36 protein-coding genes, 1 tRNA gene and 1 pseudogene (1 of these 38 running past the window's edge) are annotated in these 57,671 nt (G+C 45.7%); 10 read left to right on the forward strand and 28 right to left on the reverse strand.

All coding sequences use genetic code 11. The annotated features are described in order from the left end of the window. The 5 genes from FGT79_RS23890 to FGT79_RS23910 all read right to left on the reverse strand — a co-directional run. Positions 1-1,081 (reverse strand): hypothetical protein (locus tag FGT79_RS23890; protein WP_138755370.1); only part of this gene is annotated, 1,081 nt, incomplete at its 3' end. Between the two features lie 32 nt (positions 1,082-1,113). Beyond that, the gene (locus tag FGT79_RS23895) at positions 1,114-2,256 is read right to left on the reverse strand and encodes a copper amine oxidase N-terminal domain-containing protein (protein ID WP_138755371.1); all 1,143 of its coding nucleotides are present in this window, start codon (positions 2,254-2,256) and stop codon (positions 1,114-1,116) included. Between the two features lie 442 nt (positions 2,257-2,698). Beyond that, entirely contained in the window at positions 2,699-3,712 is a 1,014-nt protein-coding gene (locus FGT79_RS23900; RefSeq protein ID WP_138755372.1) for a FecCD family ABC transporter permease, read from the reverse strand. Then, a complete protein-coding gene (locus tag FGT79_RS23905) occupies positions 3,709-4,740 on the reverse strand; it encodes a FecCD family ABC transporter permease (protein WP_138755373.1) in 1,032 nt (343 codons plus the stop codon). Before FGT79_RS23905 ends, FGT79_RS23900 begins: the two co-directional genes overlap by 4 nt. A gap of 27 nt (positions 4,741-4,767) precedes the next feature. Beyond that, on the reverse strand, positions 4,768-6,804 hold the full coding sequence (locus tag FGT79_RS23910; protein ID WP_138755374.1) for an AraC family transcriptional regulator: 2,037 nt from the start codon (positions 6,802-6,804) through the stop codon (positions 4,768-4,770). Positions 6,805-7,163: 359 nt separating this feature from the next. On the opposite strand from FGT79_RS23910, the gene abc-f reads away from it, so the two are divergent. Further along, positions 7,164-8,648, forward strand: a complete 1,485-nt coding sequence (abc-f, locus tag FGT79_RS23915) for a ribosomal protection-like ABC-F family protein (protein WP_138755375.1) — start codon at positions 7,164-7,166, stop codon at positions 8,646-8,648. A 157-nt stretch (positions 8,649-8,805) separates the two neighbouring features. On the opposite strand, the gene FGT79_RS23920 is transcribed toward abc-f, so the two are convergent. The 3 genes from FGT79_RS23920 to FGT79_RS23930 all read right to left on the reverse strand — a co-directional run bounded on the left by FGT79_RS23920 (position 8,806) and on the right by FGT79_RS23930 (position 13,431). Beyond that, entirely contained in the window at positions 8,806-11,196 is a 2,391-nt protein-coding gene (locus FGT79_RS23920; RefSeq protein ID WP_138755376.1) for an ABC transporter ATP-binding protein/permease, read from the reverse strand. Positions 11,197-11,303: 107 nt separating this feature from the next. Beyond that, complete coding sequence (locus FGT79_RS23925; RefSeq protein WP_138755377.1) at positions 11,304-11,993, reverse strand: response regulator transcription factor; 690 nt, start codon at positions 11,991-11,993, stop codon at positions 11,304-11,306. Then, the gene (locus FGT79_RS23930) at positions 11,971-13,431 is read right to left on the reverse strand and encodes a HAMP domain-containing sensor histidine kinase (RefSeq protein ID WP_138755378.1); all 1,461 of its coding nucleotides are present in this window, start codon (positions 13,429-13,431) and stop codon (positions 11,971-11,973) included. The genes FGT79_RS23925 and FGT79_RS23930 overlap by 23 nt, the downstream gene beginning before the upstream one ends. 200 nt (positions 13,432-13,631) lie before the next feature. On the opposite strand from FGT79_RS23930, the gene FGT79_RS23935 reads away from it, so the two are divergent. The 4 genes from FGT79_RS23935 (at position 13,632) to FGT79_RS23950 (ending at position 16,014) form a co-directional block, all read left to right on the forward strand. Then, on the forward strand, positions 13,632-14,000 hold the full coding sequence (locus FGT79_RS23935) for a DoxX family protein (RefSeq protein ID WP_138755379.1): 369 nt from the start codon (positions 13,632-13,634) through the stop codon (positions 13,998-14,000). Positions 14,001-14,148: 148 nt separating this feature from the next. Further along, complete coding sequence (locus FGT79_RS23940) at positions 14,149-15,003, forward strand: ABC transporter ATP-binding protein (protein ID WP_138755380.1); 855 nt, start codon at positions 14,149-14,151, stop codon at positions 15,001-15,003. After that, a complete protein-coding gene (locus tag FGT79_RS23945) occupies positions 14,996-15,649 on the forward strand; it encodes an ABC-2 transporter permease (protein ID WP_138755381.1) in 654 nt (217 codons plus the stop codon). The genes FGT79_RS23940 and FGT79_RS23945 overlap by 8 nt, the downstream gene beginning before the upstream one ends. Beyond that, complete coding sequence (locus tag FGT79_RS23950; RefSeq protein WP_138755382.1) at positions 15,649-16,014, forward strand: GntR family transcriptional regulator; 366 nt, start codon at positions 15,649-15,651, stop codon at positions 16,012-16,014. Before FGT79_RS23945 ends, FGT79_RS23950 begins: the two co-directional genes overlap by 1 nt. Positions 16,015-16,155: 141 nt before the next feature. Here FGT79_RS23950 and FGT79_RS32015 read toward each other — a convergent pair whose 3' ends face one another. After that, positions 16,156-22,482 carry an S-layer homology domain-containing protein gene (locus FGT79_RS32015; protein WP_246096589.1) on the reverse strand — a complete coding sequence of 2,109 codons (6,327 nt, stop codon included), beginning with the start codon at positions 22,480-22,482 and terminating at the stop codon, positions 16,156-16,158. A gap of 578 nt (positions 22,483-23,060) precedes the next feature. Here FGT79_RS32015 and FGT79_RS23960 point away from each other — a divergent pair. Then, positions 23,061-24,935, forward strand: a complete 1,875-nt coding sequence (locus FGT79_RS23960; protein ID WP_246096590.1) for an AraC family transcriptional regulator — start codon at positions 23,061-23,063, stop codon at positions 24,933-24,935. Positions 24,936-24,965: 30 nt separating this feature from the next. Further along, a pseudogene (locus FGT79_RS32645) lies at positions 24,966-25,502 on the forward strand (NAD(P)/FAD-dependent oxidoreductase); the annotation flags it as partial. A gap of 465 nt (positions 25,503-25,967) precedes the next feature. Here the strand turns inward: FGT79_RS32645 and FGT79_RS23970 are convergent. Continuing rightward, positions 25,968-26,597: a TetR/AcrR family transcriptional regulator gene (locus tag FGT79_RS23970; protein WP_138755384.1), complete on the reverse strand. Its 630-nt coding sequence runs from the start codon at positions 26,595-26,597 to the stop codon at positions 25,968-25,970. Between the two features lie 147 nt (positions 26,598-26,744). On the opposite strand from FGT79_RS23970, the gene FGT79_RS23975 reads away from it, so the two are divergent. After that, the gene (locus FGT79_RS23975) at positions 26,745-27,695 is read left to right on the forward strand and encodes a ketopantoate reductase family protein (protein ID WP_138755385.1); all 951 of its coding nucleotides are present in this window, start codon (positions 26,745-26,747) and stop codon (positions 27,693-27,695) included. Between the two features lie 220 nt (positions 27,696-27,915). On the opposite strand, the gene FGT79_RS23980 is transcribed toward FGT79_RS23975, so the two are convergent. The 4 genes from FGT79_RS23980 to FGT79_RS23995 form a co-directional block, all read right to left on the reverse strand. Next, positions 27,916-28,329 carry a hypothetical protein gene (locus FGT79_RS23980; RefSeq protein ID WP_138755386.1) on the reverse strand — a complete coding sequence of 138 codons (414 nt, stop codon included), beginning with the start codon at positions 28,327-28,329 and terminating at the stop codon, positions 27,916-27,918. 535 nt (positions 28,330-28,864) lie between these two features. Next, positions 28,865-29,575, reverse strand: coding sequence for an SDR family oxidoreductase (locus FGT79_RS23985; RefSeq protein ID WP_138755387.1), 711 nt, complete (start codon positions 29,573-29,575; stop codon positions 28,865-28,867). Between the two features lie 65 nt (positions 29,576-29,640). Beyond that, on the reverse strand, positions 29,641-30,222 hold the full coding sequence (locus FGT79_RS23990; protein ID WP_138755388.1) for a TetR/AcrR family transcriptional regulator: 582 nt from the start codon (positions 30,220-30,222) through the stop codon (positions 29,641-29,643). Between the two features lie 208 nt (positions 30,223-30,430). Next, positions 30,431-38,677, reverse strand: coding sequence for an immunoglobulin-like domain-containing protein (locus FGT79_RS23995; protein ID WP_138755389.1), 8,247 nt, complete (start codon positions 38,675-38,677; stop codon positions 30,431-30,433). A 508-nt stretch (positions 38,678-39,185) separates the two neighbouring features. Here FGT79_RS23995 and FGT79_RS24000 point away from each other — a divergent pair. Beyond that, complete coding sequence (locus tag FGT79_RS24000; protein WP_246096603.1) at positions 39,186-42,782, forward strand: FG-GAP-like repeat-containing protein; 3,597 nt, start codon at positions 39,186-39,188, stop codon at positions 42,780-42,782. Positions 42,783-43,174: 392 nt separating this feature from the next. Here the strand turns inward: FGT79_RS24000 and FGT79_RS24005 are convergent, their stop codons facing one another. The 4 genes from FGT79_RS24005 to nrdR all read right to left on the reverse strand — a co-directional run bounded on the left by FGT79_RS24005 (position 43,175) and on the right by nrdR (position 46,589). Then, positions 43,175-44,701 carry an apolipoprotein N-acyltransferase gene (locus FGT79_RS24005; protein ID WP_138755391.1) on the reverse strand — a complete coding sequence of 509 codons (1,527 nt, stop codon included), beginning with the start codon at positions 44,699-44,701 and terminating at the stop codon, positions 43,175-43,177. Between the two features lie 97 nt (positions 44,702-44,798). Next, complete coding sequence (locus FGT79_RS24010) at positions 44,799-45,695, reverse strand: helix-turn-helix domain-containing protein (RefSeq protein WP_171056415.1); 897 nt, start codon at positions 45,693-45,695, stop codon at positions 44,799-44,801. A 230-nt stretch (positions 45,696-45,925) separates the two neighbouring features. Next, positions 45,926-45,998: transfer RNA gene (locus FGT79_RS24015), tRNA-Ala, on the reverse strand. A gap of 108 nt (positions 45,999-46,106) precedes the next feature. Then, complete coding sequence (gene nrdR / locus FGT79_RS24020) at positions 46,107-46,589, reverse strand: transcriptional regulator NrdR (RefSeq protein WP_138755393.1); 483 nt, start codon at positions 46,587-46,589, stop codon at positions 46,107-46,109. Positions 46,590-46,730: 141 nt separating this feature from the next. Here nrdR and FGT79_RS24025 point away from each other — a divergent pair, with 141 nt between their 5' ends. Then, positions 46,731-46,949: an alpha/beta-type small acid-soluble spore protein gene (locus tag FGT79_RS24025; protein ID WP_053377233.1), complete on the forward strand. Its 219-nt coding sequence runs from the start codon at positions 46,731-46,733 to the stop codon at positions 46,947-46,949. Positions 46,950-47,059: 110 nt separating this feature from the next. Here FGT79_RS24025 and FGT79_RS24030 read toward each other — a convergent pair whose 3' ends face one another. The 10 genes from FGT79_RS24030 to pstA form a co-directional block, all read right to left on the reverse strand. After that, positions 47,060-47,626, reverse strand: a complete 567-nt coding sequence (locus FGT79_RS24030) for a lytic transglycosylase domain-containing protein (protein ID WP_138755394.1) — start codon at positions 47,624-47,626, stop codon at positions 47,060-47,062. Next, positions 47,623-48,219, reverse strand: a complete 597-nt coding sequence (gene coaE, locus FGT79_RS24035; RefSeq protein WP_138755395.1) for a dephospho-CoA kinase — start codon at positions 48,217-48,219, stop codon at positions 47,623-47,625. The genes FGT79_RS24030 and coaE overlap by 4 nt, the downstream gene beginning before the upstream one ends. 15 nt (positions 48,220-48,234) lie before the next feature. Next, entirely contained in the window at positions 48,235-48,942 is a 708-nt protein-coding gene (locus FGT79_RS24040; protein ID WP_138755396.1) for an MntP/YtaF family protein, read from the reverse strand. 130 nt (positions 48,943-49,072) lie between these two features. Continuing rightward, positions 49,073-49,927: a DNA-formamidopyrimidine glycosylase gene (mutM, locus tag FGT79_RS24045; protein WP_138755397.1), complete on the reverse strand. Its 855-nt coding sequence runs from the start codon at positions 49,925-49,927 to the stop codon at positions 49,073-49,075. A 49-nt stretch (positions 49,928-49,976) separates the two neighbouring features. Continuing rightward, positions 49,977-52,655 carry a DNA polymerase I gene (polA, locus tag FGT79_RS24050; RefSeq protein WP_138755398.1) on the reverse strand — a complete coding sequence of 893 codons (2,679 nt, stop codon included), beginning with the start codon at positions 52,653-52,655 and terminating at the stop codon, positions 49,977-49,979. A 101-nt stretch (positions 52,656-52,756) separates the two neighbouring features. Further along, positions 52,757-53,977, reverse strand: a complete 1,221-nt coding sequence (locus FGT79_RS24055) for an EAL domain-containing protein (protein ID WP_138755399.1) — start codon at positions 53,975-53,977, stop codon at positions 52,757-52,759. After that, positions 53,974-55,512, reverse strand: a complete 1,539-nt coding sequence (locus FGT79_RS24060) for a GGDEF domain-containing protein (RefSeq protein ID WP_138755400.1) — start codon at positions 55,510-55,512, stop codon at positions 53,974-53,976. Before FGT79_RS24060 ends, FGT79_RS24055 begins: the two co-directional genes overlap by 4 nt. Positions 55,513-55,703: 191 nt before the next feature. Continuing rightward, positions 55,704-56,363: a phosphate signaling complex protein PhoU gene (gene phoU, locus FGT79_RS24065; protein ID WP_138755401.1), complete on the reverse strand. Its 660-nt coding sequence runs from the start codon at positions 56,361-56,363 to the stop codon at positions 55,704-55,706. Positions 56,364-56,414: 51 nt separating this feature from the next. Continuing rightward, complete coding sequence (gene pstB, locus FGT79_RS24070) at positions 56,415-57,170, reverse strand: phosphate ABC transporter ATP-binding protein PstB (RefSeq protein ID WP_138755402.1); 756 nt, start codon at positions 57,168-57,170, stop codon at positions 56,415-56,417. Between the two features lie 42 nt (positions 57,171-57,212). Further along, a protein-coding gene (pstA, locus tag FGT79_RS24075) for a phosphate ABC transporter permease PstA (protein WP_138755403.1) crosses the window boundary here: on the reverse strand, positions 57,213-57,671 show its 3' portion. Its footprint extends 417 nt past the window's final position; 459 of the gene's 876 nt are visible here — the last part of the coding sequence; the start codon falls outside the window, past its right edge — the gene reads right to left on this strand; it ends in the stop codon at positions 57,213-57,215.

Raw genomic sequence — 57,671 nt, forward strand, 5'->3', positions numbered from 1 at the left:
TCTCTTTCATCTTAATCTGTACAGGAACCTTCTTACCGATCTTGGACGTTTCCACCTTGCCACCTATTGTGCTCTGTTCAGGGATGAATATGGCTTGGCTGCAGTTACAATCTGAACGGACATCTGTTTCCTTGTAGAGACCTGTTACTAATATACCTCCTAGAGACATTGTAGGTTGTCTGGATAAAGTGGAAGCATCTCTAGTAAAATACGGTGCAGTTCCTGCAGTTCCACAACTACCACCCGATGGTACGTACCCAGGTCTTACATATGAACACACGAGCTTGTACTCTTTTCCTGTTTTAGTAGATATGAAAGTATCTTTAAACACTACAGGAGTTACAGGATCACTTACTCTATATTCCTTAGGATCTTCCCAGTCATTTTCCAGCACATCACTTTGGTTACTAGCTAATCTTATTCTCTTGACTAGCTTCTGATTTCCACCCTTACCACTTTGGAATTGAAGGGGTTGGTCATAGAACTGTCTAAATCCATTTGGATTAGCCCATGACTCTGCATTCTTGATCGTAGACAGTTCTACATGTATTTTAGTTTGAGGTGATCCAAACCTGACTACCTGAAGCTTAGTATTTAGATATAACATCTCATTTTCCTGTATATCTCCAAGCTTAGCTAGTATCTCGTCTTGCACTACTTTCTTAGGTATTCTATACACATCCATACGATGCATCTTCTTACCTGGAACTTCGTACTCGTCATCAGTATAAACTAACCAATTTGGATTCTTAGGTAGCTCTACTTTAGAACCTGCCCCCATAGGAGTACAATTTCCATTTTCGCAGGTTGGATCCTTTCTTAAGATCCAACCTGCTGTTTGGTACTTAATTTTGCTAGCAGCTTTTTGACTGATAGCGATATATAGAATATCTCCCTCTTTTACATCGTACTTATTTCCATAATTCTTTTCGTCTGCAGCACTAGCAAATCTGATACCTTGTTTTTCCTCCTCCTCACCTGCACCATTCTCTGCAGCATTCACTATATCAGATCCCATAGGAACTGCTGAGATAGATATCAATATCACAACTAAAAGAATATATGCTAGAAACTTCTTCATTTAAGCAGCCAACCTCCAGCAAGTAAACTTGCTTACTTATTTGTAGTAAGTATAGAATATTCATATCTTCCTTTTGTAAACATATTCTCGGTCGAAAGAACTTTATAATTTGCATACTGCATATTTGCATAGTTAGAACTCACACTTACATCACTGTATCCACCGTACCAAACACCTTTTTGGAGTTTAAAGGAGTCAGAAGCTAACGTCACATTATAGTTATCTTGAAAGGTTTGTGAAGTATCAGTAGCTGAAATAATCATGAATTTAAAATAAGTCCTCACAAATTCTTTACCGTAAGCTCTACGAACCATTGAGATTTCTGGATCAGCATAACCTTTAGCAATAACCTTGTTCTTTTTAACCCATCTTACATACTCCTTAATACCAGCAGAAGATTGATCATTGAAGTACTCTCCACGATCCGGCATATTGTTCATAATCGCTTTAGCAAACCCTGCTTCAGTGATAGTTCTGTAATCCACATTAAGCTGAGTGGAATAGTACTGACGAATTTCTTCAGCCCAACTATCCATCCATTTTTTCTCTGTAAACTCGTTTTTCATAGACATATACTCTTTATTAGTCATAACGTCTTTGTCACCCTTCTTGACGTTATAAAATGAGTTAGGCAGGTCAGATAGTTTGTTCCACTCAGTAGAAGCCTCGCCACTCAATTGACGACCCCAAGGCGTTACTTTCACCGTACCTGCCGCTACCTTAGCAATGAACGCAGCATCACTTACAAGTACAGAATGAGCACCTTGATCGAAGCTTACTTTCGATTCCATAGCCTCACTCACAAAACGAAGAGGAACCATTGTACGACCTTCGTACATTTCTGCAGTTGTATCCAACTCAATCATCGTTGAATCGATACTTACAGTCTTTGAACCTACTGGAAGCGTGATGTTCTTTCCTTTGTACTTAATTCCTACGGTTTTTGTAGCGACGTCCCATGTCACATCCCCACCTAATTTCTCCGACACAAATCGAACGGGAACCATCGTTCTTCCATTCGTGTCGATATAGGGCTCCGTATCTGGAAATTGAACCTTGTGACCATTAACAATGATAGGTAAGATACGAAGATCTTTCCCCGGGGATGCCATCACTGATGTTCCACCGACCACCATACTGACCGCTACCATTGCTCCAATAATCTTCTTATACATCGTTTCATCTTCTCCCTTATGATATGTTTAGTTTTTCGTTGCTTAATTGGTATCTCTAGCGAATTGGCATTATTCCAAATGCCATCTCTACTGTCTACATGTAATTCCTTCCAAACCATGACTACGACAATTTTAGCACATTATTCCTATTTCATACACATAATAACGACAAATGTCGGGACTATTCGACTAATCATTTCCTTTAAAATTGAATTGAACTGGAGGATATAGACTTACAATAGCCTTTCTACTTCCTATGTTTTCAAAATAAGGGATACACGCATGAAATAGATGAAATATACCTATCATTCACAAATTCTACTGACATGTATAAAGTTGATATCGCATCACATAAAAACAAAAAAACGCTTGGAAACCCAAGCGTTACGCGGTTTGTTTAAGGCGGTGCTTCGGGGATTAGCCCCCTCCATACACTAACACATTAATTCGCCTTTGCTATCAAATACAAGAAATAAGGGGTGCTCAGAACTGTAATCACTATACCTGCCGGCACATCCGCACCGAAGCTGATTGTGCGCGTAATCGTATCGGCCAACAGAACAACAACAGCACCGATCAAGCAGGATACTGGAAGCACATATTTGTGATTGGTTCCCACTAGCTTCCGCGCCATATGCGGCGTAATCAGACCGATAAAGAAGAAGTTACCGCCTAGGGATACACTGCCTGACGCGAGTGCAATAGAAGCGACTGCAAGCAGAAGAAACTCCCGTTTCACCGAAACGCCGAGGCCAGCTGCTACCTGATGGCCAAACTGCAGCGAATCGAGAATACGTGATTTATAAAAAATATAAAGTGAAAAAACCAAAACCCACGGTGCCAAAATAATTAAATAACGCCACTCGGTTCCCCATAAACTACCTGCACTCCAGCGTAGTACAAAATTCAATTGGTTTTCATCCAGCTTGAGCGTCAGCAGCAAGCTCGCCGCACCATAACCGCTTCCGAGCGCCACCCCGGTCAAGATCAGACTCGTTGGAGAGGTCGCCCGTCCACGCCGATAAGCAAGCAGAAAAATAAGTGCTGCTGCTGTCAGCCCACCGACAAAGGACAACACTGGCATCGCAAACGCTGAAGCCATCCCTTGCGTAGAAAACAAAACGATGTACAACAGCACAAAAAAGCCTGAGCCAGCGCTTATCCCTAATGTACCAGGGCTTGCCATATCATTTCGCAGCAACGTCTGCATTACGCAGCCAGCCAAGCTCATGCCAATCCCGACAAGTATAGCAAGAATGATTCGTGGTAATCGGAAATCCATCACAACGGTCTGCTCGCGTTCTGTTCCGCCACCAAGCAAAACCTTCAGCACTTCGAGTGGTGTTAAGCTGATTTTACCTGAATTCATGCTCATTACCATAAGTACAAGCAGCATCGCTGCTAAGCTCGCCATTACATAAATCGCCCGCCGCTTTCTTCTAAGCGTAACCGTCATTCCATTTTCCCCCTTTGCGTACGAACGAGGTAGAGGAAGTAAGGCACGCCAACCACGCCGAAAATAATACCAATTGGCGTTTCAAACGGCTTGTTAATGATGCGGCCAATCAAATCCGCCGATACGGTCAGGAGTGCACCATATACGGCAGATGCCGGAATGATGTAGCGGTAATCGACGCCGACCCAGTGGCGTACCATATGGGGCACGATTAAGCCAACAAAACCGACTGGCCCGATCACGATAACCGATAGTCCGGTTAGCAGAAGTACGATAATTGTAGCAGCTCCTTGCACAAAGCGGGGTCGCAGCCCAATACCGCTGGCGACTTCTTCACCCAAGCTAAGGATCGTAATCGACGGCGATAGGGCAAACGCAGCCAGCACACCCATTGCAAAAAAAGGAAAAACAATTAGCAGCTCATTCCAGTTGACTCCGGCTGCACTGCCAGCTGTCCAGTACACCAACGACTGTCCAATATTATAGCGGATCGCTATATATTGGCTGAATGCGCCAAACAACATCGAGATTGAAATGCCGGCCAGTACCAACCGCTGCGGGGTTATCCCTCTCTTGCCCAGCGAGGCAATGTAATAGGTCATAAAGGTAGCCACACCTGCACCTAGAAAGGCGAACAGCATTCGTTCGCCGTAAGTGCTGCCTGGTAAGAACGCCATACAGATCGCAATGGATAGCGTTGATCCTGCACTAATACCCATTAGTCCAGAATCGGCAAGCGGATTACGAGTGGTTCCCTGCATCACAGCTCCACACATAGCCAAGCTGCAGCCTGCAATCAAGCTAGCCAGCATTCGCGGCAAACGTATAGTGTGAACGATCTTGTGCTCTACCATTCCCGGATTATAGTGAAAGACAGCATTCCAAGCAGTGGCTAAGCGCATCTCAGCAGCACCGAAGGAAATCGACAGTGCTGAGATGATGGCTAGCAGGAACAAACCTATTACGATACATATCGCGAAGCTTCCTAACCACTTCCTGCTTCCTCTATCGGGATGTGTAACTTGCATGTGCAATAATTCCTTTCCGAATCAGGGCTACTTTTGTGCAATCGGCAATTGTAACAGCGCATCTACAAAAGTATCCAATGAAATCAAACGGCTAGCGTAATCATAATCGTTTAAAGTGTCTGTCGTTGAGTAGTACGTAATATTCGCTCCTGTTACGGCTCGGATGGTTTTCCATATTTCAACTGAAGAAAGCTTCTTTTCAAGCTCTTCTACATTTGGATCAAAATTCGAATAGGCGATAATATCTGCTTCGTTCAAGTATTTGCTAACCACTTCTAATGAGATCGGCGAATAAAAACCTTCCGATTTCGGATTTTCTCTGTTGAAAAACTCTTTTTCGATGATTTCAGGAGCTCTCATGCCCAGATCTTCATAAATAATCCCTCTCGTCTTATCTCCTTGTAATCCTGGAGAACCTTCTTCCACACCTTGCAAGAATACAATTTTCTTATCATAAATACCCGCATCCACGAGTCGTTGCTTGGCAGCTTCAACTTTAGTTGCATATTTAGCAATGAATTGCTTAGCCTGTTCAGGCATTCCGAAAACCTCTCCGAAGAAAGTCATCCGCTCCTCTAATGTGGACATTTCATTATAAAAAATCGTAGGCGCTATTTTGCTCAATTGCTCCTGCGAGGATGATGTCCAAGTAGCAGATCCGATAATCAAATCCGGTTCAAGCGCCATGATGCCTTCCAAATCGTCACTAGGTACAACCTTTGCCTCTGTGACAAGTTGACCCCACTGTTGTTTCCATTCTTCTGGTCGCATGGAAGGATCACCATATTTATCGACACCTACTACCGTTTTTTCAAAAGGCAAAATATCTCCAACATTATTCCCTACAAGGTAGACGATACGCTGCGGATCTGCAGGAATCTCTATATCTCCAGTATCTGTTTTCACAATTCGTGTCTGTGCCACTGCTTCTGCCCCTTTTGATTCGGTGTTATTCGCTTCCTGATTTTGCGACTGTGCAGTCTGCGTCGCTGTATTATTCACTGGAGCATTCGACGAACACGCCGATAATAGCAGCATGAGACTCATTGCAGCCACCAAAATCATTTCCTTGCTTTTTATCTGTACAAACATGTTGAACTCCCCGTCTCCCTTGGAATTGACTAGTCTGTCTAGCCCTCTCTCATTGTAGAGTCGTTGAGAATCGTTATCAATATCATTTTTGGTAAAGTTATCAATCATTTTTCTTCTATATTCACTTGGCGTCATGTGAACATACTTCTTAAACATCCGATTCAAATTCAATTCATCTGTAAACCCGCAGCCAACAGCAACTTCCTGTATCGATAGGTTTGCGCTTTGCAAATAAAGCTTGGCTGCATCCAGCCTCCGCTCATTCAAATACTCTTGCAAGCTTTTTTGTTCGCGCTTCCTAAACAGCTTGCCTAGCAGACTTCTGCTGATCGGCAGCGTTTCTGACAGTAATTGAATGGACACCTGCTCGGTATAATGTTGATCCAGATACTGCTTGACCAGTTCCACATAATCGGGTTCAAAATAATGAATATTCCCCTCTTCCAGTTCTCTGTATATTTCATAAACAAGCTGATAGAGAGTAGCTTTCGCATTAAATTGATGAAGTGCAGACTCTAGATTCCAGCGTTCATACATGTTCTGGAACTTTTCTACGAAAAATATGGGATTATCCGGTGAGAATCCATAGATCTGTGTAAACGGATTGATGCGTTCTAATAAGCGGTAAATGTCTCTTTTATAGAAAGGAGCCGTTTCCGCTTTATACAGCACCATGTAAGTCTCCAGATTTGTGCTAACAGGATGAATCGATAGCTCTGTTCCTTTCCCTCCATGGAAAATACCGAATCGACCAGACTGGTAGGAGGTGGAATTAAGTTTTATACTGGCTTCCCCACCTTGGGTAAAAACAAACATATTAGTCGGCATTCTATAGTTTTGCAAAGGGGTTTCCTTGTGAAGCAACTGATAACGAACATCTATTAGTGATATGGATGAACGTGCCCATAACCGGACGGCAGGATCAATCATCTCTTTGGTAAAATAGTTCATATATTCCGTGTCATTTGGCACCTGTGTTCGCTCCTTCAATACGTGTCATATTTTAGCGTATACTAATTGATTATGATTATCAATATCAAATTATATTGTAAAATGCCAGCTGTACAGTTGCAACTAAACAATGGGTATGATAAACTTTCTCTAAACTTTACGACAGGAGCTGAAGAGAATAATGTAAAATTTCTTGCTAAACGTTTGAAGAATAAAACACGGTGTTTTGTTCTTTTTCGGCAAGAAAGCTACTTATTCTTTTCACTCAAAATATATGCTTAGTTGGCCCGTATCGGGCTATATTTGCGCATTTCTTTGAGCTACAAGAAGGGTACCTTTCTTGTAGCTCTTTTTATTTTTTCTACAAGGGGGAATTTGTTATGTCATTAATCAAAATAACGAACCTAACGTTTGCCTATGAAGGCAGCTACGATAACATTTTCGATCAGATCAGCTTTCAAATGGATACGAATTGGAAATTAGGCTTTACGGGTAGGAACGGCAGGGGAAAAACGACGTTTCTGAACCTATTGCTCGGCAAATATGAATACAACGGCACCATTTCTGCCGATGTCAGCTTTGAATATTTTCCATTCCAAGTTGCGAACAAAGAAATCCATACACTGGACCTGATTGACAGCATATATCCTGACTATCAGCACTGGGAGCTCCTTCGCGAGCTTTCATTGCTCAAAGTGTCAGAGGATGTTTTATATCGACCTTTCGATACCTTGTCTAACGGTGAGCAAACGAAAGTACAGCTAGCTGCATTATTTCTGAAAGAAAACAGCTTTCTGCTTATCGACGAGCCTACCAACCATCTCGACATTCATGCCAGGAAACTAGTGAGTGATTATTTGAACATGAAGAGCGGCTTTATTCTGGTTTCCCACGATCGGGCTTTCCTGGATAACTGCGTGGATCATATCCTTTCGATCAACAAGACCAGCATTGATATTCAGAGAGGGAATTTTTCCGATTGGTGGGACAATAAACAGCGTCATGACAACTACGAAATGGACCAGAACGAGAAGCTGCGAAAGGACATCAAACGGCTGAACGAAGCAGCGAATCGAACGAGTACGTGGTCGCACGAGGTAGAGAAATCGAAAAACGGTACACGTAATTCCGGCTCCAAGCTCGATAAAGGATACGTCGGTCACAAGGCTGCGAAAATGATGAAACGATCCAAGTCGCTCGAGAACAGGCAGCAATCTGTGATCGAAGAACGATCTCAGCTTCTGCGAAATGTGGAAAGCTCCGAGAGCCTTAAACTCGCACAACTGACTTATCACAAGCCCCAGCTAGTTCATATGGATCACGTTTCGATTCAGTTCGGCGAGAAGACAGTTTGCCGCGACGTCAGCTTTACCATTGAACAAGGAGACCGCATTGCGCTTGCTGGTCTGAATGGTTCCGGCAAATCAAGTCTTCTCAAGCTAATAAACGGCGAGGAAATCCCCTTCTCAGGGACATTCCACAAGGGAAGCCAGCTGAAAATCTCATACGTACCGCAGGACACTTCACATTTGCGAGGAAATTTGTCGGAGTACGCTGAAACTGAAGGAATCGATGAGAGCCTGTTCAAAGCGATTCTAAGGAAGCTTGATTTCTCTCGTATTCAATTCGAGAAGGATATGGCCTCCTTTAGCGGCGGTCAAAAGAAAAAGGTACTCATCGCGAAAAGCCTATGCGAGCAGGTCCACCTGCATATTTGGGACGAACCACTGAATTTTATCGATGTCATTTCCCGTATGCAAATCGAAGAGCTGTTGCTGGAGCATTCGCCAACCATTCTTTTTGTAGAGCATGACAGCGAGTTTTGCAAAAATGTTGCGACAAAGCACGTTACACTGAATGGCTGATCCATTTTGCCCACTAATGCCAGCCTGCTGTGCTGATTTCGCCTTGCCCTATGCAAGAAACAGGGTGCAGAGCCCAGCCCCGATGGTATCGACGATATTAGAAAATCTATGTTTGCTCCTTTCATTCCAAAAAAAATCCCCCATTTGGGGGATTTTCCTATTCTGATCGCAGAGCGATAACGGGATCTTTCTTCGTAGCTGCTTTCGCAGGAATCAAACCCGCAAGCAAGGTCAGCACCATGCTGCCAATGATTAGTGCCCCAGCATGTGTCCATGTTAATTGTGCAATTCCTTCGATATCTAGCAGGTTCGCGATTATGCTGTTGACTACAATCGTCAGCAAGTAGGATACAACGATACCAAGTGAACCTGCTACGAAACCTACAATTAATGTTTCTGCATTAAACAAGCGCGATATATCTTTTTTCCTTGCCCCAATGCTGCGTAGAATGCCAATCTCCTTCGTACGTTCCAGTACCGAAACATAAGTGATAATGCCAATCATAATCGTAGACACGACCAGGGAAATCGCAGCAAAGCCAACTAGTACATAAGATACGGTGTCCAGTACGGTTTGAATAGTCGAGCCAATCATCTCCGACATATCCGAGTAAAGGATGTGATCATTCTCTTCTTTACCTTCGTTGTAGTCGTCCAAATATTGCTTAATTTCATTCTTAGCCGTGAAATCTTTCGGATAAATATTGATGCTCGAAGGAGATGTATCCGCACCAAATATCCGTAATCTCAATTGCTTCGCATCATCATCGACGAATGGAGAGTTCAGGATGACATCCCGATCTGATGCTTGTTGGGCCACAGCAATAGCTGATTCAGCAGCATTCTGGACGATGTAATCAGTCAACTCCGGCGTATAAACCAGTCCCTCAGACAAATATCCGCCGGATGATATGCTTTCTTCCTTGATCCTTAGAATCCCTGTAATGGTTAATTCCAATCCATCAGCAATTTCAAACAATTCATCGTATGACTCTGCATTCGCGGGAGTAAATAGACCATTTTCACTTTGCGTATAGAAATTGTCATTTGGAACGACCTTCAAGATTTTCTTTCCTATAAAATCGCTTAGTTTATCGTAACCATCCTCTGTATAAATACCAAGCTTTTCGTAAAATGCCTGATCGATCCGATTGTACGAGTCCACCACGATGGCTACCTCATTCTGAGTGGTGGGATAACGGCTTCCTTCCCCAATCAAATCATAGAGTGAAAGAATAAACTCATCGTTCGCAGGCAGCTCTTGCCAATACGTTGGCACCGATCCAAAACCAGGCGGCGCAGTAGACGCAAGGGCTGTCGAGGTTTCGTACTTGACCACATCCTCCTCGCCTTTCGCTAGTACATTCATGCCTACTTTTCGGTCATAAGATAGGGCATTGATTTCGTCGGGAAGCGAGGTCTGAATTTGTGATATGTATTCATAATATTCCGGAGTCAACACATTCGCATGAAGCTCCAAGCTGGCACTACTGTCGTAAGCATATATAGCGTCGGCGTTAATGAATTCTCCGTCCTCATCACCACTGCTCTGGCTAAAAGGCGAGCCTTCCGGCGGTCCCGCTGCCCCCTGTTGCACACCTTCCGTGATCGTAACCGGGAACCCTGACAACGTGTCCGACTGTAATTTAGTTATATAATTAGAGAGTCCCGTTGACAGCGCCAATACGAGTGCCACCCCGATAATACCGATACTGCCGGCAAATGCAGTAATGAGCGTTCTTCCCTTTTTGGTCAACAAATTTTTGAACGATAACGAAGTAGCCGTCAGCAGTGACATGGAGGTTGCCTCCAAACGGAGCTGCTCACCTTCTGATGGGTTTCCTTGTTTCTTAGCCTGTTCATCCTTTAACATGGGGTTGCTGTCCGATTGAACTTCCCCATCTCGCAGGTGAATAATTCTGCTGCTGTATTCCTCAGCCAAGTCACCGTTATGGGTAACCATAATGACAAGCTTTGTTTTCGAAATTCGATTCAGAATCTCCATCACTTGAAGACTAGTCTGGCTATCCAGTGCTCCTGTTGGTTCATCTGCCAGAATAATATCAGGATCGTTAACCAATGCTCTAGCAATGGCAACACGCTGCATCTGTCCACCGGACAACTGATTAGGCTTTTTATTCAGCTTAGTGCCTAGACCAACCGATTCAAGCGCCTGCTTGGCCTTCTGACGGCGCTCGGCTACTGAAACCCCCGATAATGTCATCGCAATCTCAACATTTTGCAAGATGGTCTGATGCGAAATAAGATTATAATTTTGGAAAACAAATCCGATAGAGCGATTGCGATAGGCGTCCCAGTCTTTATCTTTGAAGTGTTTGGTTGACTTTCCTCCAAGGGAAAGATCACCCTCGTCATAACGATCCAATCCGCCAATAATATTTAGCAGCGTAGTTTTCCCACAGCCCGATGGGCCCAAGATGGAAACAAATTCGCTTTCTCTGAATGCTAACGAGACCCCTTTCAAAGCATGTACAACTTCTCCGCTGTGGTATGATTTCTGAATATCTGTTAATCTGAGCGCAGACATGATCCATTTCCTCCTCTAGTTATGTAACTAAAGCTATCTTAACAAGCGAAGTTAAACGGAGAGGAAGAAGTAGTTAAATTAAAGGTAAACCAACGTTTAAATCGAATTTACACTTTAAAACGGTAACCCGCACCCCAGATCGTCTGGATATACTGTGGATTTTGCGGGTTTTTTTCAATTTTTTCTCGTAGTCGATTGATATGGACAGCCACGGTTTTCAAGTCTCCGATCGCATCCATTCCCCATATTTTTTCGTACAATTGCTCTTTGCTAAATACGATATCCGGGTTAGAAACGATAAACAGCAGCAATTCAAATTCCTTGTTCTTGAACTCGACTTCCTCCTGATAAACAAAGACGCGATGTGTGAGCTCGTTGATACGAATTGGGCCAGCTACAACTTCTCGCGTTTTGCTTGATCCGCTGATTGTCAGCCGCTCGTACTGTGACAAATTTGCCTTCACTCTGGCAATCAACTCCGTTGGAGAGAACGGCTTAGCAATATAGTCATCTGCACCAAGTCCAAGTCCCCTTACTTTATCCGATACATCGTCCTTAGCTGATACCATCAGAATCGGAATATCCGTTATTACACGAACCGCTCTGCATACCTCGTAGCCCGACATTCCCGGCAGCATGAGATCGAGTAGAATCATATCGAAGTCTCCTGAGCTTGCCAGACGCAGCCCCTCATGTCCATCAATAGCAATCGTCACTTGGTAGCCTTCAATTTCCAAAAAATCTCGCTCAATTTCTGCAATTGCCATATCATCTTCAATGATCAGAACTTTTTTCATAGTCTGCTCCCTTGGTTCTCTTATGTTTTGGAATCGATATTCGAATAGCAAGTCCGCCTAAAGGCGCGAGATCTGCACGTATATGTCCTCCCAATCGCTCGATGATTTTGCTTGATATAGCCAAGCCCAATCCACTGCCCGTCTCCGGATTTTTCCTGGAAGAATCACTACGATAGAACACATCGAATAGCTTCTTCAACTCCTCCTGGGTTACTCCGGGACCGTCATCGGCCAGTACAATTTCTACATCATGCTCGCTTGCTGTGCACACCATACAAACTTCAACACGTTCCTTATTTTTATATTTCAAGCTGTTTTCCAAAATATTCTGAATGACATTACGGAACTGTACAACGTCGATAAGCGTTTCCTCATGCGGCAACTGACCTTCAATTCGAATGCTCAATCCCTTGGAATCGTACTCCGCCGAGAAAGCGGTCATCGTCTTCCTCAGCTCATCCCCAATATCGACAAGCTCCAAGTACAGCGGAAATTCTCCAATATCCAATTTGGAAAATAAAAAAAGCTGATTGATAATATGTTCCAGACTCGCGGTCTTGTTCTTAATGGTTGCAAAATACTTCTCTTGCATTTGCGGGGTTGAAGCCACCCCCTTCTCTAAGCCTTCAACATATGCCTTTATAGAAGTTAACGGCGTTCGCAAATCATGGGAAATGCCCGCGATCAATTCCTTGCGATTATTCTCATCCTTCTGCCGGTCTGTGACCATCATGGACAGGCGCTCCGCCATCTCATTGAAATCGGCGCATACAGGTGCGAACTCATCCTGCTTCTCATAATGAATGCGATAGGTCAAATGGCCATCTCTGAGCTGATGCACCCCATCCGCTAGTATTTGAATAGGATTCATAATACTTCGGAACACAAATTTTGTTAATGCGCGATTAGTCAGGATGACCACGACGATAAGAACCAACAACATGATAATGCCAACATAAATACGTTGCTGAAATGCATTTCGACTATGAATGGTAAAGTTTGAATCTGTTAAAACAAGCGCATAATCACCTGCAGCCACACTGTAAACAGCAAGCTTATCGGTCAACATCATAACCGGACTCGACTCAGACAAATCGAAATCGGACAAATATTCATTGGGCAATGTTTCAGGATACAATAAGTGATTGCCAGCATACAGGGACAAGTCCAAGCCTGATCCTAAGTTCTCCACATTAAACTGGTCAATTGCAGACTGGAGCACTTCCACATCCGTGCTTGAGCCACTATTCGTTGCAAGTTGATCTACGTCTTCCATATGCTCGAAGAATTGATCGCTATACTTCAATGGTGGCAGTTCACGTGCACCCGTGACGCCTGAATAAATAAGCACCATGCACATGCTGGTTACAATCATAAGCACAATCGGCAGCATAAGCATCAAGATGTTAGAGAAGTATAATCGGCGCTTTACACTCATGATTCGTTCACCCTTCCAAAGACAATACCTATAGTATAATCCATATTGTTAAACGGTTGGGGAACCATAGGTTAACGAAAGGTAAACAGGTCCAGAATGTTCCTCTTAAAATTCGCTTTACAGGACACCTAATGGTGTTATATGATGAATTAGGACACTTAATGGTGTCCAATAATATATGGATAAGGAAGATGACTCCCATGCACATTCTAAGCATCGTTCTTCAAAGCTGGCTGCTTTTCTCCATGGCCTTTTTCGGTGGAAGTAAGCTTGCTGGAGCCCAGCATCAGGTCGAACTATTCGATTCAATCAAGCTTCCTCAATGGTTCCGTGTCATTACAGGCTACGTCCAAATTGCTGGATGCATTGGGCTCATTATCGGCTACTGGAATCCAGGTGCTGCCGCATGGACTAGTATAGGGATTGGCATTATGATGTTAGTTGCGTTCTTCACACATCTCAGAGTGAAGCATCCCATTGGAAAAATCATACCTGCTCTATTGAATTTATTGATAGCTGCTGCAATAGTCATCCTAAATGCTGACAAACTGTCTTCGCTTTTTGGTTAAGTTCCAGTATAAATCCCCGCCAAGCCTTATAATCATTGGGCTCGCGGGGATTTTTTTATTCGTATGGATAAATCTTATTGACATCATAACGGTCTCAATGATACATTGTGCATACACAACATACACAATTTGAATTGGAGGAAACAAAATGCTGGCATTGGATATCAAACATTTAAATAAAAAATATGAGCATTTTGAATTAAATAACGTATCATTCCAACTGGAACAGGGTTATATTATGGGCTTCATCGGAGCCAACGGTGCGGGGAAAACAACGACCATTAAAGCCATTTTGGACTTGATTCGTGCAGATAGCGGAGAAATCCGTATTTTAGGAAAAAATATGTCCGAGAATGAGATTGAGTTGAAACAAGTAATCGGGTCTGCATTCGGAGACATGAATTTTTACACTCGCAATAAGATCAAAACACTGACCAATGTGATCAAACGGTTTTATGCGAATTGGGATGATGAAACCTACTACAAATATTTGAGAAAGTTCAACTTAATCGAAGACAAAAAAATAGCGGAGTTGTCCACCGGGATGAAAGTGAAATATAGCTTAGCCATTGCCCTGTCACACGGTGCTAAGCTGCTTATTCTCGATGAGCCTACAAGCGGTCTTGATCCGATTGCCAGGGACAATCTTCTGGATATTTTCCGAGAGCTTGTGCAGGATGGCGAAATCAGCATTCTATTCTCAACGCATATCACATCCGACTTGGAGAAATGTGCAGATTATATTACCTATATCCATAACGGTCAAATTATCAACAGCGGGGAAAAGGAACAATTTATCGATACGTATCGTTTATTGAATGGTAAAAAAGATCAATTGGATATCGTTAAGAACCAGCTTATCTCCTACAAAACAAGTTCTTTTGGCTTCACTGGCTTGATTCATACCAAAGACTTAGATCCCTCATTAGATATTCAATGGACTATACCGAATATTGAGGAAATTATGATCTACTGCTCTAGGAAGGAGGATCTGTATGTATAATCTATTGATAAAAGAATTGAAGCTCGGCGTTAATCCTTTCTTTTATGCCTTGCCTTTTCTGACAGGTGCTTTAATGCTAATTCCCGGATGGTTATACTTCTTGGTCATCCTTTACTTTTGCTTTATAACGATACCGAATATGTTCGCAGGCTATAAAACGCAAAATGATTTAATATTTTCAAGCATGATGCCTGTTACTAAGAAAGACATTGTTAAAGCAAAGATCGGCGTTATCGTAATCCTCGAGCTATTGCATATTGTGATTGCCATGCTCTATGGCATACTGACGTTAAAATTATATCCACATATGAAATACTTTTTCTTTGCACCTACCCTCGGCTTCTGGGGTCTCTGCTTCGTCATGCTGGCGATTTTCAACATCATCTTTATATCGATATATTATAAGACGGCGTACAAATACGGTGCGGCAGCGTTTGTATCCATTACAGCTACCATGCTGTTTGCCGGAGGCGCAGAATGGCTCAGCATACAAAATTCGTATTTCTACGATCTATTTAAAGGGTCTGGTACTGATAACGTAGCCGTTCATCTTTCTATCCTGATCGCTGGCATTGTCATATTTGCGATATTTACGATGATCGCTTATTATATTGCCAACAAACGGTTTGAGAAAGTGGAAATATAATGGACATAGCGATTTCGAACACCTCTGATAAACCCATTTATCAACAGCTTTTTGAACAAATCAGTGTACAGATTCTCAAGGGCGAATTAGAGAATGGTTATAGCCTGCCACCTATTCGACACGCAGCTATAGAGCTGCGTGTTAGTATTATTACCGTCAAAAAAGCTTGGGAAGAGCTTGAACGACATGGTTTAATTTACACCGTAACCGGAAAAGGGTGTTTTGTTGCTAATCTAACATCCAAAGAAATCCTTCAAAAACGTAATGAGATGCTCCTGAAGCAGATGGTGATTGATATCTCCTATTACAAATCCTTCGGCCTCACACTAGATGAAGTTTATGAGCTTTTGAAGGAAATTTATTGAGCAGACAGCAATGAAGCTGGTGTAAGAGAACGAACGACTCCAAACGGAGCATACAGCTCATGTGTCAGGTTACAGGCAAAATAAAACGGCCTTAGTCCTATAGAATACAGGACAAAGGCCGTTTTAACTTTTCGTTTTTTATTAAATAAGATCAGACTTTTGCAGCAGTCGCTGAATGATCAAGGCAACTTCAGCTCTTGTAATGTCCTGCTTCGGTGCAAGCCTTGCACCTGGCATGCCAGATACGATACCAGACTGCAGGCAGTCTGCAATGCTGTTTAGCGCCCAATCTGAGGCATTAGCAGCATCTTTGTAAGGAAGAATAATTTCGTCTACCGACTTGGCAGCAAGCTTGTCTTTTAGTTCTGTGATTTTCATCGCCTTGGCTATAATCATCATTGCTTGCTCCCGCGTTATATACGTGTTTGGAAGGAAAGTACCGTCTCCATAACCGCTGATCAAATCATACGAATATGCCGTGTTGACCGCGCTGCTATACCAATCCGATGTCTTTACATCCGAGAAAGGCACATTGCCTGCTTCCAATCTGAGCCCCAACCCACGAACGATTATGGCTGCAAATTCAGCACGCGTTATTTTCCGATCAGGATTAAACAATCCTTCCCCTGTACCCTCCAAGATCATCCGTGAACCCATATCGTTAACCGCATCTTTTGCCCAATGCTGCTCAACATCTTTAAATGCAATCGGATGCCACACAACCGTGTACGTGCTGTTAGTCAGACTTTTAATGGAAGCGTAATACTTGCCATCAATCAAACGGACCTTTGTTGGTACATGACGTGTTGTTCCGTCTGGATCAACAACGATTCCAGTTGTAATTCGGTTCGAGTCCACGCCTGCTGGAATAGCGAAAGTTCGCTCGACATAAGAATTGAATTTTGTTACTTCAACGGTCTTATCACCATATGACGCTGTAACTTTGAAATTAAGCGACGGTATTGTGACAGCGAAGTCACCTGCCGTTGCCGCCTTATTAACAACCAGAGTCATAGCTGCTGTTGGCTCAGCGATTTCAATTCGAACCTTCATATCCTGAAGATTCACATTTGCACCGAATTGCGTAAATAAGGCATCGACGTTGATTTCTAGTGCAGGCACCTTATAAGATGCATTCTTCGTTTTAATTTCAATGGTAGCTTGCTTGTTCTCCAGCTTCTTGACCATTTGACCATTTAACTCACCGACATAGACATTCGAATCTATGTTTACCGGAATCGTAATGACAGCGCCTTGTCCTTCTTCTGCTAGTCTTGCATCCAGCTTTTTCTCATCAACAGAAATGGTAATGACTTTTTGACCATTAGCTTCGGTTACGATCGCCGTACCCGCACTCTCCACCTTGCCATTTACAAGTACATCTACACCGATTGTTGAAGGACTTGTTGTTACTGGTGTAGTCGGGCTGGACACATCATTAGTACGAAGCGTAGCACCTACACTCGCTGCCGATGCTTCACGCGTTGCAGTTGCCTTCACGCGCGTCTTGAGCGTATAATCCGTGTTTGGCGTCAAGCCGCTGAACGTTGTGTTATCCTGCCACAATGCACCATCTAAGCTGTATTCTTGTCCAGCTTCTGCTTGAAGCTTGAGGCTGGTCGTTGTTTTTGTACTCAACACTGGCGCACTTGGTGCTGCTGGCCCGTCTGCTTTTGCTACTTCTGCCGTGCTAGAGCTTGTTACATTACCCGTTGCGTGCGTACCGCCAGCAGTTATCGTTACGCTGATTACCGTTCCGATATCCGCTTGCGTCAGCGTATAGTTCGCATTTGTCGCTGAGTTGATCGCCACTCCATCGCGTTTCCACTGGTACGTTGGTACATCTCCTACAACCGTTGGCGTATAGGTTATACCGCTCACATCTGCGGTCAATTGCTCGCCATACTTCGCTTCTCCGCTAATTGCAACTGTGCCTCCAATTTCCGGAAGTGACTCGGTACGAAGCGTTGCGCCTACACTCGCTGCTGATGCTTCATGTGTTGCAGTTGCCTTCATGCGTGTCTTAACAATATAGTCCGTGTTCGGCGTCAAGCTGCTGAACATCGGGCTATCCTGCCACGCTAGACCATCCAAGCTATATTCTTGTTCCGCTTCTGCTTGCAGCGATAGGCTTGTTGTTGTTTTTGAGCTCAACGTCGGCGCATTCGGTGCTGCCGGGCCATCTGCCTTCGCTACTTCTGTCGTTTCCGTACTTGTTACACTGCCTGTTGCTTGTGTACCGCCAGCTGTTACGGTTACGCTGATCGCCGCTCCAATATCGGCTTGCGTCAATGTATAATTCGCATTCGTCGCTAAGCTAATCGCCACGCCATCACGCTTCCACTGATATGTCGGTACATCGCCTACTACCGTTGGCGTATAGGTTATACCGCTCACATCTGCGGTCAATTGCTCGCCATATTTCGCTTCTCCGCTAATTGCGACCGTGCCTCCAATTACCGGAAGTGACTCCGTACGGAGCGTCGCGCCTACACTCGCTGCTGATGCTTCTCGTGTCGCGGTTGCTTTCACTCGTGTCTTAACGGTATAGTCCGTGTTCGGCGTCAAGTTGATGAACGTCGGGCTATCCTGCCATGCTAGACCATCCAAGCTGTATTCTTGTCCAGCTTCCGTTTGCAAGGTAAGGCTCGTCGTTGTTTTCGAACTCAACGTCGGCGCATTCGGTGCTGCCGAGCCATCTGCCTTCGCTACTTCTGTCGTTTCAGAGCTTGTTACACTGCCTGTTGCATATGTGCCGCCAGCTGTTACGGTTACGCTGATCGCCGCTCCAATATCGGCTTGCGTCAATGTATAATTCGCACTCGTCGCTAAGCTGATCGCCACGCCATCACGCTTCCACTGATATGTTGGTACATCGCCTGCAACCGTCGGCGTGTACGTTAACCCGCTCACATTTGCAGTCAACTGCTCGCCATATTTCGTTGTTCCGCTGATTGTAACTGTTCCTCCAAGCACCGGAAGCGACTCCGTACGAAGCGTCGCGCCTATACTCGCTGCCGATGCTTCACGCGTTGCAGTTGCTTTCACTCGTGTCTTAACGGTGTAGTCCGTGTTTGCCGTCAAGCTGTTGAATGTCGGGCTATCCTGCCATGTTCCATTATTCAGGCTGTATTCTTGTCCAGCTTCCGTTTGCAGGGTAAGGCTCGTCATTGTTTTCGAACTCAACGTCGGCGCATTCGGTGCCACCGGGCCATCTGCCTTCGTTACTTCTGTCGTTTCAGTGCTTGTTACACTGCCAGTTGCATGTGTGCCGCCAGCTGTTACAGTAACGCTGATCGCCGCTCCAATATCGGCTTGCGTCAAAGTATAATTCGCACTCGTCGCTAAGCTGATCGCCACGCCATCACGCTTCCACTGATATGTCGGTACATCGCCTGCAACCGTTGGCGTGTACGTTAACCCGCTCACATTTACAGTCAACTGCTCGCCATATTTCGCAGTTCCATTAATAACGACTGTACCTCCAAGCACCGAAAGCGATTCGGTACGAAGCGTCGCGCCTACACTCACTGCTGATGCTTCGTGTGTTGCAGTTGCCTTCACACGCGTCTTGAGCGTATAGTCCGTGTTTGCCATCAAGCTGTTGAATGTCGGGCTATCCTGCCATGTTCCATTATCCAGGCTGTATTCTTGCCCCACTTCCGTTTGCAGGGTAAGGCTCGTCGTTGTTTTCGAACTCAACGTCGGCGCATTCGGTGCTGTCGGGCCATCTGCCTTTGCCACTTCTGCCGTTTCAGTGCTTGTTACACTTCCCGTTGCATGTGTACCGCCAGCTGTTACAGTAACGCTGATCGCCGCTCCAATATCGGCTTGCGTCAATGTATAATTCGGACTCGTCGCTAAGCTGATCGCCACGCCATCACGCTTCCACTGATATGTTGGTACATCGCCTGCAACCGTTGGCGTGTAAGTTAACCCGCTCACATTTGCAGTCAACTGCTCGCCATATTTCGCAGTTCCATTAATAACGACTGTACCTCCAAGTACCGAAAGCGATTCGGTACGAAGCGTCGCGCCTACACTCGCTGCCGATGCTTCTCGTGTCGCGGTTGCTTTCACTCGTGTCTTAACGGTATAGTCCGTGTTTGCCATCAAGCTGTTGAATGTCGGGCTATCCTGCCATGTTCCATTATCCAGACTGTATTCTTGTCCAGCTACCGTTTGCAGGGTAAGGCTCGTCGTTGTTTTTGAGCTCAACGTCGGCGCATTCGGTGTTGCCGGGCCATCTGCCTTCGCTACTTCTGTCGTTTCAGTGCTTGTTACACTTCCCGTTGCATGTGTACCGCCAGCTGTTACAGTAACGCTGATCGCCGCTCCAATATCGGCTTGCGTCAATGTATAATTCGCATTCGTCGCTAAGCTGATCGCCACGCCATCACGCTTCCACTGATATGTCGGTACATCGCCTGCAACCGTTGGCGTGTACGTTAACCCGCTCACATTTGCAGTCAACTGCTCGCCATATTTCGCAGTTCCGTCAATGACCACTGTTCCTCCCATTACCGGAAGCGATTCGGTACGAAGCGTAGCACCTACACTCGCTGCTGATGCTTCTCGTGTCGCGGTTGCTTTCACTCGTGTCTTAACGTTATAGTCCGTGTTTGCCGTCAAGCTGCTGAACGTCGGGCTATCCTGCCATGTTCCATTATCCAGGCTGTATTCTTGCCCCGCTTCCGCTTGCAACGTGAGGCTTGTTGTTGTTTTTGAGCTCAACGTCGGGGCATTTGGTGCTGCCGGGCCATCTGCCTTAGCCACTGCTGATGTCCCTACACTTGTCACAATGCCAGTTGCATGTGTGCCGTCAGCAGTTAACGTTACGCTAATTACCTTTCCAATATCAGCTTGCGTCAACGTATAATTAGCTGTTGTCGCCAAGCTGATCGCCACTCCATCGCGTTTCCACTCATACGTTGGTACATCACTTACAACCGTTGGCGTGTAGGTTACCCCAACTAAGTTTGCCGTTAACTGCTCACCATATTTTGCAGTTCCGTTAATTGCCACAGTCCCTCCCAGCACTGGAAGTCCTGTTGTTGCTGCACTTACCGTATTCGAGTTTCCTGCTTTCGTTCCGCCAGTGACGACTAAGCGGAAATCATAGCTTGTGCCTGCATTCAATCCTGTCACCGTCGCTGTACTCGCATTTGCAGCGATGGCCCCTGTCGTTGCTGTTGTCCATGTATTTGTCCCTGCTGGCGACTTCTCAATAATGATGGCCGTCGCTCCAGTAACCGCCGTCCAACTGAACGATGCGGTCGTGCTCGTTTGTCCTGAACTAGCAAAGTCAGAGATTGGTGTGGCTAATGTACCAGAGGAATAAACCACCATATTACCCGTAATATCATTATAAACACCATAACCATTTTCATATCCAATGTACGGTGTATAACCATACTCAGTGGAGCTATCTGAATCTACTAAATACCAGTCATTATCAACAGTCCCACCATTGGAATACTCTTTCACTCTTGCTTTCTTCGTACTGCTGTTAAAATCAAAAAGAACAAATCCGCCTTCTTTTTTAGTTAAAAGCATAGGCTGCGGGAAAGTAACGTTAGCGGAAATCGCTGTGAAAGGCCCTCCCAGACTAACTGTACTGCCTACTTGATTCCCGCTTCTATCATAAATATTCAATGACATTGTCGCACTCAGGGACCCAAAGGCTATTGCAAAATTCCCATTAGACAATGCTGCGAAACGTAGATTTGCTCCGCTAGTCACATCTTTGATCTTATTTCCGCTATTGTCATATAATTCTGCAATATAATTGTTTGTAGCAGCCCTACGAACCAGCATGAGTCTATCATCATTACTGCCCTTTACAAAGTCTATTTTCTCAGATTGACCCAAATTATCCGCATAATTTACTGTTTTGACAAGGCCCATATTAGCATCATAAAAATTTAAATTATATGTGAATCCAGTAAGGCTATAAGCAACAGCCACTCCACCATTAGAAAGTTTTGTAACATCAAGTGGATATCCCATATAAGTTGAGGTAGCCAGAGAAACCGCGCTGCTGGCTAATCCTGTCTTACTAACAACCAAATACTTAAGTTCAGCATATGCATTGCCTGTATTTTGATCTTCGGTATAAACAATAATCGTATCTCCATTATTTGTTTCAATAGGAAAGACTACATAACGATAATTACTATTAGGTATAGTAAATAACTTAAGGTTAAAAACCAACGAACCATCCGCGTTTACAACCTTATACCAAATTTCTGTACCATTATTGAGGTAATACACGAGACCTATTCTGCCACCAGGCAAACCTACCGTCCTGTCTACCCAATCATTCATGTTAGTAAGAACTTGAAATTTATTTAACTGAGCCGCGTATACCTTGTTGATCATTACATTAGAAAACATTAAATTAATAACCATCGCTAAGAGAACGGTACATACAATAATAAAAGAAGATTTTTTTGCCTTAAACAACATTGCCCACACTCCATTCAAAATTATTAATTTATCAATCCGGATCGAAAAATTAGTTAAACTCTCGGTTTATAGCTTCTTACTGCAATTAATAATGAACGAAACACTTAGAAAAACCTCACTTGTTGTCGTTTCCTCCTTCATTACCTTGCATATCATCGAAATGTGCTTAGATAAACAGCAATAACATGTATATGGAACCTTCTCCTAAATACATATTTTACTATAGTCCACTTAACACTTTCTGAACAAAATAGAAATAAACCAAGTCTCCATAAATATTTTTTGTAAATGTGCCCAATTAGCTGATAACAGATGATATTTACAAAAATAATTAGCAACAAAAGGGCTACCAACCCACTTCTTGATCTTTATCCCCTCTGAACGGCTGATTCCGTTTCTTTGAGCCGTTTTCTGTACTTGGAGCTTTGATTGAGAAACATTATCAATTATAATGGTTTTATACAGATGCCTCAGGGGAGAACGATATGACTAATAATGAACAAGTACGACTGTGGAATGATACTTACATACAAATTGTCGATATACGACGCCGTACAATGGAACAAGGAGAACGACTTGTGGATTACCAATTACCCGCCTGTGCGTTTCTTTATTCCGTGCGCGGGCAGTCGCAGATCTGGTTAGACCATCAGCCGCATGACGTGAAGCGATTTTATTTATTTCATGGCAGCAAAGGTGCAAGATTAACTATTTGGGCAGAAGAAGAGCTGGTCTATTATGTCATTCTTTACAAGCCAATACTGGTACTGCAGCGAGAGCAGGAATTGTCCAAACCTACGTCCCTCGACTATCCCTTTATTCAGCGGTATGCGTTTGTGCCAGTGCGTCCGATCACTCTGCTCGAGATGACTGAGCAAATGTACAAAGAATGGGGATCCCTAACAGAGCTATCGCGATTGCAGGTGAAAACCGTTTTTTATCAGTTCCTTTATGAATGCATCCGCCAACGAGAGGAACAAGAGCTTGAGGCTCTTCCATCGGACTTTGCCGTTTTGGCTAGGAACTACATTGAAGAGCGCTTTGATACGCAGCTTACGCTTGCGGTCATTGCAAATGTGTTTAACTGTAGTGAAGGGCACTTATCCAGACAATTCAAACTCCGCTGGAACGTCAGCCCCATGCATTATTTGAGTCAGGTGCGTGTCGGCAAAGCAGTCAAGTTGTTAGAGCAAACGCATGCGACATTGCAGGAGATTGCGGAGCATGTCGGTTTTCCCGATGCCCACTCTTTCGGCCGCAGCTTCAAAAAACTTATCGGACTATCGCCTGCCCAATATCGGAAACCGAAAGACCACGATCTGGATTTGCCCAAGGTCATGCAAGGATTTGCACTTCAAGAGAATCAAACTCCCCCTTATACTGATATTGAAAATCATTTTCAATACATTATGGGGAGAGAGTTATCAATGCAGAGAAAAACAAAACTGGCATTTGCGTCATTTGCCATGAGCATGGCATTACTATTGAGTGCATGCGGCGCAGGGAATGCAAATGTCAGTCCATCACCGGCCTCAACAACTCAGGAGACCGGAACAGCCACGAATTCCGAGAGCACACCAGCTGAACAAAAGACACGTATAGTGTCCACTGCCAATGGTGATGTCGAAATTCCTGCCAATCCGCAGCGAGTCGCTGCCGATCAATATATGGGTCACTTGCTCAAGCTGGGTATTGTTCCTGTTGGGGTCAGAGAATTTATGCTGCAAGAATCTTGGCTTGAGAAGTCTGGAATTGCCAAGGAAGTGCTGGACGGCATCGAGAATCTTGGCGATTTCCCAATGAATCTAGAGAAGCTCACATCACTGGAGCCAGACCTAATTATCAGTTCTATTAATGAGAACGTTGAGCAATACGAGAAAATCGGCACCACCGTATCTATTCCCTATTGGGAAGAACTCTCGACGCCTGATCCGTTGGAAAAATTCCGAAAAATAGGCTCGATATTCGGCAAGGAGCAAGAAGCTGAACAATGGATTAGTGACTATAAAGCGCGTGTAGAAGAAGCAAAAGAAAAAATTAAAGGCATTGTAAAAGAAGGCGAAACGGTCTCCATTATTCAAATTGGTTGGAACGGGCTATACGTCCTTGCTGCTGAAGGTGGAGCTTATGGCAGCTCGACGATATATCAAATGCTGGAGCTGCCACCAACACAACAGGCAATGAATATGGAAAAAGGTTTTGAAATTATTTCAATGGAAGTGCTGTCAGAGTACGCTGGTGATCATATCTTTATCTATGGTGCGGATGACGTGGGCAGCGAGACTGTATTGGACAGCCCACTGTGGAAGATGCTTCCTGCCGTTCAAAAAGGTAACGTATATGCATACGGCTCCTCTGGAGAGAAGAGCGACGAATTCGTCATGGATGATCCTTTTTCAATGGACCTTCAACTGGAGAAAGTCGTTAAAGTTATGATAGAAACACAATCATAATCCGTTGAGTCGTCCGTCCAAACATAGGTGGGCGAACGCCATCTTACTCGAACGCTCTTGTTAGCGCTTGGTTACGGTGTTCTCAAGCTTGCGAAGCTCGACATCGAGGGCGCGGATCGCTTTGAGGTAAGTAATCTGCATTATACCGTAACTGTGCTTGAGGTTTATCGCAATAAGATGGAATCCTCTGCCAGTGTCCTCACTGGACATGCGATTGCAAGGCTGCACGGCAACAGCGAATCCATAGAAGAAGTTTCGATTGCCAAGGTCAATGAAGATGGCGAACTGGATGCTGTCAGATAAAGGCTGCTGGTAGACGCGGTTATCGTCAACCATGGTGTGCGAGGAGATTTTGGCGGAATAACAAAATGGGGTCTGGAAATGGACCCATGGAGTATTCAGGTCAACGAGAAATTAGCCACCACGCTACCTGGTATCTTCGTCGCAGGAGACTCGGCAAACTATGGAAGCAAGATCACACTGATGGCAGGAGCTTTCACTGATGCGGCACTGGCTGTAAATAGCGCAAAGCTGTATTTGGAACCGGAAGCATCGAAGATGGCTTAAGCATGTAAGCTGAGATGCTCGTTCGATACACCCAAGCTCATTTTGAGCTTGGGTGTTTTCAGTGACCGATTCCCTCATCGAGCCTCCTTCTATTCCCTGCACACAGGCGAACCCCTAACCTCTTCACTGACAGCGATGGAATGGCTGTCCGCAGCAGGCCGATTAAAACCGTAAAAACCTTGTCCTGTCTGGGTTCTTGACGTTCGCTTTCCTACCTATTCGGACGGTTTATGATGGTTGGGGACGAAGTTCGTCACCAATTCGTCCCCATAAAATAATATTCGTGTTTCCGCATACCACATGTAAGAATCTTGCTTTAACCATACGAATGATTCGATGTGTCGAGCAGACAGTAACAACAATTATGTACTTATTGACTGCTTTTTTCACTTTCTAGATTCAACTTAGTCAAAAGCATAACAACCGCTTCAGCTCTTGTTGTCCAAATGGCAAGATGATCCGATATTAAAGTCCCTCATTCTCATTCTCTTTCTCCTCGTCCTCTTCCTTTTTATTCGAATCAGGGCGCCGCGGATTGACCGTGCCAAAGATATGATACGGTGTTATCCCATTTGAAAATAGGCTATCTACCAACTTGACCAATTCTTCCGACGATAGATCTTTGCCGTTGCGTATCCAAAGGCGAAACATAGATATTAATGTTGATATGTAAAACTCAATTATGTACGGTGCTAAGGCATCATTTGTTGGAAAGTCCACAATCAATCTCTCAAAGGGAATTTCTCTTTTCAAGCGTTCAACAAAATGAACAGTACCATAGTCGCCCAAGAGGGCTTTAAGAACTGAAATTTCCTCTGCATTTTCCAAGCATTGAAGTGCATCTTGGAAAGTATGTGTAGAAAACTCTCTGCTTGCCATTTCCTCGTTAATGGATTTAAAGACACGCTCTTCAACGCTGTCCAACAACTCATAGATATCCGTATAGTATTGATAAAATGTACTGCGATTATATCCTGATTGGTTAGCAATCTCTTGAATGGTTATTTTTTCAATTGGTTTTTGGCTATATAAATCACAGAATACATTTATAAATGTTTGCCTTGTTTTGTCCGTAATTTCAGGTTGCTTATTCATTATTTGCCTCCATTTTCTGTTCAATCGGTTATACGACAGATATTAAAAATCTGATGGTTGATGACCGTATAGTGAATCTATACAATAACATTATACAACACGTTGTTTTATCATCAACAAGGATTAATATATTTTCAGGAGGCTAATATGAGAATTTTATTCTTCGGTAGAGGTGTAATATCGACCCAATATGCTTGGGCTTTTGAAAAGGCAGGGCATACAGTTGAGTTTTACGTTAGAAAAGGGAGAAAAGAAACCTTCGGAAGCAACATAGAGCTTGAAATGTGGGATGCACGAAGAGGGAAACAGCTAATAAAAGAAAGCTGGAACGTCAAACTGCATGAGGAGATGAGCCCAAATTATGATCTCATTATTGTGAGTGTCAACACTGAACAACTTCCAGAAGCAGCACAATTACTATCGACTGCTGCTGGAAACACCCCTGTCCTAATATTCAATAACGTTTGGCAAGATTTGAAATCATCGATCTCACCATTGTCTTTGAACAATGTTGTCTTTGGGTTCCCAGGAGGCGGTGGCGGCATCGCGGACAATAGGCTTAGAGGTGGCTTTTTGAAAATACTATTTCTGGAAAAACCACGGGTAGGCACTGAACATATTAACAACAAGATCAAAGAACTATTTGAAAGTGCCCATTTTAAAATTAGTTGGATAAAGAATATGCAAAACTGGCTATGGAATCACTTTGCCATGAATGCAGCTATGGAAACCGAGGTGTTAAGACGGGGAAGTTTTCCAGCGCTCATAAACCATAGGGCCTCATTTGCAAATGTTGGGTTAAATATGAGAGAAATGATCCCTGTACTTAAAGCAAGAGGTGCAAAGCTTGATGCCATTTCTCTCATGTTGACTAAAATTCCACCGGCACTTCTCGGCACACTTTTTAACAAGGTTATTTTTGCAAAAGGTAGCTTACCGCGACTTTTTGTGGAATACAACAATAGCAAAGCAGGTTTTGCGGTACTTGAAGTTGTGAGAGAAGCAAGAAAGCTAGGCATACCTTTGCCACGTCTTTCTGTGGCATTTGAAAACACTGAACAACACACAGCATTCCACATGCAGAGTCAACGCAAATAATCAAAGAGGGTTGCCCTGAAGCCGATAAGTTCACAGCCTTCAGGGTCCCCCTCTTACTGCTGATCAGATGTCACCCGTTCAATCACTGCAAGCTGATGCAGCGTACGAATGAATTCGAACGCCACTTGCGCTAACGGCCATTCGCGCACTCCTCCTGTTTTCTCGCTGCTTAACTCCAGCTTCTTATTGCCTGTTTTATCATCCGTTACAATACTGGCGGTTACGCTCTATCTGACCTCAGTGAGGCATACTTACTCGATCGTACGAACTCGCGATGGGCTTCCTGAATCGAGTTCGTGCGCATCAGCAGCTCCTCGGAACCACCCTGCTTCAGTTGCCCGGCAATCTGCATCAGCTTGAATGTTTTGTAATAGTTCGCATCCGCTTTGCTACGACTATGCTGCAATGCGCCCTCATACGCTTGGCGTTCCATCGAGAGGCTCATTGCTTGATCATATAGACTGGGATCATATCGCTGTAAGTAGTTCATTTCGTCGGTGCGCAGCTTCTTGCCCCGCATAAGTATATTTCGAATAGATGTCAACTGCGTCTGATCCTGCGTTGCGTGTGCGTCCTTCCTTTGCTGCATCGCTTTGAAATAATCACTGACCGACTGCACGGATTTTATATTCACGCCTTTCCCCCCTAATTACAAATATCGTCACAAGCAACGATACCTTGGTCCAAGTATCCGCTTGTATCTCCCATGACAGCTAACTCTTCTTCGTCAAAAACCTACAAATATTACTTCTAATTTATCATGGTAGATTGCGTCATATATGAAATGTAAAGAAAACTTTATGTTCGCGCTTGCAACGCACCAACGGCAACCAGCATAGATCCTGCCCACCTGAGTCGTAACAATTGTCTCAGAATTGGCGGGGAGTGCCCTTAACCTCCTATTCTTTTGTTCGACCTGGTTCGCCACCACAAACACAGAAGAGGATGGCCCTCAGTCATCTATGATGACTTTGAAGTGCACCCTCTTCATCATTTTATTTTGGTGGAGCCTATGGGATATCCGAATCTTAATTCTAGGCTGACGCAACCGACTCGCCGAGGACCTCTACCGGTAGATTCAGACGCCGTGCTCCTCCGCATTCGCTCCGTCCGCGCGGACTGAACACCTGACCTCATCGCTGCCAGTGATGCGCTCTACCTCACAACTCCTACCAAGGAAGCGCTTCTTCCTTATGGAAGAACCCGCCCGTCGGCCCGTCAGCCGGAAGCGTCGCGAGCCATACCGCCGTTTCTGCACCTTCACTTATCTCCATCGGAGCGCCATCACCACCCATGTCCGTCTTCACCCAACCAGGGTGACAAGCATTCACCTTCACATTCGTAGTCTTTAAACGAATTGAAAGCTGTACAGTCCATGCGTTCAATGCAGCCTTGGAAGTCGTATATGCTGGCGCAGACGCACTTCCGAGCATTTCATCGGAGAGAAGTGTGCCCAGTGAACCTAGAATGCTGGATTGGTTTACAATTCTGCCTGCAGGACTCGCTTTCAAGAGTGGCAGCAGCGCCTCCGACAGTGCCTGTGGTCCGAATACATTCACCTCGAAGGAGCTTCTCATAACATCGAGCGTATTGCCCAAATGATCCAAATAAATGCCCGCGTTGTTCACGAGAATGTCTAACCTGCCATATTCCGATTCGATCCATTCCGTAGCGGAGCTAATATGAGTGCTATCTGTGACGTCCAGCTCGACGCCGCGCGCCTCGATTTTCTCCTCGCGCAGCTCGGCTGCGGCCACTTCAGCCTTCTCAATTGAGCGCGCTCCGAGAAGCACAATGATTCCCTGCTGACCTAATTGTCGCGCGATCTCCAAGCCTAGTCCCTTGTACGCTCCTGTAATCAAAGCTACTTTCTTCTCCATTGCCTTCTTCCTCCACATACGATTTATTTTGTACCCATTAGTACATTACTGTCGAAAAAAGAGGCTCACTTAAGTAAATGAACCAGTTGTTCAATCGCTCCCTCAACAACGTTGCGATCAGGCTGCGCCTTCATCATGACCGAAATACCGACTGCCGAGATTGTTAAAGCAGAAGCAACACTTGCTGCGTTCAGTTCGTCCGATAACTCTCCACTGCTAATGCCCTCTTGAATGGTCTCACGCAACAGCTCAGAAAGCCGCCACTGAAACTCTGATGTGAACTGGGCTAGGCTAGCGTTACGAGCGGCCATCTCAGTGAGCGTGTTCACGCATAAACAGCCCCATTCAGGATGCTTCCCGTCCTCATTATTGGTTATTCCGAGCAAATAGAGACGTACAGCCTCGCGTGCAGATGGAGCCGCGCGCAGCTTACTCCCAATATAAACAAGGCTAAGGTCAGCATATTTGCGAAGTGCAGCATGAAACAGCTCTTCCTTGTCACCGAAAGTACCATACAAGCTCGGCCGCTGTATGCCCATCGCCGCGGTTAGATCGCTGATCGATGTCGCTTCATAACCCTTCTGCCAGAACAAATGCATAGCCTTCAGCAAAGCTTGCTGCTCATCAAACTCGCGTGGTCTTGCCATACGCACTCACTCTTTCTGTACCAAATGGTATATAACCATTTTATACCACTTATACCTAACTGTCAATCCCCTCCAATAAAACATACAATCTTATCTCATCATATAAAAGCAAATAAAAAGGATGCCAGCCTTGGCTGATCGCCCGCTGACATCCTCCCTATTTAAAACGCTACGTCGGCCGCAATGCTATTGACGGCTAGTGTCCTCCTTAATTCTCATCCATCTCCAAAATACGAAGTAAAATTGTTGTTACTTCCGCTCTGGTTGCCACTGCAAGGAAGTCAAACTTACCGCCTTCCTTGCCCTGCATAATCCCTTTTGCATATAACGCACCAATCGCACCCTTTGACCACTCTGGGAATTTAGCGTGATCAGCAAAGCTTGCTGCTTTGTCCGCCTGGTCCTCCAGCTTCAAAGCACGAGCAATCATAACCGCAAGCTCTGCTCGTGTCAAACCGGCATTTGGACGCAGCGCCCCATCCGCATAGCCGCTTAGAATGCCCGCTCCTACTGCCTGCTCAAGCGCTTCTTTTGCCCATGAACCAATGTCGGCTTCATCTTTAAAGCCATGCTGCTTTCCATCTCCCTCCACTTTCAATGCGCGGGTTAACATCACCGCAAATTCAGCACGGGTTACCCCCGCATTTGGCTTGAAGGATTGATCCTTATAGCCAATCACAAAGCCTTTTGCCACTGCCTTGCGAATGGCGTCCTCTGCCCAGTGTCCAGCAATATCCTTCAATGCAATCTGGTTTTCTTCATTCCCGCCATTATTGCCATCATTATTTCCACCGGTGCTACCGCCGTTGTTGCCACCATTATTACCACCGTTGTTACCGCCATTATTGACAGGCGTTGTATCAACTACTGTAATCGTCAGTACCTGCGGCTGGCCTGCGCTAAACTCGAACGTTAGCTGCACAGTACCTTTTTGTAAGGTCCCCAAATAAGTCGTCGTAATCGTTAATTGATCGCCATTCACAACATAATCGGTCCCAGCCTGCAGAAGTGCACTGCCGTTCTTAACGGCCGTTAGCGTATTCCCATTAAGCTCCAGCCCTACAGTAGCTGCTTGCTGCTTGCTAGGATTCAAGTCAAACTCGGCAGCAGTTGGGCTGATTACGCTAACTTGATCGATAACTTGGATACTGTTAAGAAGCTCCGTCTTAGCTTCGCCGTCTGTCATAATAGCGATAAAGTTGCGAGCCATCGCGATATCCGCAGCCGATCCTGAAGTGAGAGCTTTTGAAACAGCAGCCCTTGCCGATGCTTCTAGCTTTTCATTGTACTCTCCCGCTTCTAACAAGAATAAATCTGTAAATAAATTCGAGTTCTTTAAGTGTCCGCCTACAACTTCAAATGTGGCTCTGGTGCTGTCGGATTCCTGTGAGCCGTCAGATTCATTGAGCATGGTTGATATTCCGATTCTTCCGTTCGCAAGCTCCGATATTGGATTGTGATGAACCGTATTGAACGGAATTTTCAAATCGTAAATCGTCGTTTTCGCATCTTCATCTCTCGTAATGTTTGCCACGATATCGGTTATCGGAGCAGTCGGTGCATTCGCGCCTGTAGGACGAGTCCAAGCCCATGTTATGACTTCGTTGTCATTGGTGAGCGCGAATCCCAATTCATTCCGCGTTGTACTGTTCGTTGCAGGATTGCGTAAATCAATGCCTAACTGCAAATTGTCCTCTCTCCATATGTTTCCTCCGGCCTGGTTATTGAAGTGCACGTCGTCCGTAACGACAATATAGGCATATAAATGACTGTCGTCCCATGCGAAATGCGATGCTAAGCTGAGATCTTGCGGACTATCCCACGTTCCCGATGCTACATAATCTCTTGTATTCATTGTAAAAGCAGGAGTTGAGGCACTCTTTGCCGGATTCTCCACGCCGGAAGAGCTAACCTTTTCAGCATACACTGCATCAAATTTTTCCGTGTAGGCATAGGAATTTCCGTCCTCGAGCTGAAGCTCGAATGTGACCAGACCTGCAGCGTAATAAGGTAAATCTACCGTTACGGATTCGCCTGCCGCTAGTGCATTAAATTTGACGGGAGCAAAATCCTCGGCATAAGCCGCAGGGGAAACCATCGATAATGTCCCTGGTGCAGAGGCTCTTCCTCCGACATTATACTTAAAGCTAATTTGTTGTTTGTCCCCGTTCTCGGTTAGGTTAAATATAAACGGTTCCGCCATTAGATCTGAACCGTAGATGCCGTAAGGATTGCCCACTGGCGTGCTGTTTCTGAGTCCAGATGCGTAAAAATTGTTGCTAAGCTCAATCGATGTGCCGCCCTCGCGCAGCATGGCATACACATTATTATTCTGACCGTCCTTTGACGGCTGGAAGTAAGAGGAGTATACATGCGCCGTTCCGCCGTGAACATCAATAGCCGGATTGCCGCCGGGCAGCTGAGTAAAGTTTGCTTGCTGGAGACGAACGTTACCGTTATTTACGATAGCTCCCGCAACGGTCGGACTTCCCCAGAACGCGCTGTTGTACAGGACAAGTTCAGCGTCTTGATGAATGTTGGTGGTATTAGCGACATCACCCATTCTGACATACGCTCTGTTTGGCTCCGTAGGTATGTTCGTATTAACCAATTCCGAGTTGATCGCGATGATTTTGGTATGTTCGTCCGCGTCTTCCACATAGAGAGCGTACGTGGTTCCATCCGAGCCGTGACCAATCATCGTCATTTTTCCAGGGTATGCGAATTCGCCGTTCCCCAAGTCTCTTTTTAGGAAGTGAATGCCGTATACTGAACCGAAAACGAAATTGTTGAAAATCGTCTGGTCATCCACATCTGCGAATTTAAGCGCACTCATGTATCTTTGTACGAATCCGTACAAATCACCAGTAGGTGCCGTATAGCCTTGACCGCCTGGAAGCCTCAACGCATAATGCGGATTGAATTGCATATTTCGGATAAATCCGCCTTCCGCGCCTCCTCCGACCCAGATTCCTGCTCTGAGGAGCGTACCGCCTAAATAATCGACATAGTGACCATCGGTTTGATAGGAAGCCAGGTCAATACCTTTGTCGCCTATTGGAATCGTTAAGTTGATCGCATAAACGCCTGCGCCTTGACCCTGCACCAAAAATGGTGTTTTTAGCGTTTGCTCAGGGTTTTCGAGGTTCACGCTCGTTATATTCGCTTGCGTAATGACAAGTCCCCTGAGACCTGCGTTTGCCTTAAGCTGTATGAGTGAAGCTCCATTCTCTCCCTGCGCTCCACCGGTATAAGCTGTAAAGATCGCCGTGCCGCCGCCTTGTGTATGGTGCTGAACGTCCCATGTCCCTCTAAGCTCAACACCTTCTGGAACGATGATTGGACTATTCAGTCTATATCTGCCACCTGGTAAATATATCGTGCCACCGCCGTGCTCTTCTTTGATATAGTTAAGAGCTTCCTGCAATTTTGCAGATATATCCACTGTCGGCGCATTGCCCGTTAACGAGCGCGGGAAGTCAAGTCTAAGTACTGCGTTTGATGTCGGTCTCGGATGTACGTCAATATCTGTTTTTACGTCTTTCGGAATAGGTTCAAATACATATTGTACGTCATTAAAAATTTGTACTGTCGTGTTATTGCCATCAGCCTCGACATCAAGCTCAAGACTATCGATATGCGCGGCAAGATTAGCACTCTCGATGTTAAGATTGTAGCCAGAATTCACCGATTTGAACGTTCCGAAGTTTGTACCAAGCTTTACATGGCTGTCAGCCTGCTTGAAGCTGCTCTGACTGACTAATGCGTTTCCTCTGCCTAGGAAATTCAGAGCGAAATTCTCATATTCGTTGAACGTAGAATCCTCGAACGAAATAACTCCGCCTCTGGCGTCGCTTACAATCGGACCATAGAAATCAACACCATTGAATTGAACGGATGTGTTGAAGCGTTCGTTGAAATATACGGATGTGTCGCCTTCGAATTCCGAATCCGAGAATAACAGACCGAAGCCGTTAGCATGGTCAATATAGATGCCGGTTTCGCTGTCTTCTATTTTCAATCCGTAGAATTGTGCGTTAGGAGCTTCGTCGCCGCCTGGTTCTCTTCCGATCCACATGCCCGTCTTATATCCGGAAATGTATAGGCCCGCTACGTATTCCCAGTCGGAACGGTGCATCATGAAGCCGGTAGCATTCGCTCTTGTGTAGCTTCTCGTTTCGGCCAGAGTCGGTGCGCCGTCAAGTCCAGAATTCGCCCAATATTTCGGATCAATGCTAACGTCCTCGATACGTCCGATGTCTGTACATGTGTGAACTACGATGCCTTTATAGAGGGCCGTCATATTGCTGTTCACAACATAATGCATTTCGCTTGGCAGCGAGATGAATCCTCCCCAAGCATTGACTAATGTAACGTTATCGAGCGTCGCGCTGTTGCCCGTTCTTTGGAAAAATGTCCAAGGATACGGAACTCCTTTTATATCCTCGAATTCCCCTGTCTTCTGACCATCTGCGTTTCTCTTTTCAACCGTAGTTGTCGCATGAATATCCTGATTCGGATACCATACCGAAAGGTTCGTTACACCTGTCCCTTGTTCCATGTCGATAAATCGATCGGACACGTTGGCTACTTTTTTGCCGCCTGTCTGATCCTCTCTCTCGTCAGAGTCAACATACGTGTCATAATTAGCGGAATTATGACCAGCATATACGGCGAGAATGGTTCCGTCGATTTTACCGTCGTAATCATTCGCATCCGGGTTATCCCATTCACCGCGGAGCTGTACGCCCGCCCGCAAATTTAATACTTGCTTATATTCGTAAGTTGTATTGCCAGTCGTGCTTTTAACGCTTATGGTTCCGGCCGTTTCCGTATAGAATGCATAGGTTCCCGCCGGAATATAGACTACGCCGCCGCCGTCATTATAAGCCGCGTCAATCGCCGCTTGGAAAGCCGCTCTATTATCGAAATCAACTATGCTTTCCGCTGCTGCCATCTCTACTGTTTTCGCACCGAAAGCAAGTACGTTAAAGTCGGAGATCGCCCAATCTTTAGCGTCGTATTCCTGTGCAATAGCCGTTCTCATATGTTTTGCGTAATCATATCGATCAGGAACGGTCAACGCAAATGTTTTCGTCTGAATAACAGGAGCGGCTACCGGTCCTCTTTTTATCGTCGCCGTAAGCGTTACATCACCGCCGCCGTCCGGACGGTTTGTCGGTATCACGCCTGCAGCAGTTATGAGAGCAGCGGCTGATGTCGCCCAAGTAATATCCGTCATATTGTCACCCATTGACGGAAGCACCAAGTTCGTCGTCACTTTATTCATGCCGCCGTCAGCCTCAGAAGCATTCACGCCTTTGATTAAATCCCACGTCAGTTTATTCAACATATCGTTTACCGCATCCTCATCGGTTCCCGTACCTGTTCCGCGAACCACAATATGAAATGTTTTTACAATCGGAGCTGCCATACCCTTGCTCACTGTTGCGCTGAGGGTTACAGCTGTGTTCTCTTCTAGACGAGTAACTGCACCAGTGTCACTATTGATTACCATGTTATTGGTAGATGTCCACACAATGCTCGTTCTCGCTGAGCCTGACTTGGCTAGAGTCAAGCTTGTTTCAACCAGATCCTGTCTGACATTCGTACGCTTGATAGCATCCCACGTTAATGCTTCCGAAGCAAGAATGATCGCTTCTTCATCAGTTGGAGGAATTTCGGTTATTCGAATGCTCTGAATGATTGCCCCCTCCGTACCGATACGGAAATGCGCTCCTTGATTCTGTGCGCCTATTGCAAAGTTTGCTCCGTTAAGCACAGCTTTCGAGGTTACCCAGGAGTTTCCGCTTCCAGTCGCGGGAAGGGTCGCTGATCGATATGCTTCAAATCCAGAAAAGCTGCCTGGATAAATGGTGTTGTATTGTAACGAAATACCGCTCGCTGCGCTCGGTCTCCAGTATGTGACCGCTAATTCAACCTTGTTTGCCTGCTTAAGATTAAGATCATCTGCAATCACGTAGATAAAGTTGCCAACCTTCACTGCGTCTATGCCGCTTTGCGTTACAGCCTCAACCGTGGTACCGTTGTCTCCGCTGAGGCTAATGCCTATGCCGTTGCCTTGAAGGCCTGGATAAGGCCCCGCCGGATTTCCACCGTCACCGAATCCGCTGCCAATTTCATCAACCGCAGCAAATGTTGCAGGATCATTGAAATCTATGAATACTTCAGCAAGCTCGTTAGTCGTACCGGCTACTATTAGACTAAATGTTTTGTAAACAGGTGTCGCAGCGCCTTTGGTTATGGTCGCCTTAAGGATAACGACTTTATCTTCGTCAGGATCGCGAGTTACATTCCCAGTTATGGTATTGATTATACCTGCCGGTTCAGCCGACCATACGATAGCCGTACTATTCGCACCTGTCGCCGGAAGAATCAATGCCGTTCTTACTTCAGATTGAATAGCATTCGAATTCCTGATCGTATCCCATGTTAAATGTGCTGCAGCGTCCGCTATGGCTTGATTATCGTCAAGATGCTCGAATTTAACTCTTGTATGCGTCCCTGCGAACGAATACTGCGTATTTGGAGCTGTACGTGCGAATGCGTAATAGCTGTTGCCTGTCGGTTTGGTAAGTGTCGCAGCATATGCTCCGTTACCTAACGTACCCGTTATCCAATCGCCGACTGCTGGAGCGTTGCCTGTGCTGTTGATCGCGAACTGCACAGCTTGGCCGTTTGTCGGAGCAACTGACGATAACGTAACGTTGTTGGTTGTTTCAACAGCTGCAGGAATAGGTTTCGGCGAATCCACCGTATTCTGGAAACGCGGGTTCTTGATATAGATGTCGCCTTGTGGCACAGCAGCCCATTGCATCTGCAATCTCCCAGCCTCTACCGTGTCCAAATGAACGGGATTGAAACCATTCGGAGAATTTGCTGATGATAATTGCGCATAAACAGTCATCCATTCATTGGCATGTCCATTTCTGAGCTCGTTAACATTAAGGTGGAGACGCGAATTGGTGTCAAGATTGTTACCCCCAGAAGCCATTGCAATCCAGTTATTCCCACTGAAATTCAATAGGTCCGTATGCGTAACGTACATATCAAACACAAAATATTGATTGGCGTAACCGAGTACATCCTGATTGCCTCCGCTGTTTATAAACCGAGCATCCCAAAGCCGTTCAGCGCCAGCACCTATTTTCCCGGCGCCTAGCTTAACCGCATTATTTCCGTCCGGAGCAACAGCATTGTTCGTTCCCTCTTCTATATTAGGAAAATACGTCGCAGCCTGAGCATTTACCGCCGCAGGCACGGCTTTCACAGTTGCGGTAAATGTTTGTGTAGCACTAGCATTACCCTTGGTTATTGCCGCCGTGAGTACGACGGTTTTGTCTACTTCTCTATTAAATAAACGATTTACGCTCCCCGTGTTGCTTATTGCCGCATTGTCCGAAGACCACGCAACGTTAGTTGTACCTATTGTTGCAGGAAGACTGAGTTGTGATTTCACATCGTTAGTCGAGGAATTACTACCTTTAATCGTATTCCATGTCAGAGACGACGCCGCCTCATTAACTAATGTTTGTTCGTCAATAGTCGTTACGGTACTTCTTGTAGATGCGCCGATAAAGTTGTAATTGCTGTCTGCTTTCGCGCGTGCGAATACATAGTAAGTATCTGCTGAAGGTAATATGGCGAATTGATGCGTATAAACATTACCGTTTTTACTTCCATCCACCCAACCGGATGCGGGAGCGATCCCATTTTCACTTATTGCGAATTCCACAGCTTGCCCGCTAGCCGGTTCGTTCGCAGATACTGTTTTTGTTGCTGTATCCAGTGTGGGATTCGTTGACGGTGAAACCGGAACGCCTAAATTACTTTTCTGGAAACGCGGGTTTTTTATGAAAACATCGGTGCTAGGGACGCTCGTATCCCATTGCAGATGCATGGCCAGTCTCGTTACTTTGTCTAACCACGCGTCATTGAAGCTCCCAGCGACAGTACTTGATGACGACAATTTCGTATAGACCGTCGCCCAAGTGCCCACCGCTCCATTCGTGACACCGCTTACATTAAGCTGGAGTCGAGAATCGCTGTTAAACTTGTCCCCGGCGGGATTGCTGTCGCTTACGACGACGATCCAGTTATTTCCTTGCATATTTCTAAAACTCGCATTTGGAATATACATCTCGAATACGAGATAGCCGTCTCTGTAGGCGGATACATCTTTTAGTGGCGCCACACTCGGCGTAAAGAGATTATCCCAAGGACCCCCGTTCTTTGAGGTTCCGGTGTTTAAACTCCAGGCTGTCTGTCCGTCTGGAGCAACGGTTTCTGTCGCCGTATTTCCATCTGCACCTGCATTTACGGTCAATAGTGATACGTCATCTCCCCACGCCGCGCTGACTGTCATAGCCGGAGAATACAAAGTAACTAGCATCGAAGTCATAAGTAAAAGCGCTATTAAACGTCTTTTTATCATTCTGAAATTTCCTCCATATCACATATTTTTAGGTTTTGAAGAAATCCCCTTACATTTTATAACCATAAAAAATGATTCGTTAATATGAACCCCTCATGTGTGGCCGACAGTAAATTCCCGCTTTTATGCTCGCCGTCGCATCACCTCTTCTACTCCATTTGTCCAATCCTGAAAAAGCACATCCATCCACAACCGACTACTTGTTAGCGTTTTCACGAGTTCAAAAAAATAACAGGATGCAAGAGCGATAAGCGTACGTGCAAATAACGTAATCTCATTACTTCTTTCACCCTGTAATACATTCCCGGAACATCAACTGTTTTATTGTGGACTGATCTTATCATACGAGTGTTGCTATAGAGTTCCAATGGGGTAGTCTTATCCTTTACGGGGGCATTGCTAGCCAATGTTACATAGAGGTTAATATTGACCAACTGGAATATTTTATGTTACATTCACACAAGTAAATGTGTCGAAATATGTAAGGGAGTTGGATATTTTGAGAATTATGTTGAAGAAATTTAGTTCTAGGAAATTAAAATTAATTGTACTATGTTTATGTTTGTTTTCACTTATTCTACCTATTACTGCATTAGGAAAATCAAACTTTGAAGGAGCAGAGAACATCGGATTAGGCGCTCAGCCTAATGCGGCGGCTGTTGGTGATTTTAATAAAGATGGACTACCTGATCTCGTAACTGCGAACTCGTATGAGAACCAGGTATCCATTCTACTTAATGATCGTTCTGGTCTTTATCAGGAGAAACATTATCCGGTCGGCATTAAGCCCATTGATGTAGCTGTTGGCGATCTCAATGGGGACAACATCGTAGATGTTGTAACTGCAAACAGTGGAGATGGAGCTAGTAATATTCATTCTAGTACGGTTTCTGTACTGATAGGTGAAGCAGGCGGGGAGTTTAAGTCCACAGTAAACTATAGTGTCTATATCGATAGCGTTGACTACAACACGTTTACGCCTAGTTCAGTAACGATAGGGGATTTCAACAAAGATTCGTTTATGGATTTGGCTGTATCTAACCGTGACTCGCTTACAAATGAGCATCACATTGTATTGTTGCTTGGTGAAGCTCCACAATTGGATGGGACCCTTGCATTTAGTGAGCCGATCCCGATTCGAGTAGGTTATGAGCCTAGTTCAATTACTGCTGGTGACATTAACGGGGATGGCAACTTAGATTTTATTATTACCCATAGCAGTGAAGGGAAAGTTTCTGTTTTAACGAATAATGGGAACTTGACAGCGATGTCGACTACTGAATACCCAATAGGGAACAACCCAAGAACATCTGTTATTGGAGATATAAATGGGGATGGTCATGCCGATATTGTTGCGGTTACTACTGGGGATTCGGCTGGAATCTCTATTCTTCAAGGTGACGGACAAGGTTCATTTACATCTGCCGTAAAATTTAAGACTAGCTGTCCAAATTCATACGTACCTGCTCTAGATGATCCATACTCGCTTGCTCTAGCTGATCTAGACGGTGATGGTGATCTTGATTTGGCTGTTGGTTGTTCGGAGGCAGCTCAAGTATCCATTCTATTAAATAATAGTGCAGGTTCCGTGCTATCCTTGCAAGCCGCAGATCGATATGCTGTACAAGGCTCTTACTCTCAGGTAGTGATTGCCGATTTCAATTCTGATCATAAATTGGATGTAGTCGCTGCAAATTATGATGAGTTTGGTAATAATGTTAATTTTTCCTCCATTTTACTAGGTAGAGGAGACGGAACGTTACTTGCATCCGTTAATTATGACGTTAATGGCAGTCAGCCATCATCAGTTACAAGTTTCGACTTTGACGGAGATGGGAATTTGGATATAGCAACGGCAAACTTCAATTCTAATAACGTGTCCATCATGCGAGGTAATGGAAAAGGTCAGTTTGCAGCCGCCATTAATTATGTAGTTGGGAGCAAGCCTGTTCAACTTTTGTCAGTTGACCTTAACCTCGATGGTAAACCAGATCTGGTCATTGCTAATTCTGGTGATAATACCATAACACGGTTATTAAACGATGGGACAGGATCATTTATTAGCAAAAATGTTGTATCTAGCACCGTATCTGGTTCTAAAGCTAGAACCATCACTGTTGCTGATTTTAATGGAGACCATAATCCCGATCTAGCCGTAGCACATACAGGATCAAACCATCTAAGTGTTTTGCTTGGAGACGGCAACGGGGACTTTCAGATACAAGATCATCCCGTTGATAATCGAATCGCATCACCCAATTCCATCGTTTCGGGTCACTTTAATGATGATGACAAGATCGATCTGGCAATAGCTAACAAAGGAACGAAGAAAGTATATATTTTATATGGACAAGGGGATGGGACGTTTACCTCTGGTGACGAATATGGCGGCATCAACGAACCAAGCGCGCTTGCTACAGGTGATTTTAACCGTGATGGATCGGCTGATATAGCGGTTGCTAATAATGGTCCGTCAGAATATTCACTTCGTATTCTCTTAGGTGATCAAACGGGTACATTTCGAGAGGAAACGATTTCTACATTTTCGAATCAGGTTTTTTCACTAGCGGTTGGTGATTATAACGGTGATGAGAAGTTGGATATTGCAGTTCCTACTTTATTACGTTCAATATCTGTATTTATGGGCGATGGCACGGGCAGTTTCGGCTTGGAAAATAGTTACAGTACCGATGTCATGCCTCGGTCGGTTGCGGCTGGCGATTTTAATAACGATGGTAAAGATGATCTAGCTACGGCAAACTACTATGCCGACAATGTCACGATTATCAAAAGCTTCACTCCTAAAGTTTCCGACGGTGGACCATCAGTCACGCCACCAAATAACTCAATTCCAGGTAACCCCATTATATTGGATGGTGTACAGCTAGATAAAATAGTGACGTTAAAAGAAGTTGTTGTAGGAGGACAATCGACGACGATTGTGTCCCTTGATACTGAGAAATTGATTGCTGTGCTGGAAAGTAAAAACAATCAAACCATCATTATTCCAGTAACTTCTAACTCAGATGTAATCCAGACAGAATTAAACGGTAAAATAATTAAATCATTGGAGAAAACAGATACCGTCATTAAAATTGACACCAAAGATGCTATTTATACCATCCAATCGAAACAGCTTATAATTGATCAAATCGCGTCTCAGTTTGGCGATAACGTGAAGCTGGAAGATATTAAGTTTAGCGTTCATATAGGAAAACCTTCTACTGAGAGTAAGAAGTTGGTTGATTCTGCCGCTGCAAACCAAAATGTAACTTTAGCTGCTCCAGCGATTAATTTTGAAATTATAGCTGTATATGGAGATCGTTCCATTAAAATCGATCGATTCAATAGTTATGTGTCACGTGAAATTATATTGCCGAATTCAATCGATCCCACTCAAATAACAACCGGCGTTGTATTAAATGAAGACGGCACAATATCCCACATTCCTACAAATATCTTTACAGAAGACGGTAATCTACATGCCGTAATGAATAGCTTAACGAATAGTACCTATTCGATTATATGGAACTCGAAGAAATTCGCCGATGTGCAAGGACATTGGAGTCAAAATGATGTCAATAATATGGCTTCGCGCCTCATTATTAATGGTGTTACGGCAACAACCTTCCAACCTGATCAAGATATCACTCGTGCAGAGTTTCTCGCGATAGTTGTTAGAGCATTGGGCTTGAAGTCAGTTGAGCAAATCAACTTGCCACAGGATGTAAACTCCTCTGATTGGTATGCATCTGTTGTACAAACGGCTTTAACGTATCAACTTGTTCAAGGCTTTGAGGATAATACGATCAAACCTAATCAGACGATTACAAGGCAAGAAGCCGCTGTGATCTTATCCAGAGCGTTGGCGCTCACTTCGCTTGCGTCGACTGTAACGGATGCCGAAGCGAATCAAGCATTAAGTTCGTTTGAGGACAGTCAACAAGTTTCTGGTTGGGCGAAACAAGCGGTAGCACTTATGGTCATTAACAATATTATGCAAGGCAATGATCAACTGCTTACAGCAACAAGTCACCTCTCACGTGCACAAACTGCTGCAATTGTAACAAGATTCTTACAGCAAGCAGAGTTGATTAATAAGTAATTCCATAATGAGAGTTGCGAACTATTCCCAGCTTTTAATAGGATGGCGAAACGCCTTCTGAAAACATTCAACTAACAAAAAGAAACTGCCCTAACCTGGCTGTGGCCGGGAATGGGCAGTTTCTCTTTGTTGTTAGCTGAAAACAGCTGACCTCATCTGCACGGGCAATCTCATATCAAGATTAGGCACTTCACATGTGTGGACTGCGTACAAGATTATTAAAACAAAAAACGGCATATCTGCCGTTCTGAAGGTAAGCATGGTGGAGACTAGCGGGATCGAACTCAAATATGATCCGCTATCATGATGTTAGTCTGTCTGACCAATGACTGAATGTGTTGTACCGCTCGCATTATTCTCTCGTTAAACTCAGTATCGCTACCCAAACATATCTATGTTGTTCGTGATTTACGCACTTTGCTGATGATTGTTACTGCTACGGTAATAGTAAGAATCAGTAGCGCTGCAGCTCCGCATAGTAAAGGCAATAGATCTCCGATGAACTTGTATACGGTATGTTTCTGATCTGATAGAGGAAGCTCCGCGGTGAAGACAATGCCGTGATCGCTATTCAAATCGTTCATTTCTGAGACCTCCCGGCCCTTCGCATCATATACCGCACTCATTCCGGCATGTGTGACGCGCAGAATCGGCATCTGATTTTCAATCGCTCTAAAAGCGCTAATTTCCGTGTGATAAGGTGTAATCGACTCCCAGTCGCTGGATGGAATAATGAAAACATCAGGATTTTGTAATCCGGCTTCGCGAATGCGGTGTGGGAAATCTGCATCGAAGCAGATCGCTGCCGCAATTTTACCAATAGCTGTCTCGACAACTGGCACTGCCTCTTCTCCTTTATGGAAGTAGCGCTCCTCCCCTGGCACTAAAGAAAATTTGGAGTATTCCGCTTTTATCTTGCCATCTGCATCAATAATAACCACTTGGTTATCCATCTTAGCTCCTTCCGGCGCATTTATTCTCACATATCCTGCAACCAAAACCGCTCCGTGCTCTGCCGAGAGTGACTGCAAACGTCGCAGAAATGCCTCTTCCTCTTGTTCCAATACAAGCGAAGCTCCCTCCGACCAACTGATCAAGGTGCTTCCACGTTCGAGCTCCTGCTCAGTACGGAGGAACAAGCCTTCATTTATCCGGTTTATCTGTTCGACTAATTCAGGCTGTCCCGATAGTTGATCATAAAATCCTTTCTTTTCCCATTGGTCGAATAATTGTTGTATGGTGTCATCCCATATGATCCGATCCGGTGTAACACCTGACACCTTGATCGTTTCTGGCTGATTCTGCCCCGATTCCAGCACAACGCCTCCTCCGGCAAATAGTAATAATACCGTTATTGTACTGATCAATAGCCGTTTGTGTTGTCGAACACCCTCACGACATCCAGATTGAAGCGTATATGCCAGCAGCGAGGCGAACAAATACTGGATAAATACAATCCCCCATATACCAGACACAGATGCCAACATCGCAAGGGGTCTTATCGCCAATTGACTGTATGCGGTAGAATTGAATGTCCCGAACGCGTTCCCATAGCTTGTAAAATACTCAAATGATGTCATCAACATCGGAAAAAACAACAAAGACGCAGCATGTCTGGTTCGGGTGACCACCCATTTATTCAACAGCAGCAACACAATCAACATAACGGTAGAAATCAACACAGTGATTGAATCAACTACGAGACCGCCAGGAATGACACTGCGATTGGAAATGATCATTACGACACTGACGCACGCAAGCGCGATCGGGACTGAATGTTTTACTCTCTCTCTATACATATAGATCAGCAGTATAGCTGGCGCTAGCCAAGCCGACAATACATATAGATTCGAAGTAATTGGCACCAAATACAATAAACAGACAGCAGCTATTAACCAGACATTCGAATTAAACCGCACATCATTCACTTCCTTTCATTCTTGCCCTTATCCTAGCAAAGAATCACAGGTCACGTTTGACGTTTATTGCTCTCATTTACAGCATATATCGAAAGGGCTACTGAACCGAAAGGTAAATTTCCACTTCCACATCGTCTGAGTAAGGAGATTGAAATGTGGGCAAATACTTCTCAAGCAGAAGCTCACCTGTCAGTTTTGCATTTGAAGCAGGAATACGGTATTGGTATAAAAAATGATAGGTTGAGAGAATGTTGTCCTTGGTCGTTTGAAACAACTTGCCCCGATGTACAAACTTCATCATGTTCAGCCCGTTTAATTCGATTTGCTTCATTCCTGCCTGGATACTCCCCAACTCCTTCACTTCGACCGCAACCATTTCCTTAAAATAAGCTGTTTCACCGATGTAAGTAATATCGTAGCATAGACGGAATATGGTATCCGATTTCCGGTTAGGAATTCCTTCAGTTTGCTGAATGAACGATTCGATAAACGGAAAGATTGTTCTCACATTCTCGTCGCACGACAGTCGTTCAATGCCGACGAGCTGTAAATTCTCAATCTTTTCACGATGGTCTGTTACGACCACATGACCATGTTTTGCTTTAATATCCAACCAGATCGATGCAATATCGATTCTCGATGACAGTTCATCCAACCGGTAATCCTTGCCTGCATACTTTGAACGATATTTTGCGGGAGGAATCTGATACATTTTTTTAAAATTGCGGCTAAAAACCTCCTGTGAGCCAAAACCGTACTTAACCGCAATATCCAAAATACTGCTGCGAACTTTTCTCAATTCAGCAGCAGCCCAAATCAACTTCCTCTTGCGTATGTAATCGTATACGGTTATACCGACCACTGCTTTAAAGAGACGATAAAAATGGAACTTCGAGATGTAGGTCAATCCAATCAGCCGATCAATGTCGACTTGTTCCTCGATTTGGTCTTCCACTGAATCAACAAAACGCTGAATCGCCTGCAGATAATCCATCACTATCCCCCTCAAATCGTGCATGCGGGTTTCCCGCACACAGCTTTCCTTCGTCAGTTTCCCATCTGCATGAGTGAGTCGTCTTTACCCTTCACCGGGCTGCATATTTCACAACTGCTACGGCACTTAAAAAGATAAAGCTACCGTGTGGATTTGAACTACTTAGATTGTGCGACTGAGTGGGAAATCAAAAAACGCCACCACATGATGTGGTGACGTCTTTTTTTGTATGGAGACTAGCGGGATCGAACCGCTGACCTCTTGCATGCCATGCAAGCGCTCTCCCAGCTGAGCTAAGCCCCCGTAATCAATCTTAACGCCGGTATGGTATTCCGTTAGACTGCTCAATCCTAACCTAGCTAAGACCAAAATAACGACAAGGTTGATCTTAGCATACGATGCTAGGAACTGTCAATCATTATCCACAATGCTATTGAGCGGATGTTTGGACAGCAAATTGTTAAGCTCTTTCATAAACATATCGATGTCTTTGAATTGACGGTATACGGATGCGAAGCGGACATAGGCTACCTCGTCAACCGGATAAAGCTCATTCATAACGATCGCGCCGATATCGCTGCTGTCGACTTCCGCATGTGCCGTTGTCCGCAGCTCCTTCTCAACCTCCGATACGATTACCTCAAGACGTTCAACCGGTACAGGACGCTTCTCACAGGCACGGATGAGCCCGCGCAATATTTTGTCACGGCTGAACTCCTCGCGACTGCCATCTTTCTTAATCACGATTAGAGGCGTTTCTTCAATCATTTCGAAAGTCGTAAAGCGGCGGCTGCACTTCTCGCACTCACGGCGACGACGGATTGATTTGTTTTCGTTCGCTGGTCTGGAGTCTAATACTTTCGTTCCAGCGTAGTCGCAGTATGGACATTTCATAAAGGTATTATCTCCTTTCTTGATTGCATGTGCCTAGAATAGAGGCTATTCGCACAATAAATTAATTTCCATGTAATTCCTGTAATGAAGTTTCGATTTCTGCACATAATACTTTTACCAACCGCAAGGAGGTGAACATACATGAGCGCATCCCGCAGCAGTAACCAATTGGTAGTGCCACAAGCGACAGCTGCCCTTGATCAAATGAAATATGAAGTTGCTCAAGAGCTAGGCATCGCAATTCCGCAAGACGGATACTACGGCAACATGGCTACAAAAGACGCAGGCTCGATCGGAGGATATATTACCCGTCGCCTAGTGCAAATTGCCGAGCAATCCCTTGCTGGTCAATACAAATAATGATTCATTAAATGTTGTATGAATAACAGAAGCTTTGGCCGGGCCTGTCCATGAAGAGACAGGCCTCCAAGGCTTCATTGTATTTTCGAAGTAGCAATTGCTCGTTTGGATCAGAAGCTCGGATATAAATCCTTGTATTTATTATAGTAATAAATAACCCGCTGTACATAGTGCCTCGTCTCACCAAAAGGAATTTCGTTGACCGTCTCGATCGTTCCATCCCACACACCTGTATCCAGCCATTTTCTAACGTTTCCTGGACCTGCATTGTAGGCTGCAATGGCAGCAATCTGATTCTGGCCAAATTGCTCGCTGAGCGAGTTCAAATACCAGGAACCAATCTCAATGCTAACGTCTGCTCGATGCCTTAGCGTATCCTCTGTGACATTTTTGAAGCCTGCCTTTTGCACGACCCAATCTGCGGTATCCGGCATAATTTGCATTAAGCCCAGTGCACCTTTCCTTGAATCCTTGCCTGTCTGATAATTGGTTTCACTGCGTATGATAGCAGCAACCAGATGCGGTTCAACACCATAATTAGAAGCGCTTGCCCGTATGTCAGCTTTGTATTTCACAGGATACATAATGGCGCCAAGCCAGTCCGATTTGAGAAACAGAATGGTGATCAACCCGAGCAAAAGCAGGAGCAGCACTCGTTTTTTCAAAAGTACTTTCATGGCAAGCACTGGCTTTCCCAGAATGCATCCAGCTGGCGTTTCGTTTCCTCCAACGATCCGCTGTTATCAATGACGAAGTCTGCACGCTCACGCTTCTGTTCAATATCCATTTGGAGCAATACCCGCCGGTTAGCTTCTTCCTCCGAAACATCGTTTCTTTTCATTAAACGAGTCTTCTGAACCTCTACAGGCACGTATACGACCATTATCCCGTCATAGAGCTGCTCTTGCTTCGTTTCGTACAGCAGCGGCACATCAGCAATGATCAGCCGGTTAGGAAACTGCTCTGCGTAGCTATGTATGGTTGCTTGCATGCTTGCACGAATAGCCGGATGCGTAATGGCTTCTAGCTTGGCAAGCAGGCTTTTATCCTGAAATACGATAGCGCCGAGAGCCTTTCTATTCAATGTGCCGTCTTGTTCTAAGACAGCTTGTCCGAACGTAGAGGCGATTGCCTCTAAAGCCGGTCTACCTGGAAGAACAATTTCTCTTGCGACTTGATCGGCATCGACCAGCAGCGCACCGCGTTCCACCAACATATTGGCGATAGTGCTTTTACCGCTGGCAATACCGCCGGTTAATCCGATTCTCATTCATTTCACCTCAAATTATAACAGCTTCATAATTCCCATCATGATTAATAATATGCCAGGCAGCATAGATAATGTTTGCATACCTCTCCAAGCCGAGAATCGAAAGCCGAAGCGCATCCCGCCAATTAGAAAAATCGCGCTCGCTGCCGCTATCGTCAAAGCTGTCAGCACAGACGGCAGCCCGATCAGCGCTGCACCGAGACCAGCACCAAAAGCATCGAGCGACAATGCAACACCAAGCATGACGGCTTCAGAAGCTGAGATCGTCCCCGACTTGTCGACATCTGCTGCTTGCGGCGTTCTAAGAATCTGAATGACAAGGCCAAGCCGCTTCAGTTCAACCATGACGACAAGAGCTGCGCTCGCAATTTCTCCTGCATGCGGTTTAACTAGTCCTTCAGCCGCAGCTGCGCTCGCAAGTTCCGAAGTATCTACTGACTCATCAGCGTGCTTTCCCTTTCTAAGCTGCAGCAGCGCCCAGCCTCCGATTAGAATAAGCACACAAGCACCGATGAGGCGAGCTGTGAATTCGGACAGAAAACCCGTCAGCCAGCCGCCCACCTGCATCGACAAATAGATAATCAAACCGGAGCAGCAAGCGATAATAAGTACCGACAGCATAGGGATGCGAATTCTCCGCAAGCCGTACGTAACGCCAACACCAAATCCATCCAAACTAACGGCAAAAGCTAGCACCAACAGCGAAGCAACATGCGCGAACAATCGTAAAGTCCCTCCCCGCACGGCAGACAACCGGCTCACTAACCATCCCGTGAGTAGTCATCCGCCTATTGTTCGTAACACATCTATCATATGCGGGGAGTATTTGTCTGTGCATGTCGCGGGCGAAAAGCTACTGCTCCTTGCTCTGTAAGACCGCAGCCAATGGCTGGCATTTGCTGCAAATATGAGTCCCTCTGCCACCGACAACAAATTTATGAATCGGTCTTGAGCAAGCCGGACATGGTTCGTCCTTCTTCCCATAAACAAGCAGTTGATGCTGGAACATTCCCATCTCGCCTTGACCGTTCACATAAGATTTGATTGATGAACCGCCGGCTTCAACTGCTTTTGCCAGCGTAGACTTTATCGCCTCGTAAAGACGTTTCCACTCTGCCGGCTTCAATGTTCCGGGCGTGCGTTCTGGGTGGATACGAGCTTGGAACAAAGCTTCATCCACATAAATATTGCCAAGCCCAACAATATGCTCTTGATTGAGCAGCAGCGGTTTGATTTTCGTTGCCCGCTTCTCCAGCTTGCTTCGGAGCGCATCCGCCGTAAACGATGGCTCGAGAGGCTCTATGCCAAGCTTGTTAAGCGGCGGCTGCAAAAGCTCCTGTCCAGCTTCGAATAGATGCATCGTGCCGAACTGCCGCACATCCTTGTAACGCAGATCAGTACCATCCTCGAAATGGAATATGACATGCGTATGCAGCTCAATCGGCTCTTCCGCTCGGAATACGCCGTAACGTCCCTCCATTCGCAGATGGGATACGAGCACGAGGCCATCCAGCACAATTCGCAAAAACTTGCCGCGACGCTCAACCGTTTGAATCGTATGGCCAATGAGTGCATCTGCGAACTGCTCTGGCTCGGCAGGGCGCTGTATAATACGCGGGAGTCTCACGGTTACGGACTGTATTCGTTTTCCCGCAACAAGTTCTATCAATGTTCTTCTTACCGTTTCTACCTCTGGCAATTCAGGCATTTTCTCTTCACCTCAACAACCATTATACCCGAAACAGCCCGCCAGCGGGTTACTTTGCTTCATACCAATTGTCACCGAAGCTCATATCAGCCTTGAGCGGAACGTCAAGCGTGAGCGCTCCTGCCATCACTTCAGGCACTAGCGTCTTCATCAGCTCAAGCTCAGCCTGCGGCACCTCAAATACGAGCTCATCGTGCACTTGCAGCAGCATGCGGCTTTTCAGCTTGCGCTCGCGCAGCGTCGCGTCCATATGCACCATCGCCAGCTTAATAATATCTGCCGCTGTACCTTGAATCGGTGTATTCATTGCCGTCCGCTCTGCAAAGGAACGCAAATTGAAATTTGAAGCGTTTATGTCATTCAGATAACGCCTGCGCTCAAGCAGCGTCGCCACATACCCATCTCGCTTAGCTTGCTGCACAATATCATGCATATACTGGCGAACGCCTTTGAACACTTCCTTATAGTCCGCAATAAACTTGCCTGCTTCGTTCCGCGTAATGCCTAAGTTCTGTGACAAGCCGAAATCGCTGATGCCATATACGATACCGAAGTTGACCGCCTTCGCTGAGCGGCGCATGTTGGAATCTACTTCCTCGGCTGTAACGCCGAACACATCCATCGCCGTCTTCGTATGAATATCCATGTCCTGTATGAAGGCTTCCTTCATATTCTCATCATCCGCGATATGAGCGAGCACTCGCAGCTCAATCTGTGAATAGTCGGCTGCGACGATGAACCAGCCGGGCTCAGATGGTACGAACGCTTTCCGAATCTGACGGCCTTCCTCTAGGCGGATCGGAATGTTCTGGAGATTCGGGAACTGGCTGCTCAGGCGGCCCGTAGCTGCAATCGTCTGGCGGTAATAGGTGTGGATTTTGCCCGTTTCCTTGCGTACTTCTTTCAACAGTCCTTCCACATACGTGGACTGCAGCTTAGAGAGCTGGCGGTAATGCAGAATAAGCGGAATAATCTCATGATAAGGCGCTAGCTCTTCAAGCACCTCGGCGTCGGTTGAATAGCCTGTTTTCGTCTTTTTCTTAGCAGGCAGTCCCAGCTTCTCGAACAAAATTTCACCAAGCTGCTTAGGCGACCCGATATTGAATTCAGTGCCAGCCAGCCTGTATACGCTGCTAATGATCGTAGCTAGTTGTCCTTCCAAGCTGCGGCCCAGCTCTTCCAGCTCCTCAGACTTTACTGTGATGCCTTGAAACTCCATACCGGCAAGAATGCGGGACAGCGGATGCTCCATGTCGAAATAAAGCTTGCTCATTCCTGTGCGACTAAGCTCATCAGTTAGCAGCGGCACCAGCTTCCGAACCGCTTCCGCCTTCAGCGACAAATGACGATAGAGCGTATCTGCATCCGGCACTTTGAATTTCGCGCCTTTCCCATATACAGCTTCATCCGGCGGCAACAGGGATAGACCTTGCTTCTCATTAATACCGCTCAGCGTCTGGCTCGCTTCGGTTGGATCAAGCAGATAGGCAGCTAGCTGCACATCGAATGCCGAGCCCTCGAAGCTGATCCCGCTCCACTTGAGCGCAAGCTCTACCTTATGCAAATCGAAGCCGTATTTCGGCTTGTCCGCTTGCTCCAGCCAATCGCGCAGCTTCGCAGCGAAGGGCTGTTTAAGCACCGAATAGGGCATCGCGTACACGGATTCCTCCGTAGCAATCGCGAGACCAATCAGCTCAGCATGATGCGGATTCTCCCCGATTGCTTCTATGTATAAACCATTTTTGTCCGTTTGCCCGAGAAGCTCAACCAGTCTATCCAGCAAGTCTGCCTGTTCATCCGATTCGATGACATGAATCGTCAAATCAGCTGCAGCAGCCTGCGCTTCCTCTTCCATGTCTCCGGCTTCTGCTCCAAGCTGCAGCCGCTCAATCAATGATTTGAATTCAAGCTTGCGGAATGCTTCCGCAAGCTTAGGTCCGTCATAGCCCGCATAGCTAAGCTCATCCATACTTTTCTCGAATGGCACCTCGCGGAATATGGTCGCGAGCTTCTTGCTCATCGTTGCGTCGTCCTTATGCGTCTCAATGTTTTCCTTCAGTTTCCCCTTGAGCTTGTCCAAGCTAGCAAGTACATTCTCCACAGTGCCATGCTCGTGAAGCAGCTTCAGAGCGGTCTTCTCCCCGACACCGGGTACGCCTGGAATGTTGTCGGATACATCGCCCATAAGGCCTTTCAGATCAATGATCTGCATGGGCACAAGTCCGTATTTCTCTTGAATCGCTTCAGGCGTATATAGATCAACCTCGCTAACACCTTTGCGAGTAACAGCAATCGTCACCTTATCGGAAGCGAGCTGCAGCATATCCTTGTCTCCGGTTACGACGAATGTCGCCACGCCTTTGTCATCCGCAGCCTTCGTCAGCGTCCCGATAATGTCATCCGCCTCATATCCTGCAAGCTCGTACTGCGATATATTGAACGCATGCAGCAGCTCCTTGAGTACAGGGAATTGCTCAGATAACTCAGGTGGCGTCTTCTGTCTTCCGCCTTTGTATTCGGCATAGCCTTCATGACGAAACGTTACTTTGCCTGCATCGAAAGCTACCAGCACATGTGTTGGTTTTTCTTGCTCCAACAGTTTAAGCAGCATCGTCGTAAAGCCAAATATGGCATTCGTATGGTTGCCGGACGAATTCGTCAGCGGCGGAAGCGCGAAAAAAGCGCGGTATATGATACTGTTCCCATCAATAAGCATCCATTTTTCCATAAGGGATCACACCTTCTTTATGTAGCATTCATACCTCCCATTATACCACAAAAAGGGCTATTCCCAAGCATCGCTGCCTCAGAAGAGCCCCTTCTAAACGATTATTGTTTATTCGAAACGAACGGCGCAGGCCTGCCAAGCAAATATCCTTGCGCATAATGGGCGCCCATTCCGCGTACCTTCTCCAGCTCTTCCGCAAGCTCAATACCCTCCGCAATGACCGAAATATCCATTTTGGCAGCCAGCTGAATCAAGGTGCTCAGAATATGCTCCTTCATCTCATCCAAATGGATATTCTGAATAATAGAACGATCCACCTTCAAATAATCGGGACGCAGCTCGACGATGGATTGCAGGGATGAATAGCCTGCGCCAACGTCGTCAATTGCGATTTGATAGCCCTGACTCCGGTAATGCTCCAGCGCTTTTTTAACGGTGCCAAAATCTGCAATGGCGCTCCGCTCCGTAATTTCGAATACAACATGATGCGGTGACAGCTTATGCTGCTCCAGCAGGCTGAGCGTCTGCCCTGGCGAGAAGCTGGGGTCCTCCATGATCTGAGCCATCACATTAATGAATAGCTTCTGATTCGAAGCTAGCGGAATACAGCCGTCAATCGCTTTCTCCCTAGCCAGCCGGTCAAGTGAGTAAGTTAATCCCTCTTTCTCCGCGAATAGAAACAATTCCATTGGATTCGAGAACCAAGTACGGTCCTCTGTTCTAGTCAACGATTCATAACCGAAAACCTTGCCTTGCTGCTGCAAAGAAACGATTGGCTGATACACCGAATAGATCGTCCGATCATGAATAAGGTCATCGATCGCTCTCCGTCTCAAGCTGCGCTCCATCGCATCCGCCACTTGTCCATGCAAGATCGCTTTTTTCATCACTTCATACCAGATCAAGCCGTCGGCTGTATGATGATCATTAGAGGCGACACCTACTCCAACATGAAGCTGGACTTCCGATTGATATGACTGCATGCTGCCAAGCTGCTCAACAAATCGACGCTCCCAATTTTTCGTATGCTTATAGGCGAGCTCCAGCAGCCAGCCTTCCAACGTTTGAGCTTCTCCAGCCGGCAAGCGCATATGGATGAATAAATCGTCCTTCACCCACTGCATTCCCTCATATAGCAATGAACTGCTAAAGGTCCCCTCGACCTCAAGCTCCGCGAATTCACGCCACTGCTCCTGCAACGAGGAACCGCTGCTGGCTTGATAGACAGACGGAAGCTGCCATGACAAATAAATAATTCCAAGATGGCCAGCGCTATCGTTATCCGCTCCATTAAGCCGCCAAATGTCCCGTAGTTGTCTCAATTTCGATTCCGTTCCTCTCCATGATGCATTCCTGAAATTTGGTCCATGACACAGACACTGCCCTTCAGTGCCTTTGCTTGCTTCTTCAGCTTGGCCGCCAGCCTTGGAATATCCTCCGTCAAGAGCGGCACCTTGCCATCCCACATCATGAGCGAAAGCGACAGCGTAACGCCCTCCTGTTCAACGAGGTTGCCATGCCGATCCTCCACGCTCGTCACCTCGATGCCGCCATAGAACGCTTTGATGCCATTATCGAACCGATTAATAAGCGCCTCGCACAATCGCTCGGCGATCGAAGATTTCGTAACCGCAATGAAATCGTCACCGCCAATATGACCGATAAAATCGCCTTGTCCACCAAGCTGATCAAGCTCCCAGCGCAATAGATCACCCAAATATCGAATCAGACTATCACCCATCCCGAAGCCGAAGCAATCGTTGTACCACTTGAAATAATCAAGGTCGGCATAGATAACGGCGAACGGTTCCTCATCGTCGAGCCTTCGGCGCAGCTCAAGCTGAATCTCTTCGTTGCCAGGCAGTCCCGTAAGCGGGTTTGCAGTACGCGCAGCCTCTGTTCGGAGCGTAGTCATGCACTCCAGAATGGAACGAATGGAAGCTGCTCCCGCCATTTGACCATCCTTCGTAATAAGGACAACATCGTACAGCTGCGAGAAATCACGTGCCATGGCAAGCTGCGATACATGCTCGACTGTCAACTGCTCATCCACAATAAGCGGCTGATTGTTCATAATTCGCTCCACTGGACGATTCCAGTACAGCGGCAGTCCGAATTGTCCAGCCAACATCTGATGAAGCTTCTCTTTCATAAGAATGCCTATCGGCCTTCCCTGGTCTACAATCACTGCACCTTGTGCCTTCGCGTTCGTATCGAACAGGTACGCTACCTCGGATACTCTTGCTCTGGCTGGAAAGATCGGAAACGGAACCGCAAGTGTACCAATTCTCACGGATTTGCCATGGTTTCCTGCTGCATCGTGAAGCGTCACCGACTCGCTCGCTGTGGCAGATAATCCATAGCTGACAGGTCGACCTGGTGTTTCAAGCGCTCCGGCTTCCTTGCGTTCTCTGCCAAGCGTCACGTTGTATGCACTTTGTTCCATCGCATCAAGAAGCATCCGATAAACGACCGATTCTGTGGATCGCCCGATTGCAGGCGGATAAGCGGTAGACATACCAATGCTCACCTCTACCTCAGAATCCTCTCCCTGCTCTTTCCCTGTTGCTGCGGCTTTGCGGAGCTTGCTGTATAGACGTTCAAGCGCCTTCTCCATCACTTTGTTTATCGGTTCATCCTTCTGCTGACGATCGAACAGGAAGAAGTAATCCCATTCCAGCCGTTGACGCCAAAATAATCGTTTCTCTTCGCTTTCCCATAGCTGCAAGGCATTCTCCGATGCAGCATTTCCTAATCTGAAGCGAACATAGATAATGCCTATGCCGCCTTCGTGCCAGCGTTCCTTAATGCTGCTAAGCAGATCTCGATTGAATAAGCCAACCCCGACTCCATTCATGCCAATCCCCTCAATCGAATTTCGTCTATTTCAATACCTTTGACTCATATTTTACCAGCCGATTGTGAATAGAGATGCATAGAATCGTTAAATTTCGGTAAAATTCGACATTTAATTAGTCCAATCGACCCGAGCATAGAAAAAACCGCCGAAGTTTTCACTCGGGCGGTCTCTTGGTAATTATTTTCACTCTACACGTTCAAATCTGGTCGATTACCCGTTACGAGATAAACAACGCTCTCTCCAATGTTCGTTGCATGATCGCCGAACCGCTCCAAATAACGGCCAACGAAGCTCAGCAGGGACGATTGGGTAATGTTGCGAGGATTTTCCATCATTAGCGAATAGAGCTCGCGAGTAATTTGACCATAAAGAGCGTCTACTTGATCATCGTCCTTTGCCATTTTGTAAGCCAAGTCTACATTTTCCTGAATAAAGGATTGAATAGATTCATACGTCATAAGCTGAACAATCTCCGCCATCCGCGGCAAATCGATCAATGGCTTAATTAACTCTTGGCCTTCCAGACGCAGAACGACTTTGGCGATATCGACAGATAGGTCACCCATCCGCTCCAAGTCGCTTGCAATCTTAAATGCAGACAGTATACGGCGCAAATCCTTGGCTACCGGCTGCTGCGTTGCAATAAGCTTCGAGCCAATCTCCGTAATTTTCTCTTCCATCTGATTCAAGGAAGGATCCTTCGCAATGACCTGCTGGGCACGGGAAACATCAACCGTTTTCAACGACTCCATTGATTCTACAAGCGCTTTTTCCACGAATGTACCCATGTCGATCAACAGGTTATGAAGATGCTCCAGTCCCTGGTCAAACTCTTTGCGTGTGGTCATCACAACAGCATTCCTCCTACATGATAAGTTGTATTTATGGCTAACCCCGGCTTAGCCGAAGCGACCGCTGATATAATCTTCCGTGCGTTGATCCGTCGGATTCGAGAACAGCTTCTCTGTATCCGAATATTCGATTACTTCTCCATTAAGGAAGAACACGGTTTGGTTCGATACGCGGGCTGCCTGATGCATGTTGTGAGTTACCATCACGATTGTATATTTATCCTTCAGCTCTTGTGCAAGCTCTTCGATCTTGAGTGTGGAGATTGGATCAAGTGCTGAGGTTGCTTCATCCATTAGCAAAATATTCGGATTAACGGCAAGAGCGCGTGCAATGCACAAACGCTGCTGTTGACCACCGGACAGACCGAAGGCCGAACGTTTCAAATGGTCCTTCACTTCTTCCCATAGCACAGCTGACTTCAAGCTTGTTTCTACGATTTCATCAAGCTCGCGCTTGCTCGTAATGCCATGCAGGCGCGGTCCATAAGCGACGTTGTCATAGATCGATTTCGGGAATGGATTAGGCTGTTGGAACACCATACCTACTTTTTTGCGAAGGGTTTCGACATCTACCTCATTCGAATAAATCTCAGTACCGCCAATCGCGATTCCGCCCTCGATACGAGTACCTGGAATCATGTCATTCATACGATTAAGTGTACGAAGCAGCGTCGATTTGCCGCAGCCGGACGGTCCGATGAAAGCCGTGATCGCTTTCTCGGGTATCGTTAGGGATACATCCTTCAGAGCGTGGAACGCGCCGTAAAATAAATTCAGCTTGTTAATGTTAATAAGTGCTTCCATGTCGTTTTCCTCCTAGAATGGTGTGCTCATGCCGGCATTGCCTTACACGTTTTTCTGGTATTTGTTGCGAAGCAGAATCGCAGAGAAGTTCATTAGCAGAAGCAGCGCAAGCAATACGATAATACCGCTGGCTGCAAGCTCCTTGAACTCAAGCTGAGGCTTCGATAGCCAGTTGTACACTTGAATCGGAATAACAGTAAATGAATCCTTGAGGCCGTCTGGCAGAAAGGCAACGTAAGTAAGGGCTCCGATCATAACGAGCGGTGCAGTTTCTCCAATTGCCCGCGACATCGCGAGAATAACGCCGGTCAGAACACCAGGAAGCGCAGATGGCATTACTGAGCGGGACACGGTCTGCCATTTGGTAGCACCAAGCGCGAATGAAGCATCGCGGCGTGACTTAGGAACAGCACGGATCGCTTCCTGTGCCGATACGATAATAATAGGAAGCACGAGCAGCGTCATCGTGAGCGCGCCAGCAATGAGACTGCGGTCAAGTGA

Origin of the sequence: Paenibacillus sinopodophylli (genome assembly GCF_005930355.1) — a bacterium.
Classification (GTDB): domain Bacteria; phylum Bacillota; class Bacilli; order Paenibacillales; family Paenibacillaceae; genus Pristimantibacillus; species Pristimantibacillus sinopodophylli.

What these genes read in the sequence shown, in the direction of transcription:
- FGT79_RS32015 (WP_246096589.1), bottom strand. Translation starts at nt 22,482, where the DNA reads ATGTTGTTTAAGGCAAAAAAATCTTCTTTTATTATTGTATGTACCGTT.
- FGT79_RS23995 (WP_138755389.1), bottom strand. Translation starts at nt 38,677, where the DNA reads ATGATAAAAAGACGTTTAATAGCGCTTTTACTTATGACTTCGATGCTA.
- FGT79_RS23895 (WP_138755371.1), bottom strand. Translation starts at nt 2,256, where the DNA reads ATGTATAAGAAGATTATTGGAGCAATGGTAGCGGTCAGTATGGTGGTC.
- FGT79_RS23905 (WP_138755373.1), bottom strand. Translation starts at nt 4,740, where the DNA reads ATGCAAGTTACACATCCCGATAGAGGAAGCAGGAAGTGGTTAGGAAGC.
- FGT79_RS24030 (WP_138755394.1), bottom strand. Translation starts at nt 47,626, where the DNA reads ATGAAAGTACTTTTGAAAAAACGAGTGCTGCTCCTGCTTTTGCTCGGG.
- FGT79_RS23920 (WP_138755376.1), bottom strand. Translation starts at nt 11,196, where the DNA reads ATGTCTGCGCTCAGATTAACAGATATTCAGAAATCATACCACAGCGGA.
- phoU (WP_138755401.1), bottom strand. Translation starts at nt 56,363, where the DNA reads ATGACCACACGCAAAGAGTTTGACCAGGGACTGGAGCATCTTCATAAC.
- FGT79_RS23940 (WP_138755380.1), top strand. Translation starts at nt 14,149, where the DNA reads ATGCTGGCATTGGATATCAAACATTTAAATAAAAAATATGAGCATTTT.
- FGT79_RS24000 (WP_246096603.1), top strand. Translation starts at nt 39,186, where the DNA reads ATGTTGAAGAAATTTAGTTCTAGGAAATTAAAATTAATTGTACTATGT.
- FGT79_RS24010 (WP_171056415.1), bottom strand. Translation starts at nt 45,695, where the DNA reads ATGGATTATCTGCAGGCGATTCAGCGTTTTGTTGATTCAGTGGAAGAC.
- FGT79_RS23900 (WP_138755372.1), bottom strand. Translation starts at nt 3,712, where the DNA reads ATGACGGTTACGCTTAGAAGAAAGCGGCGGGCGATTTATGTAATGGCG.
- FGT79_RS23985 (WP_138755387.1), bottom strand. Translation starts at nt 29,575, where the DNA reads ATGGAGAAGAAAGTAGCTTTGATTACAGGAGCGTACAAGGGACTAGGC.
- FGT79_RS23935 (WP_138755379.1), top strand. Translation starts at nt 13,632, where the DNA reads ATGCACATTCTAAGCATCGTTCTTCAAAGCTGGCTGCTTTTCTCCATG.
- FGT79_RS23945 (WP_138755381.1), top strand. Translation starts at nt 14,996, where the DNA reads ATGTATAATCTATTGATAAAAGAATTGAAGCTCGGCGTTAATCCTTTC.
- FGT79_RS24060 (WP_138755400.1), bottom strand. Translation starts at nt 55,512, where the DNA reads ATGAATGGAGTCGGGGTTGGCTTATTCAATCGAGATCTGCTTAGCAGC.
- mutM (WP_138755397.1), bottom strand. Translation starts at nt 49,927, where the DNA reads ATGCCTGAATTGCCAGAGGTAGAAACGGTAAGAAGAACATTGATAGAA.
- nrdR (WP_138755393.1), bottom strand. Translation starts at nt 46,589, where the DNA reads ATGAAATGTCCATACTGCGACTACGCTGGAACGAAAGTATTAGACTCC.
- FGT79_RS23970 (WP_138755384.1), bottom strand. Translation starts at nt 26,597, where the DNA reads ATGAATAAGCAACCTGAAATTACGGACAAAACAAGGCAAACATTTATA.
- FGT79_RS23925 (WP_138755377.1), bottom strand. Translation starts at nt 11,993, where the DNA reads ATGAAAAAAGTTCTGATCATTGAAGATGATATGGCAATTGCAGAAATT.
- FGT79_RS23930 (WP_138755378.1), bottom strand. Translation starts at nt 13,431, where the DNA reads ATGAGTGTAAAGCGCCGATTATACTTCTCTAACATCTTGATGCTTATG.
- polA (WP_138755398.1), bottom strand. Translation starts at nt 52,655, where the DNA reads ATGGAAAAATGGATGCTTATTGATGGGAACAGTATCATATACCGCGCT.
- abc-f (WP_138755375.1), top strand. Translation starts at nt 7,164, where the DNA reads ATGTCATTAATCAAAATAACGAACCTAACGTTTGCCTATGAAGGCAGC.
- FGT79_RS24025 (WP_053377233.1), top strand. Translation starts at nt 46,731, where the DNA reads ATGAGCGCATCCCGCAGCAGTAACCAATTGGTAGTGCCACAAGCGACA.
- FGT79_RS23975 (WP_138755385.1), top strand. Translation starts at nt 26,745, where the DNA reads ATGAGAATTTTATTCTTCGGTAGAGGTGTAATATCGACCCAATATGCT.
- pstB (WP_138755402.1), bottom strand. Translation starts at nt 57,170, where the DNA reads ATGGAAGCACTTATTAACATTAACAAGCTGAATTTATTTTACGGCGCG.
- FGT79_RS23950 (WP_138755382.1), top strand. Translation starts at nt 15,649, where the DNA reads ATGGACATAGCGATTTCGAACACCTCTGATAAACCCATTTATCAACAG.
- FGT79_RS23990 (WP_138755388.1), bottom strand. Translation starts at nt 30,222, where the DNA reads ATGGCAAGACCACGCGAGTTTGATGAGCAGCAAGCTTTGCTGAAGGCT.
- coaE (WP_138755395.1), bottom strand. Translation starts at nt 48,219, where the DNA reads ATGAGAATCGGATTAACCGGCGGTATTGCCAGCGGTAAAAGCACTATC.